We start from the raw sequence: 57,419 nt of genomic DNA, 5'->3' as shown, positions 1-57,419 counted from the left end.
GAGCCTCGTCGTGGGTGTCTTCGTCCAGATGTCGACGCTGGTCATCCCGAACGACGTCAAGTACGTCGGCGGTCTGCTGCTGCTGATCGTCATCCTCGTCATCCGGCCCCAGGGGATCCTGGGCAGCCGCGTCCGGGTGGGCTGATCCTTGAGCGAAGTCATCAACGCACTCGCCGTCGCGGGCAAGGCCGCGCTGGGCTTCCAGGCGATCTTCTTCGTCCTGCTGGCCGTCGGCATCAACGTGCAGTTCGGCTACACGGGCCTGCTGAACTTCGGCCAGATCGCCTTCGCCATGCTCGGCGGGTTCGGCATCGCCATCTCGGTGAGCAAGTGGGGCCTGGACTTCTGGGTCGGCGTCGCCATCGGCCTGCTGGCCGCGATCGTGCTCGCGCTCCTGCTCGGTCTGCCCACCCTGCGGCTGCGCGCGGACTACCTGGCGATCGTGACCATCGCCGCGGCCGAGGGGTTGCGCCTGCTCTTCCGGTCGGTGTCGGCGACGCCGTTGACCAACGGCACGCGCGGCATCTCGGCGTTCAACGCCGACTTCCTCGCGCTGGCACCGTGGGCGACCAACGAGCGCTACCGCATCCTGGGCACCAGCTGGTCCGGCGGGGAGCTGTGGGTCGCCTTCGTGGGCTGGACGCTGGTGCTCCTGTCCTGCCTGCTCATCTGGGCACTCATGCGCAGCCCGTGGGGCCGCGTGGTCCGGTCCATCCGCGAGGACGAGGACGCCGTGCGCGCCCTCGGCAAGAACGTCTACGTCTACAAGATGCAGGCGCTGGTCATGGGCGGCATCCTCGGCGCGATCGGCGGGATGGTCTACGCCGTCGGCACCGGCTCGGCGATCCCCGACCAGTACCAGAACGCCAACACCTTCCTGGCCTACGCCGCGCTCATCCTCGGCGGCGCCGCGACCGTCTTCGGTCCGGTGATCGGGGGGATGATCCTGTTGTTCATCCTGCAGTTCGCCGACGCCGGCCTGCGGGCGTTGATCGACAACGGGGTGATCCCCGAGGGCCTGCTCACCTCCACCGACGTCGCGACCATCCGCTTCGTCCTGGTGGGGCTGGGGCTCATGCTGTTGTTGGTCTTCCGGCCACAAGGCATCTTCGGTGACCGACGAGAGGTGATGCTCGATGCCCGCTGACCCGACGCCTGACCAGCCGGGACAGCCCGAGCCCCCGGCCGGCAGCGCAGCGCACGCCGCGTCCCTCGACCCCGCAGCCGGCGGCGCGCCGCGCCGGCTGGCCCAGGCCGCCCTGCGCGACGTCGCGTGGGAGGTCGGGGTCGCCAAGCCCGACCCGATCGTCGTGGTGGACGGCGTGACCCGGACCTTCGGCGGCCTCACCGCGGTGGCGGTGGAGCACCTGGAGGTCCAGCGCGGCGGCATCACCGGCCTCATCGGGCCCAACGGTGCCGGCAAGACGACGCTGTTCAACCTGCTCACCGGGTTCGACCAGCCCAACGCCGGCCGGTGGACCTTCGACGGCAGGTCGCTGTCCAACCTGCCGCCGCACCGCGTCGCCCGGCTCGGCGTCGTCCGCACCTTCCAGCTGACCAAGGCGCTGTCCCGGCTCACCGTGCTGCAGAACATGCTGCTCGGCGCCCAGGGCCAGAAGGGCGAGAGCTTCTTCGGGGCGCTGCTGCCCGGGTCCTGGCGGTCGCAGGAGCGGGCCAACACCGAGAAGGCGATGGAGCTGCTCACCCGCTTCAAGCTCGACGCCAAGAAGGACGACTTCGCCGGCACGCTCTCGGGCGGTCAGCGCAAGCTGCTGGAGATGGCGCGGGCGCTGATGAGCGACCCCAAGGTCGTCATGCTCGACGAGCCGATGGCCGGGGTGAACCCGGCGCTGACCCAGAGCCTGCTCGGGCACGTCAAGGACCTGCGCGAGCAGGGCATGACGGTGATCTTCGTCGAGCACGACATGGACGTCGTCCGGGACATCAGCGACTGGGTCGTCGTGATGGCCGCCGGCCGGGTGATCGCGGAGGGGCCGCCGGAGTCCATCAGCCAGAACCAGGCCGTGGTCGACGCCTACCTCGGCGCCCACCACGACGCCCCGCTCACCGTCGAGGACGAGGACCGGGTGCTCGCCCAGGCCGAGCGCGAGATCGCCCGCGAGGAGCACGCCGAGGGCGACGACGTCCTCAGCTCCGACGTCCCGCCCCAGGAGAGGACCGACCGATGAGCGACCCCCTGTTCGAGGTCGACGAGACCGGCGAGGACCTCACCCGCGCCGAGCAGGCGGCCTCCCCGGCCGCGACCCTGTCCCCCGCGGAGAAGGCCGCGACCCGCGAGGAGCACGTACGGCTGGCCGAGGGCGCGCTGGTCCGGGCCGACGATCTGGTGGCCGGGTACGTGCCGGGCGTCAACATCCTGCGGGGCTGCGACTTCTACCTGCAGGACGGCGAGCTCGTCGGCATCATCGGGCCCAACGGCGCCGGCAAGTCGACCCTGCTCAAGACGCTGTTCGGGCTCATCCCCGTCCGGTCCGGCTCGGTGACGCTGCGCGGTGAGGACATCACCTCCGCTCCCGCGCACCGGCTGGTGTCCCTCGGGGTCGGCTACGTGCCGCAGAACAACAACGTGTTCCCCTCGCTGACCATCGAGGAGAACATGCAGATGGGGGTCTATCTGCGGCCGAAGACGTTCAAGGAGCGCTTCGACTACGTCATCGACCTGTTCCCGCTGCTCGGCGAGCGGCGCAAGGGCAAGGCCGGGGCGCTGTCGGGCGGTGAGCGGCAGATGGTGGCCATGGGCCGGGCGCTGATGATGGACCCGTCGGTGCTGCTGCTCGACGAGCCGTCGGCCGGCCTCTCCCCCGCATACCAGGACGAGGTCTTCATCCGCTGCCGGCGGATCAACGCCACCGGGGTCTCGATCATCATGGTCGAGCAGAACGCCCGGCGGTGCCTGCAGATCTGCGACCGCGGCTACGTCCTCGACCAGGGGCGCAACGCCTACACCGACACCGGGGACAACCTCATGCACGACCCGAAGGTCATCGAGCTGTACCTGGGCACCCTCGCCAAGGCCCACTGAGAGAGGACCCCGTCCTCCTCACCGCTCGCAGGCTCGCGGCGAGCCTCTGGACGGGGCCGACCGACGGCGCCGTCCCCGAACCGGGGACGGCGCCGTCGCGCGTCTGCAGGTCGTGGCCGTGGGCGGGTAGGGCTGCTGCCATGAACTGGACCTGGAGCATGCGGTCCCGCGACGGCGGGATGAACGGCCTGGAGTTCGCCCGCGCCACGACCGCCGGGGGCTTCCGCCGGGTGCTGGTGCACGCGGCGCCCGCCCAGCTGCGGGTGGAGGTCGTGGCCGACGACGACAGCCTCGTCCTGCGCGCCGACGCCGACCGCGAGGACGACTACTCCCCCATCACGCTGCTCGAGCTCGACGACGACGACGTCCGCCGCAGCGAGGTCTGGCCCGGGCCGGAGCTGCACGGCCTGCCCGTCGTCCTGCCCGGCGGGGAGGTCGGCGTCCTCACCGCGTGGGAGCACGCCGAGGACCGCAGCTGGTGGCGGTGGTCGGTGGAGTTCTCCAACCACAGGGGGCGGCCGGCCGACTGGCAGCCGGCCGGCCAGCGCCTGCAGCGCTGACCGCGGCCGGACGGCACAGTGGCCCGGCACCTGCCGGTGCCGGGCCACTGCGGAGGAGCCGCGCGCCGAGTCGCCCCGGCGCCGGGGATCTCAGCGCTGCGGGCCGATGCCGTTCGCGTTGAGCCCCTCGATGATCCGCGAGGACTCGTCGAACCCGATGACCGCGATGGCGTCGGGGTTGAAGTCGACCATCTGCTGCACCTCGGAGTCGAAGTTCGCCGCTTGCGGGTCGTAGACGATCGTCGTGATGTCGCCCTCGGCGAGACCGGCCGCCACCAGGTTGTTCTTCACGTTCTCCGCGAGCCCGGTGCCGTAGGGGTCGTTGAGCGCGAGGATCCCGACGGTGTTGTTGCCGTCTTCGATGATGAGGTCGGCCAGCGCCTCGGCCTGCAGGGTGTCCGGCGGCGCGGTGCGGAAGTACAGCCCGTTGTCGTTGTACGTCGTGAACTGGTCCGACGTGTTCGCCGGGGAGAACTGCATGACGCCGGCACCGGTGATGGTGTCGATGACCGTGAGGCTCACGCCGGAGGACGCCGCACCGATGATCGCGTTGGCGCCCGCCTGCAGCAGGGCGTCGACCGACTGGGTGGCGATGTCGGTGGTGGTGTCACCGGAGTCGCGCTGGATGAGCTGCACCTGCTGGCCGAGGACACCGCCGGCGGCGTTGATGTCGTTGACGGCCAGCTGCGCGGCGGCGATCTCGGGCGGGCCGAGGAAGGCCAGGTTGCCGGTCTCCGGCAGCAGGGTGCCGATGATCAGCGGCTCCGGGCTGGTGGTGCCGGCCGGGGCCGGGGCCGGGCTCTCCGCGGTGCTGGCGTTGGCCTCGTCACCGGGGATGACGTAGCGGGTCGCGCTGTCGTCGATCCGGTTGTCGTCACCGAACTGCTGGATGCCGATGCTCGCCTGGGCCGGCTCGCCGGCGTCGGTGAAGCTCAGCGGGCCGGACTGGCCGTCGTAGTCGACGTCGCCGCCGTTGTTGACGATCTCGAGGCACGAGGTGAAGTCCTCGCACTTGTCGCCGCCGGCGGTGACGCCGTTGACGTAGTCCTTGAAGACGTTGGCGTCGTTGGTGCCGGCCATCTGGGCGGCCAGCGCCGTGATCACGACCGCGTCGTAGGTCTCACCGGCGTAGTTGTAGTCGACCAGGTTGGGGTCGACGCCGAGCAGCCGGTCACGGAAGTCCCCGGACAGCTCGGTGAGGGGCAGGGTGCCCTTCATGCCGGCGAGCGCGCCGGGCTCGGTGAAGTCCTCACCGAGGGCGTTGCCCATGTTGCCGTCGGACCCGTAGACGTTGACCTGCTTCTCGCCGCTGTCGCCGCCGCCGCTCGCGCTGCCGCCCTCGTCGTCGCCGCCGCCGCAGGCGGTCAGGACGAGCAGGGCCGCAGCCGAGACAGCCGCGCTCCGGGCGAGGATGCCTGTGCGCATCAAGCCACTCCCACTGTGCTGTCGGTGGTGCACTCGGCCAGCCCGGCGCGGGCTGGCCCCATCAGTGGGGGGAAGGTAACCGCTGCCCCGAGGCCCCGACCGAGGGGCGACCGGACCGTGATGAGGTCGTGACCTCCCGGATCCGGGCGCGACACACGGTGCCCGCGGTCCTCACCGGGCGGAGACGCAGCTCACTCGGCCGCCGGGGCGTCGGCCCCCTGCGGCTCGAGGACCCGCTGCGCCAGCGCCTTCATCGAGGTGCGCTCGTTCATCGCCGTCCGCTGGATCCAACGGAACGCCTCGGCCTCGGTCATGCCCTGCTCGGTCATCAGCTTGCCCTTGGCCTTCTCGACGACCTGGCGGGCCTCCAGGCGCTCCTCGAGGGTCCGGACCTCGCCGTCCAGGGCCGAGATCTCGGCGAACCGGGCCCGGGCCACCTCGATCGCCGGCACGAGGTCGTTCTTGGAGAACGGCTTCACCAGGTAGGCCATCGCCCCGGCGTCGCGCGCCCGCTCCACCAGCTCCCGCTGGCTGAAGGCGGTGAGCACGATGACCGGCGCGACCCGCGCCGTGGCGATCTGCTCGGCGGCCGAGAGGCCGTCCAGGACGGGCATCTGGATGTCGAGGATCACCAGGTCGGGTCGCAGCTCGGTGGCGCGGTCCACGGCCTGCTGCCCGTCGCCGACCTCGGCGACGACGGAGTACCCCTCCTCTTCCAGCATCTCCTTGAGGTCGAGGCGGATGAGCGCCTCGTCCTCGGCGATGAGGACCCGGATCGTCTCGCTGCTCACGCGCGGGAGCCTATCGATGCCACTGCGTCGGTGACGCCCGGTTAGGCTGCTCGGGCAGCCGGGGTTCGTCGCCCCGGCACGCCCCCGTACCCCAATCGGTAGAGGGAGCGGATTCAAAACCCGCGCAGTGTGCGTTCGAGTCGCACCGGGGGCACCTCACACGGCTGAACGGCGGCCGCCATACGGTGGCACCGTGAGCGAGCCGACGCCGACGCCCCCACACATGACCCCCGAGCAGTTCCGGCAGCACGGGCACGAGGTCGTCGACTGGATCGCCGACTACTGGGCCCGCGTCGGCTCGTTCCCGGTCCGCTCCCCCCTCGCACCGGGTGACGTCCGCGAGGCCCTGCCCGCCGCGCCGCCGGAGCAGGGTGAGCCGTTCTCGGCCGTCCTGGCCGACCTCGACCGCGTCGTCCTGCCCGGGGTCACCCACTGGCAGCACCCCGGCTTCTTCGGCTACTTCCCGGCCAACACCTCCGGCCCCTCGGTGCTCGGCGACCTCGTCTCCTCGGGCCTCGGCGTCCAGGGCATGTCCTGGGTGACCAGCCCGGCGGCCACGGAGCTGGAGCAGCACGTCCTCGACTGGTTCGCCGAGCTGCTCGGCCTGCCCGAGGCCTTCCGCTCGTCCGGCCCCGGCGGTGGCGTCGTCCAGGACTCCAGCTCGGGGGCGAACCTGGTCGCGCTGCTCGCCGCGCTGCACCGGGCCAGCGGTGGGGAGACGGTGCGCGGGGGCGTCCGCCCGGAGGAGTACACCGTCTACGTCTCGGCCGAGACGCACTCGTCGATGGAGAAGGCGGTGCGCATCGCGGGCCTGGGCAGCGACGCCGTCCGCATCGTCGAGGTGGACGGCGACCTCACGATGCGCCCCCAGGCGCTGAGGACCCGGCTTGAGCGCGACACCGCCCGCGGGTTCCGGCCGGTGCTCGTGTGCGCCACGGTCGGGACGACGTCCACCACCGCCGTGGACCCGCTCGCCGAGCTCGGCCCCGTCTGCCGCGACCACGGCGTCTGGCTGCACGTGGACGCCGCCTATGCGGGCGTGAGCGCCGTGGCGCCGGAGCTGCGCGAGCTGCAGGCCGGGGTGGAGTGGGCCGACAGCTACACCACCGACGCGCACAAGTGGCTGCTCACCGGGTTCGACGCGACGCTGTTCTGGGTCGCCGACCGGGCCGCGCTGACCGGCGCCCTGGCGATCCTGCCGGAGTACCTGCGCAACGCCGCCACCGACGCCGGCGCCGTCGTCGACTACCGCGACTGGCAGATCGAGCTCGGCCGCCGGTTCCGCGCCCTCAAGCTGTGGTTCGTGCTGCGCTGGTACGGCGCGGAGGGACTGCGGGCCCACGTGCGCTCGGGGGTCGCGCTCGCCCAGGAGCTGGCGTCCTGGGCCGCGGCCGACGACCGGTTCGACGTCGCCACGAAGCACCCGTTGTCGCTGGTCTGCCTGCGCCCCCGCTGGGCCGACGACGTCGACGCCGACGTCGCCACCATGACGCTGCTGGAGCGGCTCAACGACGGCGGTGAGGTGTTCCTGACCCACACCACGGTGCGCGGGCAGGCGGTCCTGCGCGTGGCGATCGGCGCCCCGGCGACCACGCGGGACCACGTCGAGCGCGTCTGGACGCTGCTGTGCGAGGGCCACGACTGGCTGGCCGCCGACTTCGCCGAGTCGGCCGCCGAGCGGGCCAGGGTGGAGGCGGAGCGTCGCGCCGCGGTGTCGGAGGTGCCGGCCGCCCAAGACGAGACGGCGACCCAGGCGGCGGCCCAGGAGGGCCTGGCGGCCGCCGAACAACCGGTGGACGGACAGCCGGTCGAGGAGCAGCCCCAGGAGGCACCGGAGACCGCCGAGACCCCCGAGGCCGACACGTCCCCCGCCGAGACCGCCGAGCAGGCCGCCGTGGCCGTCACCGGGGACGGCGAGGGCACCGGCTCCTGAGTCAGCGCTGCACGGGCCGCAGCAGGCCCTCCTGGGCGGTCGTCGCCACGTGCGTGCCGTCGGCCGCCCAGATGCGGCCGAAGCACAGCGCCCGGCCGCCGCTCGCCGCCGGGCTGTCGGTCTCGTAGAGGAACCAGTCGTCGGCCCGCGCCGGCGCGTGGAACCACACCGCGTGGTCGAGGCTGGCGCCGACGTAGCGGTTCTGCCAGCCGCCGACGCGGGCCAGCCCGGCGCCGAGCAGCGTGAGGTCACTGACGAAGGTCAGCGCCGCCGCGTGCACGGCCGGCCGGTCGGGCAGCCGGCCGGCGACCCGCATCCAGACCCGGGTCGCGGTGTCCGGCGGCTGCTTGGCGACGCCGGCGAAAGGGTCCTCCAGGAGCCGCTGCTCGACCGCCCGGCTGATCTCCAGGGCCCCGGAGGACTCCTGGCCGTGCGCCGCGGCGACGTCGGCCAGCGAGGGCAGCTCCTCCGGCGCGGGGACGTCGGGCATCGGCAGCGCGTGCTCGACCACCGGCGGCTCGCCCGCGGTGAAGTCGGCGGTCAGGGCGAAGACGGCGACGTCCTCACCCTTGCGCCGCTGGCACCCGATGACCCGGCGGGTGGTGAACGACCGGCCGTCGCGGATGCGGTCGACGGTGTAGCGGATCTCCTCGTGCGGGTCGCCCGGCCGCAGGAAGTAGGCGTGCATCGAGTGCACCCCGCGCTCGGCCGGCACCGTCAGCCCCGCGGCCATCAGCGCCTGCCCGGCGACCTGGCCGCCGAAGATCCGCTGCAGCCGGGTGGTCGGCGTCCGGCCGACGAAGACGTCGGGCTCGCGCTCCTCGAGGTCGAGCACGTGCAGCAGCGAGGCGGCCTGGCTGTCGCCGTCCCCCGCCGGGCCGGTCACGAGTCGGTCCCCACCTCGTGCACCCGGATGAGGTTGGTCGAGCCGGGGGTGTTGGGCGGGCTGCCGGCCACGACGACGACCCGGTCGCCCTCCTTGAGCCGGCCGATCGCCAGCAGCGAGAAGTCGACCTGCTGGACCATGTCGTCGGTGTGCTGCACCTCGGGCACGAGGAAGGTCTCCACGCCCCACGACAGCGCCAGCTGGCTGCGCACGCGGGGGTCGACGGTGAAGGCCAGCAACGGCTGGCGGGGGTGCAGCGCGGCCAGCCGGCGGGCGCTGTCACCGGTCTGCGTGAAGGTGGCGAGGGCGTTGACCTGCAGGCTCTCGCTGACGTCGCGGGCCGCTCGGACGATCGCGCCCGACCGCGACCGCGAGCGGCGGACGAGCTCCGGGGCGGCGACGTTGTCGCTCTCGACCGCGTCGATGATCCGCTCCATCGTCCGGACGGCCGCGATCGGGTAGCGGCCGACCGAGGTCTCCCCCGACAGCATCACCGCGTCGGCGCCGTCGAGGACGGCGTTGGCGACGTCGGATGCCTCGGCGCGGGTGGGCCGAGACGAGCTGATCATCGACTCGAGCATCTGGGTGGCGACGATGACCGGCTTGTTCCGCTCCCGGGCGGCCTGCACGGCCCGCTTCTGCACCAGCGGGACCTTCTCCAGCGGCAGCTCCACGCCGAGGTCGCCGCGGGCCACCATGACCCCGTCGAAGGCCTCGACGATCGCCTCGAGGTTCTCCACGGCCTCGGGCTTCTCGAGCTTGGCGATCACCGGGACGAAGACGTCCTCCTGGCGCATGATGTCGCGCACCAGCTCGACGTCGGCCGGCGACCGCACGAACGACAGCGCCACGAAGTCCACCGACAGGTGCAGCGCGAAGCGGAGGTCCTCGGCGTCCTTCTCGGACAGGGCAGGCACGCTCACCGCCACGCCGGGCAGCGACAGGCCCTTGTTGTTGGACACCTCGCCGCCCTCGACGACGAGACACCACACGTCGGGACCCTCCACGGCCACCACCGAGAGCGCCAGCTTGCCGTCGTCCACCAGGAGGCGGTCGCCGACCCGGGCGTCGGCCGCCAGGCCCTTGTACGTCGTCGACACCCGCTCGGCAGTGCCCTCGACGTCGTCGACGGTGATGCAGACCCGGCTCCCGGTCTGCCACTGGACCGGGCCGTCGGCGAAGGTGCCGAGCCGGATCTTGGGGCCCTGCAGGTCGGCCAGGACGGCGACGGCGTGGCCGGTCCGGTCCGACGCCTCACGGACCATCGTGTAGGCGCGCTCGTGGTCGGCGTGCGCGCCGTGGCTGAAGTTCAGGCGGGCGACGTCCATCCCGGACTCGACGAGGGCGGTGACCTGCTCCTGGGAAGAGGTCGCCGGCCCCAGCGTGCAGACGATCTTGGCGCGACGCGACATGGGTCAAACGCTATCGGCCCCGCCCCGCTCCCGTGCGGCGAGTCCCTGTGAGCGCTCACACGCCGCCGGCGAACGACCCGGGGCAGGTCGGAGGACCCCGTCCTCCTCACGCCTCGCAGGCTCGGCGCGAGCCTCGGACGGGGCGGGGACGGGGTCCCCCCCGAGTGGTCCTCGCGCTACCGGAGCGCGACCGCGGTGGGCGTGATCGGCCGCGGCAGCATCGACGCCCCGGTCAGCCAGCTGTCGACGGCGCCGGCGGCGGCACGGCCCTCGGCGATCGCCCACACGATCAGCGACTGCCCGCGGCCGATGTCCCCGGCGACGAACACGCCGGGAACGGTCGACATGAACTCACCGTCGCGGGCGACGTTGCCGCGCCCGTCGATCTCCACGCCGAGGGCGTCGAGCAGGCCCTCGCGCTGGGCCCCGGTGAAGCCCATGGCGAGGAACACCAGGTCGGCCGGGAGCTCCTGCTCGGTGCCCTCGACCTTCTGGAACCGGCCGTCGACCCGCTCGACCTCGTGGATGAGCAGCGCGCGCACGTTGCCGTCGTCGTCGCCGACGAAGCGCTCGGTGTTGACGCTGTAGAGCCGCTCGCCGCCCTCCTCGTGGGCGCTGGAGACCCGCATGACCATCGGGTAGGTGGGCCACGGGTTGCCGGCCGCGCGACGGTCCGGCGGCGCGGGCATGATCTCCAACTGGGTCACCGACAGCGCTCCCTGCCGGTGGGCGGTGCCCAGGCAGTCGGCGCCGGTGTCGCCGCCGCCGATGATCACGACGTGCTTGCCGTGGGCGTTGATCGGCGGCTCGTCGAGCTCGCCGAGCGCCTGCCGGTTGCCGAAGGGCAGGTACTCCATGGCCAGGTGGATGCCGCGCAGCTCCCGGCCCGGCGCGGGCAGGTCGCGGCCGATGGTGGCGCCACCGGCCAGGACGACGGCGTCGTACTCGGCCCGCAGCTGCTCGGCGGACAGGGCGCGCTCCCCGCTGCCGCCGACCTCGACCCCGGTGACGAACCGGGTGCCCTCGGCGCGCATCTGGTCCAGCCGCCGGTCGAGGACGGCCTTCTCCATCTTGAACTCGGGGATGCCGTAGCGGAGCAGCCCGCCGACGCGGTCGGCCCGCTCGTACACGGTCACCTCGTGCCCGGCGCGGGTCAGCTGCTGGGCGGCGGCCAGCCCGGCCGGCCCGGAGCCGATGACGGCGACCTTCTTGCCGGTCTGCTCCTGCGGCGGGACCGGCTTGACCAGGTCGCGCTGGAACGCCTGGTCGATGATCTCCCACTCGATCTGCTTGATCGTGACGGGCGACTCCTGCAGGTTGAGCACGCAGGAGCCCTCGCACGGCGCGGGACACAGCTTCCCGGTGAACTCCGGGAAGTTGTTGGTCGCGTGCAGCCGCTCGATCGCCTCGGTCCAGTCGTCGCGGCGGGCGAGGTCGTTCCACTCCGGGATCAGGTTGCCCAGCGGGCAGCCGTGGTGGCAGAACGGGATGCCGCAGTCCATGCACCGGGCGGCCTGCTGGCGCACCGCGGCCAGGGGGAAGACGGCGTCCTCACCGTCCTGCCGGGAGAGGTAGACGTCCTTCCAGTCCAGGATCCGGACGTCGACCGGCCGGCGGGGCGGCAGCGCCCGGTCGTGCTTGAGGAAACCGGTCGAGTCAGCCACGTGCGGCCTCCATCAGTGCCTTGTCCACATCCGTGCCGGCGGCCTCCGCGGCCCGCCGGGCCTCGAGCGCGCGACGGTAGTCGCGCGGCATGATCACGCTGAACCGCTCCGACCAGCGGCCCCAGTCGGCCAGCAGCGCGGCGGCCACCGGCGACGCGGTGTCCGCGGCGTAGCGGACCAGCACGTCGCGCAGCCACTGCGCGGACGCGCCGTCCAGCGGCTCGACGTCGACCATCTCGCCGTTGACCCGGTGGCGGGCCAGGTCGAGGACGTAGCCGATGCCCCCGGACATGCCGGCCGCGATGTTGCGGCCGGCCGGGCCGAGGATCACCGCGCGCCCGCCGGTCATGTACTCCAGCGCGTGGTCGCCGACGCCCTCGACGACGGCCAGCGCGCCCGAGTTGCGCACGCAGAACCGCTCGCCGACCCGCCCGCGCAGGAAGATCTCCCCGCTCGTGGCGCCGTAGGCGATGACGTTGCCTGCGACGACGTTGTCCTCGGCGGCGAAGGTCGCCTCGCGGCCCGGCCGGACGACGATCCGCCCGCCGGAGAGGCCCTTGCCGACGTAGTCGTTGGCGTCACCGAACAGCCGCATGGTGATCCCGGGCGGCACGAAGGCGCCGAACGACTGGCCGGCCGACCCGGTGAAGGTCAGGTCGATCGTGCCGTCGGGCAGGCCCTCGCCCCCGAAGCGCCGGGTGACCATCGAGCCGAGCATCGTGCCGACGGTGCGGTTGACGTTGCGCACCGGCAGCTCGAGGCTGACCGGCCGCGCGTCGAGCAGCGCGCCCTCGCACAGCTGGATGAGGGTCTGGTCCAGCGCGACGTCCAGGCCGTGGTCCTGCTCCCGGACCCGGTGCAGCGGCGCGCCCTCGGGCAGCTCGGGCACGGCGAGGACCGGGGTGAGGTCCAGGCCCGCGGCCTTCCAGTGGTCGACCGCCTTGCGGGTGTCGAGCAGCTCGGCGTGGCCGATGGCCTCGTCCAGCGAGCGGAAGCCCAGCTCGGCCAGGTACTGGCGCACCTGCTCGGCGAGGAACTCGAAGAAGGTGACCACGAACTCCGGCCGCCCGGTGAACCGCTTGCGCAGCTCCGGGTTCTGGGTGGCGACGCCGACCGGGCAGGTGTCGAGGTGGCAGACGCGCATCATCACGCAGCCGGAGACGACCAGCGGCGCGGTGGCGAAGCCGAACTCCTCGGCGCCCAGCAGCGCGGCGATGACGACGTCGCGGCCGGTCTTCATCTGCCCGTCGCACTGCACGACGATGCGGTCGCGCAGGCCGTTGGCCAGCAGCGTCTGCTGCGTCTCGGCCAGGCCGAGCTCCCACGGCGAGCCGGCGTGCTTGAGCGAGGTCAGCGGCGCCGCGCCCGTCCCGCCGTCGTGCCCGGAGATCAGGACGACGTCGGCGTGCGCCTTGCTCACACCGGCCGCGACCGTCCCGACCCCGACCTCGCTGACCAGCTTGACGTGGACCCGTGCCGCGTTGTTCGCGTTCTTCAGGTCGTGGATCAGCTGCTTGAGGTCCTCGATCGAGTAGATGTCGTGGTGCGGCGGCGGGCTGATCAGGCCGACGCCCGGCGTGGAGTGCCGGGTGCGGGCCACCCACGGGTAGACCTTCTGGCCGGGCAGCTGGCCGCCCTCGCCGGGCTTGGCACCCTGCGCCATCTTGATCTGGATGTCGTCGGCGTTGACCAGGTACTCGCTGGTGACGCCGAACCGGCCGCTGGCCACCTGCTTGATCGCCGAGCGGCGCAGGTCGCCGTTCGGGTCGGGCTGGAAGCGGTCGGGGTCCTCGCCGCCCTCACCGGTGTTGGACTTGCCGCCCAGCCGGTTCATCGCGATCGCGAGGGTCTCGTGCGCCTCCTGCGAGATCGAGCCGTAGCTCATCGCGCCCGTGGAGAACCGCTTGACGATCTCGCTGACCGGCTCGACCTCCTCCAGCGGCACGGGCGGGCGCAGCCCGGTCCGGAGGCTGAACAGCCCGCGCAGGGTGGCGGCGTCCTCGGAGAGCTTGTCGACGGTGTCGGTGTAGCGCTGGAACACCTCGTACTGCCGCGCGCGGGTGGCGTGCTGGAGCAGGAACACCGTCTCGGGGTTGAACAGGTGCACCTCGCCCTCGCGGCGCCACTGGTACTCGCCCCCGGTGTCCAGCCGGCGGTGCGCCCGCTCGGTGGGGTTCTCGGGGTAGGCGCGGCGGTGGCGCATGGCCACCTCCTCGGCGAGGACGTCGACGCCGACACCGCCCAGCGGGCAGGAGGTGCCGGTGAAGTACTCGTCGACGACCTCCTGGGACAGGCCGACGGCCTCGAAGATCTGCGCCATCGTGTACGAGCCGACGGTGCTGATGCCCATCTTGCTCATGACCTTCAGGACGCCCTTGCCCAGCGCCTTGACGAGGTTGCGGCTGGCCTGGGCCGGCTGCACGCCGGTGAGGACGCCGTCGCGGATGAGGTCCTCGATCGACTCGAACGCCAGGTAGGGGTTGACCGCGGCGGCGCCGTAGCCGAGCAGCAGCGCGACGTGGTGCACTTCGCGGCAGTCGCCGGACTCGACGACCAGCCCGACCTCCATGCGGGTCTTCTGCCGCACGAGGTGGTGGTGGACGGCCGCGGTCATCAGCAGCGACGGGATCGGCGCGCGCTTCTCGTCGCAGTCCCGGTCGGAGAGCACGATGATCCGGGCCCCGGCGGCGATCGCCTTGCTGACCTTGGTGCGCAGCTGCTCGACCGCCTCGGCGAGGGCCTTGCCGCCGCCGTTGACGTCGAAGTGGCCGGTGATCCGGACGGCGGCGTACCCGGGCAGGTCGCCGTCGTCGTCGATGTGCAGGATCTTGGCCAGCTCGTCGTTGTCGATGACCGGGTACGGCAGGAAGACCTGCCGGCAGGACGCCGGGGTGGCGTGCAGCAGGTTCTGCTCCGGGCCGAAGGTGCGGCCCAGGCTGGTCACCAGCTCCTCGCGGATGGCGTCCAGCGGCGGGTTCGTCACCTGGGCGAACAGCTGCCCGAAGTAGTCGTAGAGCAGCCGGGAGCGGTCCGACAGGGCCGCGACCGGGGTGTCGGTGCCCATCGAGCCGATCGGCTCGGCGCCGGACGACGCCATCGGGGTGAGCAGGACGCGCAGGTCCTCCTCGGTGTAGCCGAACAGCTGCTGCCGCCGGACGACGGACTCGTGGCTGGGCCGGGCACGACGGCGCTCGGGCAGCTGCGGCAGGTGCACCAGGCCGGCGTGCAGCCAGTCCTCGTAGGGGTGCTCGGCCGCGAGCGCGCCCTTGACCTCCTCGTCGGAGACGATCTTCCCCGACGCGGTGTCGACCAGGAACATCCGGCCCGGCTGCAGCCGACCCTTGGCCACGACCTCGGCGTCGGGGATCTCCAGGACGCCGACCTCGCTGGCGAGCACGACCAGGTCGTCCTTGGTGTGCCACCAGCGGCCCGGGCGCAGCCCGTTGCGGTCGAGGACGGCGCCGATGAGCGTGCCGTCGGTGAACGCGACCGCGGCCGGCCCGTCCCACGGCTCCATGATCGAGGAGTGGAACCGGTAGAAGGCCCGGCGGGCCGGGTCCATCTCGTCGTGGTTCTCCCACGCCTCCGGGATCATCATCAGCACCGCGTGCGGCAGCGAGCGGCCGGACAGGTGCAGCAGCTCGAGCACCTCGTCGAAGGTGGCCGAGTCACTGAAGTCGCCGGCGGTGACCGGGAAGAGCCGGTCGAGCCCCAGCTCGGCCGCCGGCCCGGCAGGGCCGTCGAACAGCGTCGTCTCGAGCTTGGCCTCGCGGGCCCGCATCCGGTTGCGGTTGCCCTTGATCGTGTTGATCTCGCCGTTGTGGGCGATCACCCGGAACGGGTGGGCCAGCGGCCAGCTCGGGAAGGTGTTGGTGGAGAACCGGCTGTGCACCAGCGCGATCGCCGACTCGTAGCGCTCGTCGCGCAGGTCGGGGAAGAACGCGGGCAGCTGGTCGGTGGTCAGCATGCCCTTGTAGGTGATCGTCCGGGACGACAGCGAGGCGATGTAGAGGGAGCTGCCCGCCTCGGTCGCGGCCCGCTCCGCGCGCTTGCGGAGGACGAAGGCGCGCCGCTCCAGCCGGGTGACGCCGTGGGGGGCCGCGTTGCCGCCGAACGCGGAGGCGTCGGCACGGGCGCCCATGGTCTCGGCCACGAACAGCTGGGCGAAGTGCGGCATGACCGCGCGGGCGGTGGGCCCGACGTCGGCGCCGTCCGGGTCGACCGGCAGCTCGCGCCAGCCCAGGACGGTCAGGCCCTCCTCGGCGGCCAGCCGGGCGACGTCCTCGACCCGCGCGGCCCGCTCGGCCTCGTCGACGGGGAGGAAGGCCACGCCCGCGGCGTACTCGCCCAGCGGGGGCAGGTCGAAGCCCACCTCGACGCGCAGCAGCGCGTCGGGGATCTGGGTGAGGATCCCGGCGCCGTCACCGGAGTTGGGCTCGGAGCCGGCGGCGCCGCGGTGGTCGAGGTTGTGCAGCGCGGCGAGACCGGCGGCGACGATCTTCCGGGAGCGGCGTCCCTGCACGTCGGCGACGAAGGCGACGCCACAGGCGTCCTTGTCGTTGGCGGGGTCGTACAGGCCCACGGGGGCCGGGACGGCCGAGAACGGGACGGCGGTCCCGCCGCGAGCGGGGGTCACCGTGCCGGTGGCGGGGGCGGAGAGATCGGGCATGTCACTCCCGTCGTCGGCGCGCCGTCCGCACTCCGTCGACGGTGACGGTGCGGGCGGGGGGCTCGAGGCCCGGGGCCGGTGGTCAGAGGGCGGAGGGGCGGCACTGCGGGAGAGCCGAGGAGCGGCGGCGACCGTGGATCGACCGGTCCAGCTCAGGCTCGCGAGCCTCGGGGGTGGTGCCCTCGGGGCTGTCGTCCGCGGGGCGGCGCTGGCCCGGTTCCGACGCAGGTGACCCCGCCAGGATCACTGGGAGGTCTGGAAGGAGGGTACACAGCCGTAACACGCACCTCACTCGGGCAAACCCCCGCTCCGGCGCGTCGTCGTCAGGATCTCCCGTGTCGCAGGGGGCCATCTCCACCTGCGCCTTCGCCCTCCGGGTCGCCCCCGCCGTCGGAGGGAGCCGCCGGGGTGGTGCGCCCCGGGCTCCGCGAGGGGGCTGTCGTGTCGGACATCTCACGTCCGCGGCTGATCACCTCGCGCGGGCGGCCGCGCTGCCACACCAGGTAGGCCACCGCGAGGAGGCCGACGACCACTGCGGTGAAGACGTTGAGCCGGACCCCGAAGAACGTCTCCGCGGGGTCGGAGCGCATCAGCTCGATCCACAGCCGGCCGGCGCAGTAGCTGGCCACGTAGAGGGCGAACGCGCGGCCGTGACCGAGCTGGAAGCGGCGGTCGGCCCAGATGACCAGCCCGGCCGCCGCGAGGTTCCACAGCAGCTCGTAGAGGAAGGTCGGGTGGAAGGTGCCCAGGACGACCGGCTGCCCGTCGGGGCCCACGACCGCCCCGGTGCCGTTCCACTCGTAGATGGTCAGCGCCCACGGCAGGTCGGTGGGCCCGCCGTAGAGCTCGTTGTTGAACCAGTTGCCGAGCCGGCCGATCGCCTGGGCGACCAGCAGCCCGGGGGCCAGCGCGTCGGCGAAGGCGGGCAGCGGGATGCCCTTGCGGCGGCAGGCGATCCAGGCGCCCACCCCGCCGAGGGCGATGGCGCCCCAGATGCCCAGGCCGCCCTCCCAGATCGCGAACGCCCGGAGCGGGTCGCCGCCCTCGCCGAAGTAGGGCCGCGGGCTGGTGACGACGTGGTACAGCCGGCCGCCGATGATCCCGAAGGGCACCGCCCAGACGGCGATGTCCAGGACGTCGCCCTCCGCTCCCCCGCGGGCCCGCCAGCGCCGGTCGGTCAGCCAGACCGCGGCGACGATGCCGGCGATGATGCACAGCGCGTAGGCCCGGATGGGCAGCGGGCCGAGCTCCCAGACGCCCTGCGTGGGGCTGGGGATGGCCGCCAGCGCGGTCACGCAGCACCCCGCCGGCGCACGCCCTCGCCCAGCTCGGCGGCGAGCGCGCGGACGCCGTCCGGACCGCGTCCGTCGAGCAGGGTGCGGACGAACGCCGACCCGACGATGACCCCGTCGGCGAAGGCCGCGACCTCGGCGGCCTGCTCGGCGTTCGAGACCCCGAGCCCGACGCAGACCGCCAGGTCGGGAGCCGCGGCTCGGGTGCGGGCGACCAGCTCCTCCGCGGCGTCGCCGACCGTGGCGCGGGTGCCGGTCACGCCCATGGTGGAGGCGGCGTAGACGAAGCCGCGGCAGGCGGCGGTGGTCATGGCCAGCCGGGCGTCGGTGGACGAGGGCGCGACCAGGAAGACCCGGTCGAGGTCGGCCCGCTCGGCGGCGGCGATCCAGTCGGCGGCCTCGTCGGGGACGAGGTCGGGCGTGATCGCCCCCGCTCCCCCGGCCGCGGCCAGGTCGGTGGCGAACCGCTCGACGCCGTAGCGCTCGATCGGGTTCCAGTAGCTCATGACCACCGGCACCGCGCCCGCGGCGGCGACCGCCGCCACCGCGCGCAGCACGTCGCGCATGCCGACGCCGGCGCGCACGGCCGGGTCCACGGCCTGCTGGATGACCGGCCCGTCCATGCCGGGGTCGCTGTAGGGGACGCCGACCTCGACGACGTCGGCCCCGCCCTCGACCGCGGCGACCATGGCCGCGATCGACTCGTCGACGCTCGGGTACCCGACCGGGAGGTAGGCGACCAGCGCCGACCGCCCCTCCGCCGTCGCCTTGCCGATGACGTCAGCCAGCTGTGACCCGCCTCGACTCCGGTCCCGCTCCGCTCCTCGCTCGCCGGCGCTCGCTGCGATGCTCACTCGACCGTCGTTCTCGGACCTCACGCCGTCTCCCCCGCGTCCTGCCCGGCGACCGCGTCGCCGGAGGTGACCGCGCCCTCGGTGGGCTGCTGGTCGGTGTCCAGGCCCGGCCCCGGGTCGACGTCCTCGCGGTCGCCCAGGCCGAACCAGCGCGACGCCGTCTCGACGTCCTTGTCGCCGCGGCCGGAGAGGTTGACCAGCAGCAGCGGAGGCTCGTCCCCCCGCCCACCAGCCCCCCGCGACCCGAGCTCGCGGCCCACGGTGAGCGCCCCGGCGAGCGCGTGCGCCGACTCGATCGCCGGGATGATCCCCTCGGTCCGGCACAACAGCGCGAAGGCCTCCATGGCCTCGGCGTCGGTCACCGCCCGGTACTCGGCCCGGCCGATGTCGTGCAGGTGGGAGTGCTCCGGGCCGACGCCCGGGTAGTCCAGGCCGGCGCTGATCGAGTGCGACTCGATGGTCTGGCCGTTCTCGTCCTGCAGGAGGTAGGAGCGGGCGCCGTGCAGCACGCCCGGCGTCCCGCCGGTGATCGTGGCCGCGTGCCGGCCGGTCTCCACGCCGTCGCCGCCGGCCTCCAGGCCGATCAGCCGCACGCCCTCGTCGGGGACGAAGGCGGTGAAGATGCCGATCGCGTTGGAGCCGCCGCCCACGCAGGCCAGGACGGCGTCGGGCAGCCGCCCCTCGCGCTCGAGCACCTGGGCGCGCGCCTCGTCGCCGATGACCCGCTGGAAGTCGCGGACCATCGCCGGGAACGGGTGCGGCCCGGCGACGGTGCCGAACACGTAGTTCGTGGTCGCGACGTTGGTGACCCAGTCGCGGAAGGCCTCGTTGATCGCGTCCTTGAGGGTGCGCGAGCCGGTGGTCACCGGGATGACCTCGGCGCCGAGCAGCCGCATGCGGGCCACGTTGAGCGCCTGGCGGCGGGTGTCCTCCTCGCCCATGTAGATCGTGCAGGACAGCCCCATGAGCGCCGCCGCCGTCGCGGTGGCCACCCCGTGCTGCCCGGCGCCGGTCTCGGCGATCACCCGCTGCTTGCCGATCCGCCGCGTGAGCAGCGCCTGACCCAGCACGTTGTTGATCTTGTGCGAGCCGGTGTGGTTGAGGTCCTCCCGCTTGAGCAGCACGCGGGCGCCGCCGGCGTGCTCGGCGAACCGCGGCACCTCGGTGATCGGGCTGGGCCGGCCGGTGTAGTCGCGCTGCAGCGCGGCGAACTCCTCGAGGAACGCCGGGTCGACCCGCATGGCCTCGTAGGCCTCGGTGAGCTCGTCGAGCGCGGCGATGAGCGCCTCGGGCACGAAGCGGCCGCCGAAGACCCCGAAGTGACCGGTGGCGTCGGGCCAGCCCGGGCGCGCCGGCAGGAGCAGTTCTCCGGGCTGCGGTGGGCTGGTCGTCGTCATGCCCCCAGTGTCCCGCGCCGCGGCGCCCGGGCGGTGGAGGGGGTCGGCGCCGGGGTGGCGGGGTCGGGGGTCGCAGCCCCGCCCCGCTCCTGCGGTGTTCTGCGCGCTGCCGCGGCGGTGCGCCACCGCAGGAGCCCACGCGGGGCCGCGAGAGCCGCGGGACTGCGAGCGGTGGGGGCGGAGAAGGACCCTGTCCTCCTCACCCCCCCCCCGCGAGCTCGGGGCGAGCCTCGGGACGGGGCCTGCTCAGCGAGTGGTGCGCGGTGTCGCGGGGTGGGACCCCGCCGTCACGAGGTCGGCGACCGCCTGGCGGGCATCGCCGGCGGTGACCAGCCCCTCGCCGACGAGGACGGCGTCGGCGCCGGCTGCGGCGTAGGAGATGAGGTCGTGCGGCCCCCGGACGCCGGACTCGGCGACCTTGACCACCTCCGACGGCAGCCCCGGGGCGATCCGCTCGAAGGTCGACCGGTCCACCTCCAGCGTGGTGAGGTCGCGGGCGTTGACGCCGATCACCGACGCGCCGGCGTCGAGCGCGCGGTCGGCCTCGGCCTCGGTGTGCACCTCGACGAGCGCGGTCATCCCCAGGGACTCCACCCGCTCGAGCAGTCCGACGAGCACGTTCTGCTCCAGCGCGGCGACGATCAGCAGGACGACGTCGGCGCCGTGCGCACGGGCCTCGTGCACCTGGTAGCTGGTGACGACGAAGTCCTTGCACAGGATCGGCACGTCCACCGCGGCGCGGACGGCGGCGAGGTCGGCGTGCGAGCCGCCGAACCGCCGGCGCTCGGTGAGCACGCTGATCACCCGGGCGCCGCCGTCGGCGTACTGCCGCGCCAGGACGGCCGGGTCGGCGATGTCGGCGAGCGCCCCCTTGGACGGGCTCTGCCGCTTCACCTCGGCGATGACGCCGACGCCGGGGCTGCGCAGCACGGCCAAGGCGTCGAGCGCCGGGCGGACGTCCCGCGCGACGGCCTTGACCTCGGCCAGCGGGGTGATCGCCTCGCGCGCAGCGAGGTCCTCCCGGACCCCGGCGACGATCTCGTCGAGCACGGACACGAGCCCTCCCCGCTGTGATCGTCGGCCCCGCGGTCGCGGACTGGCCGTGGACCCACTCTAGAGGCGGCCGGGGACCCGCCCTCCCGCGGGGCGGCGCCGGGCGATTCACCGCCCGGGGGTCGGGTAGTCAGCGGGATTCAGCCTCGCCGGGGGCCAGTTCGGTGGGGTCCTCGCCCCGGTCGAGGGCCCGCCAGGCGTCCAGGGCGCGGTCCTCCTCGGTCCGCGGCCGGGTGGTGGGCGCGGCCGCCGCGGCGCCGGCCGGCCGCTCGTAGCGGCGGCCCATGGCGGGCCACCCGCGACCGCGCAGGACGGTGAGCAGCCCCGCGAGGACGGCGACCGCCCCGGCGAGCAGGGCGAGCACCGGCCAGGCCGCGTGCACCACGACGGTGGGAGCGCCGCCACTCCCGCTCCCGCCCCCGGCCACGGCCGACGCTCCGTCGCTGACGAACGGCCGCAGCCCGGACCAGCTCAGGACCCCGCCGGCGACGGCGACGAGCAGCCCCACGACGACCCGGCCGGCGCCGCGGACCGCCAGCACCGCGACCGCGGCGGCCAGCAGCAGCAGGCCGGCGGCGGGCACCAGCGGCGCCAGCGTGCTCCCGGTGAGCTGTTCGGTGGCCGGGGGCAGCGGTGCCGGGCGCGGCAGCGTCGCGGTCACCCAGGTCTGCCCGCCGGTGGACAGCGCCAGCCCGCCGGCCAGCGCCGTCCCGACGACGGCGGCCGCGAGCTCCCGCCGGGCGGGGGTGCTCACGGTGCCCACTGGACGTCCGCCTCCGCCCGCCGGAGCCGGTCCGATGGCACGGCGGCTCACGGCAGCTCCCGCATCCCCTCGGCGGTCGCGATCGCCGACAGCACCGCCCGGGCCTTGTGCCGGGTCTCGGCCTCCTCGGTGGCGGCGTCGCTGTCGGCCACGACCCCTGCGCCGGCCTGCACGTAGGCGCGCCCCTGGTGCAGCACCGCCGTCCGGATGGCGATGGCCATGTCCAGGTCGCCGCTGGCGTCGACGTACCCGACCGTGCCGGCGTACAGCGCGCGACGGGTCGGCTCCAGCGTCTCGATGATCTCCATCGCCCGCGGCTTGGGGGCGCCGGACACCGTGCCGGCCGGGAACGTCGCGTCGAAGACGTCGAGGGCGTCCCACTCCGGCGCGACCTCGCCCGCCACGGTGGAGACCAGGTGCATGACGTGGCTGTAGTGCTCGATCCGCATGAAGTCGGGCACCTCGACCGTGCCCGGTACACACACCCGGCCCAGGTCGTTGCGGGCCAGGTCGACGAGCATGACGTGCTCGGCGCGCTCCTTGGGGTCGGCGAGCAGCCCCTCGGCCAGCCGCACGTCCTCGTCAGGCGTGGCGCCGCGGGGGCGGGTGCCGGCCGGTGGGTGCACCACGGCCGAGCTGCCGGTCACCGTCACCAGCGCCTCGGGCGAGGAGCCGACGACGTCGAACGGCGTCTCCCGGCCGGCGAACCGCAGCAGGTACATGTAGGGCGAGGGGTTGGTCGCCCGCAGCACCCGGTAGAGGTCCAGCGCGTCGACCTCGGTGGGCGTCTCGAAGCGCTGGGAGAGCACCACCTGGAAGGCGTCACCGGCGCGGATGTGCTCGCGCACCCGCTCGACCCCGTCCTCGAAGACGCCCGGCGCCATGTTGCTGACCACCGGCGGCGGCTCGGCGGTGGTGAACGTCGCGACCCCGGGCGGCACCGCCTTGGTGAGGTCGGCGGCCATGGTGTCCAGCCGCGCCACGGCGTCGTCCCAGCCGGTGCCGGGCTCTCCCGCGCCCCGCACGGCGTTGGCGATGAGCAGCACCGACCCGTCGTGGTGGTCGAGCACCGCGAGGTCGGTGACGAGCGCCAGCGACAGCTCGGGCATGCCGAGGTCGTCGACGCTGGTCACGGGCAGCCGCTCCAGCCGCCGCACGACGTCGTAGCCGAGGTAGCCGACCAGGCCCCCGGTCAGCCGCGGCAGGCCGGGCATGCGCGGGGAGCGCAGCCGCCGGGCCAGGGTGCGGACGGCGTCCAGCGGGTCGGACGGCAGGTCGTCGGTCAGCCCGGGGAGCCGCTCCCCCAGCCACTGGGTGACACCGTCCCGCTCGGTGAGCACCCCGGCGCTGCGCACGCCGACGAAGCTGTACCGGCTCCACTGCTTGCCCTGCTCGGCGGACTCCAGCAGCACCGTGCCCGGCCGGTTGCCGGCGAGCTTGCGGTAGATGCCCACGGCGGTCTCGGCGTCGGCGAGCAGCCGCCGGGTCACCGGGACCATCGGTCGGTCCAGCGCGGCGAACTCCTCCCGCGACGGGGACGTCTCACCGAGCCGCACGGGACACCTCCAGCTCCCGGTGGAAGCAGCTGCGCTCGCCGGTGTGGCAGGCCGGCCCCTCCTGGTCGACGAGCACCAGCAGGGCGTCCCCGTCACAGTCCAGCCGGACGTCGCGGACCCACTGCCGGTGGCCCGAGGTCTCGCCCTTCACCCAGTACTCCTGCCGGCTGCGCGACCAGTAGGTGGCGCGGCCGGTCGTCAGGGTTCGGCGCAGCGCCTCGTCGTCCATCCAGGCGACCATGAGCACCTCGCCGGTGTCGTGCTGCTGGACGACGGCGGCGACCAGACCCGCGGCGTCCCGGCGCAGCAGCGCGGCGACGGCGGGGTCCAGGGCGGACTCGGCGGAGGGGACGGCGGACATGCGCCCGATCGTCCCATCCACCCCGGACGGCGGAGGTCACCGCCCGGCGGGCTCCCCGGCGAACCACTCCCGCGCCGGGCGGCCGCAGACCAGGCCCAGCCCCACGGCCGGCCCGGCGGCGAAGAAGAGGACGCCGACCACCACCACCGCCGCGGGGTCGGGCCCGACCGCGGCCGCGGACAGCGCGCCGAGCCGCACCCACCAGTACGCGGCGAGGGCGACCTGCAGGCCCAGCGCGGCGACCAGCGTCCAGCGCGACGCCGCGCTGCGCCGGTTGAGGGCCAGGACCCCGGCCACGACGAGGGCGACGACCGAACCGATCTGCACGCCGGCGACGGCGGTGGCCTCGGTCGCCAGCGCCCCGGCGTCCGCCGGGAAGCCCGGCTCGCGCCCGGCCAGGCTGAACACCGAGGCGAGGAGGTAGACGTACGCCGAGGCGAACGCCACCAGGCCCGCCTGCACGAAGGCGAGCACCGCGGCGGCGACCACCCGGCCGGGCCGCCGCGGCCCCCGCGGCGGCAGTGACCAGGGCGCGCCGTACGGCGCGGGCCAGCCGTACCCGGGTGGCGCGCCGTACGCGGGAGGTGCGCCGTGGCCCGGTGGGACCCAGGCCGGAGCGGTCGGCGGCGGGCCCGCGTAGGGAGCGCCCTGCTCGGTCTCCGTGGCCGGGTCCGACCACGGGTCCCTGGGAGTCGTCACAGCATCCCCCGTTCGACTCCGCACTCGGTCCGCTCCTCGGTCGCCGTCCCCCACGAGCGGGAGGTGCCCCCAGCCCGCGGCGATGCTCCCTCGCGCGTCGTTCTCACAGCTCGGCCGCCAGCGCCCGGCCGGCCACCCGCCCCGAGAACAGGCAGCCGCCGAGGAAGGTCCCCTCCAGCGACCGGTAGCCGTGCATGCCGCCGCCGCCGAACCCGGCGACCTCCCCCGCCGCGTACAAGCCGGGGAAGACCTCACCGCCGGGGCGGAGCACGCGGCCGGACAGGTCGGTCTCCAGCCCGCCGAGGGTCTTGCGGGTGAGCAGGTTGAGCCGGACGGCGACCAGCGGGCCCGCCTCCGGGTCGAGCAGCCGGTGCGGCGGGGCGACCCGGATGAGCTTGTCGCCGAGGTAGTTGCGGGCGCCGCGGATCGCGGTGATCTGCAGGTCCTTGGTGAAGGCGTGGCCGACCTCGCGGTCGCGGCAGACGATCTCGGCCTCGACGGTGGCCAGGTCCAGCGCCGGCGTCCCCCCGGTGACCCGGTTCATGCCGGCGACCAGCTCGGGCAGGGTCCGCGCGACGACGAAGTCCTCCCCCCGGTCGAGGAAGGCCTGCACCGGCGCGGCCACCCCCGCCTTGACCCGGTTCACCAGCAGCTTGACGTCCTTGCCGGTCAGGTCGGGGTTCTGCTCGGAGCCCGACAGCGCGAACTCCTTCTCGACGATCTTCTTCGTCGCGACGAACCAGGTGTGCTCGTACCCGGTCTGCCCGATGTGGGCCAGCGTGCCCAGCGTGTCGAAGCCGGGGAACAGCGGCACCGGCAGCCGCTTGCCGGTCGCGTCCAGCCACAGGGACGACGGCCCGGGCAGGATCCGGATGCCGTGCCTGGCCCAGACCGGGGAGTGGTTGGCGACGCCCTCGGTGTAGTGCCACATGCGGTCGCGGTTGACCAGGTGCGCGCCTGCGGCCTCGGTGGCCTGCAGCATCCGGCCGTCGACGTGCGCCGGGACGCCGGAGAGCAGCCGCTGCGGGGCCGGGCCGAGGCGGGCCGGCCAGTTCTGCCGGACCAGCTCGGGGTTGCCGCCGATCCCGCCGGAGGTGACGACGACGGCCTGCGCGGCGAGCTCGAACGGGGCCACCTCGGTGCGCGAGCTGGCCTCGCCGCGGGCGGCGTCGCTGGCCTCCAGGACCGCGCCCCGGACCCCGGTGACCGCGCCGCCGCTGACGACGAGCTCGTCGACCCGGTGCCGGAAGCGCAGCTCCACCAGGCCGCGCTGCACGGCGGCGCGCACCCGGCGGGCGAACGGCTCGACCAGGCCCGGGCCGGTGCCCCAGACGATGTGGAAGCGCGGCACGGAGTTGCCGTGACCGGTGGCGGTGTAGCCGCCCCGCTCGGCCCAGCCGACCACGGGGAAGAACCGCACGCCCTGCTCGCGCAGCCAGGCGCGCTTCTCCCCCGCGGCGAACTGCAGGTAGGCCTCGGCCCAGCGGCGGGGCCAGTGGTCCTCGGGGCGGTCGAAGCCGGCGGTGCCGAACCAGTCCTGGCGGGCGAGCTCCAGGGAGTCGTGGACGCGCAGCCGGCGCTGCTCCGGGGAGTCGACCAGGAACAGCCCGCCGAAGGACCACCAGGCCTGGCCGCCGAAGGACGCCTCCGGCTCCTGCTCGAGCAGCACCACCCGCTTGCCGGCGTCGGCCAGCTCCGCGGTCGCGACCAGCCCGGCCAGCCCCGCGCCCACCACCACGACGTCTGTCTGGGTCACCATGCCCCCGGTTCGCTCCCGCGGGGCGCTCCGCTCCTCGCTCGTTCCTCGCTGCGATGCTCCCGCCCCTGTCCGCTCACGGTCGGCACGCTAGCGGGGACGGGCCGCCCGTCGGCGCCGGTCGGGCGGGTGCGTCGCCCGGCCGGGTCGGGTCCACGACCGGATCGGGCGGCGCAGCGTCAGCGCGAGGCAGCCGATCGGGCCGGCCAGCAGCAGCACCGCCCACCACATCGCCTGGCCGCCGCCGAGGACCCCGAACAGCACCACGAGCCCGACCACCGCCAGCAGGAGCGGCACCGCGGCCGCGGCCAGGACCAGCCAGCCGCGCCCCCGGCCCAGCCAGACCATCGCCGCGCCGACGACCGCCCACACCGCCAGCAGGACCGGCACGAGCACGTACCAGTGCGGACCACGGTCGGGCTCCCACAGCAGGTAGGCCAGGTAGAGGTCCTCGGCGGCCACCAGCACGCCGAACACGGCGGCGAACGGCGCGAGCAGCGGGCGCTCCGCGGGTGCCGCGGACCTGGCGGCGGGGCGGGGGGCCGTCCGGGGCGAGCGCCGCGTCGCCGCCCGGCTGCGCGGAGAGGACGACGGCATGGCCGCAGCGTAGGACGCCGGCCCCGGACCTCAGCGGGACGCCGCGGTCGTGCGCCGGGGCCGGCCGGCGGTCCACCGGCGCACCCGAGGCGTCAGGGCCAGCGCCGCCGCCAGCAGCGGGAGGGCCACCAGCACCAGCGGCCAGGCCGGGCTCCCGGCGTCCTCACGGGTGGCGGTCACGACGACCGCGCCGGTGAGCACGGCGACCGGTAGGACCGAGAGCACCAGCGGCAGCCAGCCGCGGCGCAGCAGCAGCCACAGGGCGCCGGCCAGCTGGACGACCGGGGCGACCAGGAGCAGGTAGGTCCACGGGTCGGGACCGGTGTCCGCGTCCAGGCCACCGAGCATCACGGCGAGGACGGCGACGAAGAGGGGCGGCACCGCGCCGAGGATCCCGAGGACGCCGGCAGCCATGGCCAGGCCGGGCATCCGCGGGTCCGCGGGCGGGACGGCGTCCGCCGGGGTGGGGGGCACGTCCCGCAGGCTAGGGCGCGCCGCGCCGCTGCGGTGGCCCGCCGCGCTCAGCGGGCCGGCTCCGGCTCCCCTGCCGACGAGCGCCGCCAGGACGCGTGCAGCCGCGCGTAGGGCCCGTCGGCGTCGACCAGCTCCGCGTGCGTGCCGCGCTGCACCACCCGGCCGGCGTCGACGACCAGCACCTCGTCGGCCCGCTCGGCGGTGGACAGCCGGTGGGCGATGGTCAGCGTCGTCCGTCCCTCGGTGAGGGTGTCGAGGGCGTGCGTGAGCCGCCGCTCGGTCGCCGGGTCCACGGCGCTGGTGGCCTCGTCGAGGACCAGCAGGTCGGGGTCGGCGACGTAGGCCCGGGCGACGGCGACCAGCTGCCGCTCCCCGGCCGACAGCGACTCCCCGCGCTGCCCGACCGGCGTGCGCACCCCGCTCGGCAGCCCCGCGACCCAGTCGCCCAGGCCGAGGTCGGCGAAGGCGGCGAGGACGTCGTCGTCGGAGAGCCCCGGCCGGCCGTAGCGCACGTTCTCGGCGATCGTCGCGTCGAAGAGGAACCCGTCCTGCGGGACCATCACCACCCGCTGCCGCAGCGAGGCGAAGGAGACCTCGGCGAGCGGGACGCCCCCGAGCAGCACCCGGCCCTCGGTCGGGTCCATCAGCCGGGTGACCAGCTTGGCGAACGTCGTCTTCCCCGAGCCGGTCTCGCCGACGATCGCCACCCGGCGGCGCGGGGCGATCTCCAGGTCGACGTCGTCGAGGGCGGGCCGCGCCGCCGGCGAGTACCGGAAGGTGACGTGCTCGAACCGCACGCCCAGCGGGGTGTGCGGCAGCTGGCGGGCCGACGCCGGGTCGACGACCGCGGGGTCCCGGACGTCGGGCTCGGTCTCCAGGACGTCGAGGACGCGGCGGAACCCGGCGATCGCGTTCTGCGCCTCGTTGAGCACCTCGCTGGCGGTCTGCACCGGTGCGACGAACAGCGTCACCAGGAACAGGAACGCCACCAGCGTGCCGGCGGTCAGGGAGCCGCCGATGCCCAGCAGCACGCCGACGACGACCACCGCGGCGTTGGCCACGGCGGCGACGAACTCGCCGCTGACGAAGACCGCGGCGGTGGTCCGCTGCGCGCGCACCTGCGCCCGGTAGTGCCGGTGGATGGCCCGGTCGATGCGGGCGGCGGTGCGCTCGCGGATGCCGTAGGCGCGCACCGTGGAGGCTCCGACCACGGACTCGGAGACCGCGGCCAGCACGTCGCCGACCCGCTCGCGGACCACGCCGTGGACGACGGCCAGCCGCCCGGCGAACCAGCGGACCGCGATTGCCAGCGGCACGAAGCAGACCAGCACCAGCAGGGTCAGCTGCCAGGAGTAGACGGCCATGACCACGGTGGCGACCAGCAGCTGGCCCAGGCTGACCACGCCGAGAACGCCGCCCCACTGCATGAACGTGGAGAGCTGGTCGACGTCGCTGGTGACGCGGGAGACCAGCGACCCGCGCCGCTGCCCCTGCTGGTGCAGCACCGAGAGGTCGTGGACATGGCGGAAGGCCCGCGACCGCAGCCCGGCCAGCGCGGTCTCCGTCGTCCGGAACAGCCGGACGTTCATCCGGTAGACCGCGACCGCGGTGAGCAGCACGACCGCGGCGCAGACGAGCACGAGGTCGCGGACCAGGTCGAGGTCCGGGCCGCCGGGACCGGACAGCCCACGGTCGATGACCTGCTGGACGGCGATCGGCACGACCACCCGCCCGGCGGTCGCCACCAGCGCGAGGGCGAAGGTGGCCGGCAGCCCGCGGCGGAACTCCGGCATCATCCGCAGGCCCCGGCGCAGGGTGGCGAGCGCGCCCTCCTCCCGGTGCCCGGCGATCGCGGTCGAGTCCACCTGCTCGCTCCCGCGGGGCGCTCCGCTCCTCGCTCGTTCCTCGGTGCGCTGCTCACGCCCCTGTCCGCTCACGCCGCCACCTCGGTCTGCGCGTAGGCGCGCACCAGCGCGGCGTAGCCGGGCACCGCCGCCAGGAGCTCGTCGTGGCTGCCGCGGGCGAGCACCCGGCCGTTCTCCAGCCACACCACCTCGTCGGCCAGCGCGATGGTGGCCTGGCGGTAGGCGACCACGACGACGGTCGAGGGCCGGTCGGCGGCGCGCAGGGCGTCGAGGATGCGGGCCTCCACCGCCGGGTCGACGGCGCTCGTCGCGTCGTCGAGCACCAGCAGGCGGGGGCGGCGGACCACCGCGCGGGCCAGCGCGATCCGCTGCCGCTGCCCGCCGGACAGCGTCGCGCCGCGCTCGCCGACGCGGGTGTCGAGGCCGTCGGGCAGCCGCCGCACGAAGTCCTCGGCGGCAGCCACCCGCAGCGCCTCCCACACCTCGTCGTCGGTCAGGTCGGCGCCCAGGGTGACGTTGCCGCGGACGGTGTCGTCGAACAGGAAGGTGCCCTGCGGCACGAACGCGGCCTGCCCGCTGACCTCCCCCTCGCGCAGCGCGCGCAGGTCCACCCCGTCGAGCAGGACCGCGCCGGTGCCGGGGTCGACCAGCCGCACCAGCAGGCCGGCGAGGGTCGACTTGCCCGACCCGGTCGGCCCGACGACGGCGACCGTGCGGCCGGCCGCGACGTCGAAGCTGATCCCGGAGAGGGTGGGTCGCTCGGCGCCGTCGAAGCCGAAGCCGACGTCCCGCAGCGCCAGGGTCGCACCGCCCGTGCCCGCGGGGGCGGTGTCGTCCCCGTGCCGGGTCTCGCCGGTGGCGTCGAGGACGGGGGTCACCCGGTCGAAGCCGGCCAGCGCGCGTGGCAGGTCGGCGAGCACCCAGCCGATCGCGCGGATCGGCAGCGCGAGCAGGGTGAACAGGTACGCGATGGAGACCAGGTCGCCGGCGTCGGTGGCGCCGTCGGCCACCCGCCCGGCGCCGATGAGCAGCACCGCGAGGGTGCCCAGGTTGGGCAGCGCCTCCATCAGCGGGTCGAACAGCCCGCGCACCCGGCCGACGGCGACCAGCCCGTCCCGCAGCTCCTCGGCGCGGGCGGTGAAGCGGGCGGTCTCGCCGTCCTCGCGGCCGAGGGTCTTGACCACCAGCGCGGCGTCGAAGCTCTCGTGGGCGATCTCGCTGACCTCGGCGCGCAGCTGCTGGGCCCGGGCCATCCGCGGGCTCATCACCTGCGAGTACACGGCGTTGACCAGGAAGACCAGCGGGAAGACGACCAGGCCGACCAGCGCCAGCCACGGGTCGGTGGCCACCAGCGTCGCGACGGTGATCGCGATCATCACCACCGCGCCGCACGCGAAGGGCAGCGGCGCGACGAAGAACCAGGCCGCCTCGACGTCGGAGTTGGCGTTGGACAGCAGCTGCCCGGTCGGGTGCCGCTGGTGCCACGACAGCGGCAGCCGCAGGTACTGGCCGGTGATCCGGCGGCGGTAGTCGGCCTGCAGCCGGTAGCCCATGATCCCGGCGAACAGCCGGCGGCCGAGGATGCCGAGGATCTTGAGGGCGGCGACGGCGAGGATCGCGACGGCGGCCAGGGTGAGTGCGGCCGCGGTCGTCGCGCCCTCGGCGAACGCCGGGAGGACCACCCGCTGGGTGACCTCGCCGACGACGTAGGCGCTGGCCACGGTCATCCCGCCGTAGAGGCTGCTCGCCACGAAGGCCAGCGTGAACATGCCCGGCTGCTCGGCGATCGCGCGCCCGACGTGGCGCATCCCTCGCCGGACCACGGCGTCTCGGCGGCGGGGCACAGCTCTCCTCGGTGTTCGTGCGGGGCGGTGCTCTCGACTGTACTTAGGAGCACTAAGGACTGCTCCCGGTTTCCCGAGCCCGCCCTGTCGGTAACCCCGCACGATGACCTCGTCTTCCCCGTCGATCGCCGCGCGCGAGCGGGCCGCCCTCGCCGACCTGCTCGGGGAGCTCGGTCCCGACGCGCCGACCTGCTGCGCGGGGTGGACGACCGGCCACCTGGCCGCGCACCTCGTCGTCCGCGACCGGCGTCCCGACGCCCTGCCGGGCTACGGGCTCGAGCAGCTCGGCGTCGCCCGGCCGCTGTCGGCCTGGTCGCACCGGCTGGAGGACCGGCTGCGGACCGCGACGCCCCACGCCGAGCTGGTGGCGCGGGTGCGGTCCGGCCCGCCGGGCTGGGCGCCGATGGGGTGGCCGGGAGTCGGGGACGCGGTCAACGCCACCGAGTTCGCCATCCACCACGAGGACGTCCGCCGGGCTCAGCCGGGCTGGGTCCCCCGGGCGCTGCCGCCGGCCGACCAGGACCAGCTGTGGCGGGCCGTCCGCTTCTTCGCCCGGCGGACGCCGGGCGGGGTGGTGCTGCGGCGCACCGACACCGGGGCGGAGCACCGGGCGGGTGCCGGGCGGACGGCGGTGGCCGGCGAGCCGCTGGAGCTGCTGCTGTGGGCCGCCGGCCGGCGCGACGTCGCCCGCGTCGACGTCGGTTGAGCGGAGGGTGGGGGCGCAGGAGACCTGCGCTGCGGCACTCCGCTACACCGCCACCGGCAGCCGCGGGCGGAACGGGCGCTCCTGCACCGTCTCCCCCACGACCAGCGCGGTGGCGACCGGCACCTCCCGCCACACCCCCGGCAGGTCCACCAGCGGCTCGGAGACCACCGCCCGGGCGTTGTCCGGGAAGTGGGCGAACCGCTCGTTCGCCGGGTAGAGGGCGCGCAGCGACTCGACGTCCTCGCTGACGTACAGGGAGTTGACCACCGGGCCGCTGGCGTAGCGGGCGGCGTACAGGGTGCTCCCGTCGGTCAGCCCGACCGTCATCTGCAGGGGCTCCGGGATGCCCTCGGCCTCGGCGGCGGCCTCGACGAAGCCGGCCATCGCCTCCAGCCCGGCCACCGGATCGTCCGCCAGCCCGAACGTCAGGGCCAGGTGGAACAGCACCTCCGAGTCGGTGGTGCCGGCGATGTTGCCGAAGAGGTCGGGCCGCACGGCCAGCAGCAGCTCCCGCCGCAGGCGCGGGTACTCGTTGACGTACCCGTTGTGGACGAACAGCCAGTTGCCGCACCGGAACGGGTGGCAGTTGGTCTGCTGCACCGGCGCGCCGGTCCCGGCCCGCACGTGCGCGAGGAACATCCGCGAGGAGATCTCGGTCGCCAGCTCCAGCAGGTTCTCGTCGCCCCAGGCCGGCGCGGTGGTGCGGAACAGGGCCGGGCTCTCGCGGCGTCCGTACCAGCCCAGGCCCGACCCGTCGCCGTTGGGCAGGGGCATGTCCGGCGCGTGCCGGCGGCTCTGCTCGATCAGCGACCGCTGCGGGTCGTACAGCAGCTCACGCGGCGTGATGGGGTCCCCGACGTACCCCAGCCATCGACACACGGCGCCTCCCCGGGCCAGGTGTCCCCGAGCGTGCCACCGCCACGCGGCCCGGTCGACGGCGCGGGTCGGACCGGGCCGCCGCGCCGACTTCACCGACCGCCGGGATCCCCCGGGGTCCAGCCGCCCGAGTCGGTCCGGGGACGGGGCACCGACCGGGACGGGGGGATGTTCTGGTTGAGGCAGAACAGGTTGTCCGGGTCGTAGCGGTCCTTGAGCGCCACCAGGCGCGCGTACTTCTCGGGCCCGAACGCCGCGCGGACCCGGTCGGGGCCCTCGTCGCCCAGGAAGTTGAGGTAGGCGCCGCCGGCGGCGTACGGCTTCATCGCCCCGGCCAGGTCACGGGTCCAGGAGGTGTTCCGGTCGTCGTCGGCCGGGTCAGGCCACATGCTCAGGAAGTGGACGTTCCACGGCGCGTCCCGCAGGTCGAACGCCGTCGCGTCCCGCGGCACCCGGGCCGGCGCACCGCCGCCGGGGACCAGGATGACCTGGGTCAGTGGCGACGGCACCGCGGCCGTGCGCACGACCGCCGCCTCGATCGCCTCGTCGGGCAGGTCCCGCAGGAAGTCCGCCGTCCACCAGTTGCGCATGCCCTTCGGGTAGCCGGTGTCGAGCATCCCCTGGATCGCCGTGTAGGGCATCGGCTGGACCATCGCGACCATGGGCGAGCCGTACTCCAGCACCGGCTGCAGGACCCTCCGTCCCACCTCGACGTCACCGGCGTAGACGACGATCACCCCGAGCGCGGGGCGGCCCCGTGCCGCCTCGGGCACGAACGGCTCCGGGGGTGCGGAGATGAACGCCGCTCCGCCACCGACCTCGTCGGGCGCCTCGGCCATGAACTCGCGGTAGTGCCCGACCACGTCCAGGGCGGCGTCGTGTGGGTACAGGAGCATCCCGCCGAGGAGCACCGGCCCCATGGGGTGGGCGCGGAAGTCGAAGCGGGTGACCACGCCGAAGTTCCCGCCGCCACCGCGCAGAGCCCAGAACAGGTCCGGGTCCTGCACGTCGCTGACCTCGAGCACCTCGCCGGCGGCGGTGACGACCTGCGCGCCGATGAGGCTGTCGCAGGTGTACCCGAGCTTCCGCTCGAGCCAGCCGCTGCCGCTTCCCAGCGTCAGCCCACCGACGCCGGTCGACGACATCCGCCCGCCGGTGATCGCCAGCCCGTGTTCCTGGGTGGCCGCGTCGAACTGCCCCCACGTGGCGCCACCCTCGGCCTGCACCGAGCGGTCGGAGACCCGGACCTGCACGCGGTTCATCGGCCGCAGGTCGAGCATCAGTCCTGCGTCGCACACCGCATGGCCCACCACTCCGTGCCCGCCACCGTGCACCGCCAGCGGCAGGCCGGCCTCGCGCGCGTGGTCCACCGCCGCGACCACGTCATCCGTGCCGGTGCACCGGGCGATCAGGGACGGTGAACGGTCGACCATGCCGTTGAAGACCTGTCGTGCGTCGTCGTAACCGGGGTCTCCCGGGCGGAGCACCTCCCCGCGGAAGCCGCGGATGCCGGACTGCACGGTCGGGGTCGCCATCGGGTCCTCCTGCCGCGAGCGGAGCACGTCGATGCTGGTCGAGGGACCTGGCCAGGGCGACGGTCGTTGGTCACTGGTCCGGTGCGGCTGTCACGGCGGGGACGCGGACGCGCGCGGTCCGAGGTCGCTAGGCCATCGGGGAGTCGGTCTCCCTGCGCACCGGGACGCCGGCGCCGGCCAGGGCGGCCTTGACCTCGCCGACCCGCAGCTTGCCGAAGTGGAAGACGCTGGCGGCCAGGACGGCGTCGGCCCCGGCCTCCACTGCGGGCGGGAAGTGCTCCGGCTCCCCCGCTCCCCCGCTGGCGATCAGCGGCACGCGGACCTCGCGGCGCACCGCCCGGATCAGCTCGAGGTCGAACCCGGCCTGGGTGCCGTCGGCGTCCATCGAGTTGAGCAGCACCTCGCCGACCCCCAGCTCGGCGGCCTGGACGACCCACTCGACGGCGTCCCGGCCGGTGCCGCGGCGCCCGCCGTGCGTGGTGATCTCGAAGCCGGAGTCGGTGCGCGCGCCCTCCCGGCAGCGGCGGGCGTCGAGGGAGAGCACCAGCACCTGGTTGCCGAACCGGTCGGTGATCTCGCTGATCACCTCCGGGCGGGCGACGGCGGCGGTGTTGACCGCGACCTTGTCGGCGCCGGCCCGCAGCAGCCGGTCGACGTCCTCCACGGTGCGCACCCCGCCGCCGACGGTGAGCGGGATGAAGACGCTCTCCGCCGTCCGGCGGACGACGTCGTAGGTGGTCTCCCGGTTGCCGGAGCTGGCGGTGATGTCGAGGAAGGTCAGCTCGTCGGCGCCCTCGGCGTCGTAGACGCGGGCCATCTCCACCGGGTCGCCGGCGTCGCGCAGGTCGACGAAGTTGACGCCCTTGACCACCCGGCCGGCGTCGACGTCCAGGCACGGGATCACCCGCACGGCCAGACTCACGCCCCGGCCCTCCGGACGGCGTCGGCCTCGATCTCCACCAGCATCGCCGGGTCGATCAGCGCGGCCACCTGCACCATGGACGTCGCCGGCCGGACGTCGCCGAACACCTCGCCGTGCGCCCGGCCGACCTCCTCCCAGCGGGAGATGTCGGTGACGTACATGCGGGTGCGGACGACGTCGGCGACGGTGAACCCGGCCCGCTCCAGCGCGGCGGCGATGTTGGCCAGCGCCTGCCGGGTCTGCGCGGCGGCGTCGCCGGGGTGCACCACCACCCCGTCGACGGTGCCGGTCGTGCCGCTCACCCACGCCATGTCGCCGTGCACGAGCACGCGGCTGTACCCGACGACCGCCTCCCAGGGGGCGTCGGAGCCGAACCGGACGACCTTCATGCGGCCGCCTCCTCCGTGACCTGCAGCGCCTCGGGGAGCGTGAACGCGCCGGCGTAGAGCGCCTTGCCCACGATCGCGCCCTCGACGCCGACCGCGGTCAGGCCGGCCAGCGCCCGGATGTCGTCGAGCGAGCTGACCCCGCCGGAGGCCACCACCGGGCGGGGCGTCGCGGCGCACACCTCGCGGAGCAGGTCGAGGTTCGGGCCCCGCAACGTGCCGTCCTTGGTGATGTCGGTGACCACGTAGCGGGCGCAGCCCTCGGCGTCGAGCCGCGCGAGCGTCTCGTAGAGCTCGCCGCCCTCGCGGGTCCAGCCGCGGGCGGCCAGCCGGGTGCCGCGCACGTCCAGGCCGACGGCGATCCGGTCGCCGTGCTCGGCGATGGCGCGGGCGCACCACTCGGGCGACTCCAGCGCGGCGGTGCCGAGGTTGACGCGGCGGCAGCCGGTGGCCAGGGCCGCGGCGAGCGACTCGTCGTCCCGGATGCCGCCGGAGAGCTCGACGTCGACGTCCAGCGCACCGACGACCCGGGCGAGCAGCTCGCGGTTGCTGCCGCGGCCGAAGGCGGCGTCGAGGTCGACGAGGTGCACCCACTCCGCGCCGTCGCGCTGCCACTGCAGCGCGGCCTCCAGCGGGTCGCCGTAGCCGGTCTCGCTGCCGGCCTCTCCCTGCACGAGACGGACGGCCTGACCGTCGGCGACGTCGACGGCGGGGAGCAGTTGCAGCTTCGGCACGCTCCCAGGTTAGTGAGGTCCTATCTGTAGCCCGCGTCACCGGCGGGGCGGCCGGCGTCCTGCACCTCGGCCACGTAGCGCCACGCGTCGGGCTGCGTGCCGTCGACGTCGGGGAAGCCGTAGACCCGCGCGAGCTCACCGCTGGAGGTCGACCGGCCCGACCAGCGGGCGCGGTCGGCGTCGGCCGCCAGCGCGGCCACCGCGCGGCCGACGAAGACGGGGCTCTCGGAGATGCAGAAGTGCGGCACGTCCCCGGTCGCGTCGCGCCAGTTCGCCTCGGTGACGCCGAAGCCCTCCAGCATCATCTCCGAGCGCAGCCAGCCCGGGGTGAGCGCGACGGCCGTCGCGCCGTGCGGGCGCAGGTCGTGCGCCTGGATGAAGGCCAGCCGAAGCACCGACCACTTGGCCAGGTCGTAGAAGGCGTTCACCCGGAACGTGCGCTCGTTGTAGGCGGCCGTCCCGTCGGTCATCTCCACGACGAGACCACCCGGGCGGCGGATGAGCAGCGGCAGCGCGTGCGCGCTCGTGACCAGGTGGGTCTCCACGCCGAGCCGCAGCAGCCGCAGGCCCCGCTCGAGGTCGTGCTCCCACAGCGCGGCGTCCCACTCGAACAGCGTCTCGCCGCCCCAGACGTCGTTGACCAGGACGTCGAGGCGGCCGGACTCGGCGTCGATGCGGGCCACCAGCGCGGCCACCTGGGCCGGGTCGAGGTGGTCGCAGACGACCGGGATGCCGCGGCCGCCGGCGGCGGTCACCAGGTCGGCGGTCTCCTCGATGGTCTCGGGACGGCCGTACTCCGAGGGCCGGCCGGCGGTGCTGCGGCCGGTGCACCAGACGGTGGCCCCGGCCGCGCCGAGGGCGACCGCGGTGCCACGACCGGCACCGCGGGTGGCGCCGGCGACGAGGGCGACGGTGCCCGAGAGGTCGGGCGGGGTGTAGTCCACGGCCGCACTGTCCACCCGCCCACCGACAGCGGAGTGCCCCGGCGCAGGGATCCTGCGCCGGGGCGCTCCGGTGGCCGGTCAGGAGACCGGCCGCGCCGATCGCCTCACGCCGTCCCGATGCCGATGTGGACCAGGTTCGTGAGGACGGCGCGCCCATCCGTTCCGGCGCGCTCGCGCACCACGTCGTCGAGGAGCCGGTGCAGCCGCGCTCGCTCGCTCTCGGAGAGGTGGGCGACGAGCTCCCCGGGGATCGGGTTGCCGTAGAACACCCAGTCCCACATCTCCTGGCCCGAGGCGAACGCCGGTCGCTCCGCCGTCCGCTCGACGCGGACGTCCGCCAGCCCCGCGTCGGTCATCCGCCGGCGCAGCACCTCCGGCCCGGCGGCCTGGAACTCCAGCGGCGGCGGGTCGTCGGGGAGACCGGGGAACCCGGGATCGACCGCCGACAGGGCGCCGGTGAAGACCTGGAGGAACTCGAGCTCCGCGGGCGGGCCGTACGCGACCACCAGCACGCGGCCGCCGGGCCTCGTCACGCGGACCATCTCGCGCAGCGCCCGGGGCTGGTCGGGCACGAGCATGACCCCGAACTGCGACCCCGTGACGTCGAAGCCGTCATCCGGGAGGTCGAGGGCGTGACAGTCCATGACGCGCGCGTCGGCGTTGCGCAGGGCCTCGTCCCGGGCGCGGGCCGCGAAGCGCTCGATCATCGCGGGCGACCAGTCGGTGGCGAGCACCTGCGCTCCGCGCCGTGCCGCGGGCAGCGAGAGACCGCCCGTTCCGGCGGCGACGTCGAGGAACCGCTCCCCCGCCTGGAGCCCGACGAGGCCGAGCGCCTCGTCCGCGAGCTCGACCTCCTGGGGGGCCACGTACCGGTCGTAGCCCTCGGCGATGGCGCTCCAGGCCTCGGGTGGCGCCACGTGCTGGTCCGTCGTGGCCTGTGCGCGCTGCCCTGTGGTCATCACCTGCTCCTCCCGTCGCCTCCGATCCCGCGGCCGACCGTAGGTGGCCGCGCGGCGCTCGCGCTTCGGGAGGACCACCCATTCGCGAGGACGCGACATGGGTGCTTCTGCGTACCGGACCTATCGGGCGAGCCCGTGCCGGTAGGCGTAGGCGGTGGCCCCGGACCGGGACGAGAGCCCCAGCTTCGTGAAGATGTTGCTGACGTGCCGCGCGACGGTCTTCTCGCTGATGGCGAGCTCGGTCGCGATCGCCCGGTTGGTCCTGCCCGCGGCGACGAGCGCGAGCACCTCGCACTCGCGCCGGCTCAGCCCTCCCGGCGGCGAGCCCTCGAGCCGGGCGAGGCGCTCGAGGTCCGGGCGGGCACCGAGCTCCTCGAACGTGCGGCGGGCTGCCGCCAGGCCGAGCTCGGCACCGGCGCGGTCGCCGAGCCCCCGACAGGCGACCGCGATGAGCAGCCGGACACGCGCCGCCTGGTACGGCGCCTCGAGGTCCCGCCAGCAACGATGCGCCCGTCGCAGGGGCGGCAGCGCCGTCCGGGGGTCCCCTACCCGCAGCAGGACGGCACCGGAGGCCTCGGCGGCGAGCGCGTCCAGGTACGCCGCGTCGAGCCGGGTGGCGATCGCGGCGAGTTCCTCGGCCGCCGTCCGTGCGCCGCGGACGTCGCCGGCCTCGAGCAGGACCTCGACGCAGGCGGGCAGCAGCCGGGCCCGGAGAAGCGGGTCCTGAGCCTCGTCGAGCGCGCGACGGATCGAGCGGACCGCGACGTCGACCCGACCCTGCGCCAGGCGGAGCAGGGACATCCCCGGCTCGGGGTCCCGTCCCGCCAGGCCCGCCCGGCGACAGGCCTCCTCGGCCTCCGCCGGCTCACCCCGGAGCCGGTGCACCTCGGCGAGTTGGTACCAGGCCGATCCGAGGGCATCCCACGCCGGTGGACCGGCCAGCACCTCGCACGCCCGGCGGGCGGACTCCAGGGCCTCGGTCCACGCGCCGAGCAACTGGAGGACCTCGCTGCGGTGGACCAGGCAGTGGCCCCGGAACGGCACGACGTCGGGCTGGGACGCGCACCAGCGGGTGAGCGCCTCGGTCCACTCCCTCGAGCGGCGGACGTCGAACGCCGCCTGGCACAGGGCGATCACCTGGCAGTAGGCGATGCCCGCGAGCACCGGCGACACCTCGTCCGCGGTCACCGAGACCATGACCTCGTCCAGCAGCGCCGTGCCCTCGGCGCCCCGGCCCTGCAGGGTCAGCGCGTAGGCCCGGCCGAGCCGCGCGAACGTGGTGGCGTCGGCATCCGCGAACCGCTCCGCGACCGTCCCCGCCTCGACGAAGCGCGGGAGCACGTCCGCATCGCCCTCGAACAGGAGCGGCAACGCGGTGAGCATCGTCAGCCAGGCCTGTTCCACGCACGGGCGGTGGCCGCCCTGCAGGAGCCGTCCGCCGCGGGCGACCCAGCCCATCGCCGGAGCCAGGTCGCCACGGAAGAACAGCCCGAGCGCCTGCGAGAACGCACACCGTGCGGCCCGCTCCGGCCGGCCGCACTGCTGCCACGCGTGGTGGGCGGCGATCCAGGCCCGCTCGCACGCGCTGTCCTCGCCGACCATGTAGGCGGCGACCGCCAGGCGTTCGAGGTCGGCGGCGTCCAGCCGTTCCGCGCGGTGGGCCGCCGACAGGTCCGTGAACGCGTCACGCCACAGGCGACGTCCGAACGAGCCGCGGGCTCGCTCCACCGGGTCGGCGGCGGCCACCGACCCACGGTAGGCCCGGCGGTGGGCCGCGTCATGCCCTCGCGCCGCGCGGGACGGGCCGTGCCGGGCGGGGCTCGGCTGCCCGTGCTCGACCCGAGGGTCGAGCACGGGCAGCCGACGGGCGAGCCGGCGCCGGCGTCAGGAGACGGCGGCCGCCTCGGCCGGCCCCGGGTGGCGCAGCGGGAACGGGCTCATGCCGCCCCCGTCGAGCGGGATCGCCTGCGCGGTGATGTAGCCGGCCTCGGGCGAGGCCAGGAAGGCCACCGCGGCGGCGACGTCCTCGGGCAGCCCGACCCGGCCGACCGGGATGGCCCGGCCGCGCGAGGCGAGAAGGACCGCCTCGTCGACGTCGGGACCCGAGCTGAGGAACGCCCGGCTGGTGCCGACCAGGCCGGGGCACAGCGCGTTGACGGTGATCCCCCAGGGGCCGAGGTCCATCGCCAGCGCCCGGGTCAGGCCGATGACGCCGGCCTTGGACGCCGAGTAGGGCCCGCTGAACGGCGCCGCGGTGAGCCCGGCCATCGAGGAGATGTTGACGATCCGGCCGGAGCGCTGGGCCCGCATGACCGGGACGGCGGCGCGGCTCATCAGCCACGGGCCGCGCAGGTTGACCGCGACGACCCGGTCGAAGACCTCGATCGGGACGTCGGCGACGTCGGCGCGGTCCGGTCCCTGCGGCGCGGCGGCGTTGTTCACCAGCACGTCGAGCCGGCCGAAGCGCTCGACCGCCTCGCCCACCATCCGCTCGGCGTCGGCCTCGACCGCGACGTCGCCCAGGGTGGCGGCCGCCGTCCCGCCGCCGGCGGTGATGTCGGCGACCAGCGCCTCGACGCCGCCCCAGCCGGCGGACCGGTCCTCCTGCTGCCGGTTGGGGACGCCGGTGGCCTGCAGGTCGGTGACGACGACCGCCAGGCCCTGCGCCGCGAGCCGACGGGCGATCGCCTGGCCCATGCCGTCGGGCTTGCCGCAGCCGGTGACCAGCGCGACCCCCTGGACGGTCACTTCACGTCCCCGGCGGGCTTCGGCGGCGTGGGGCTGCTCGGGCCGCCGTCCACCGACAGGATCTGCCCGGAGATCCACCGCGCCCGGTCGCTGGAGAGGAACAGCACGGCCTGGGCGATGTCCCAGGGGCTGCCCTCGGTGCCGAGCCCCGACCAGCCCCGGCGGATGGCCCGCATCTCCGGGGACATGTTGGCCGCGGCGAACGCGCCCCAGATCGCGCCGACCTGCACGCAGTTCACCCGGATGCCGCGCTCACCGAGGGTGTTGGCCGCGCCGACGGTCATGTTCTCCAACCCGGCCTTGGCCAGGTTGTAGACCATGCCCGGCCCCCGCGCCCGGACGCCGACCGAGCTGATGTTGACGATCGCCGAGCCGCTGGGCAGCACCTCCACCGCGTGGCGGGTCATCTGCCAGGCGGTGGTGAGGTTGAGGTCCATCAGCTGGGAGAAGCGCTCGGGGGTCACCTCGAAGATGCCCGCGCGGTCGCCCACGGCGACGTTGTTGACCAGGGTGTCGAAGCCGCCGAACTGCGCCACGGTCTCCTCGACCGCGCGCTTGCAGGCGTCGTCGTCGAGCAGGTCGGCCACGACCGCGACCGCCTTGCCGCCGTCGGCCTCGATCGCCTCGACGGTGCGCTGCGCCGCGGCCCGGTCCCGGTCGAGCACGGCGACCCGCGCGCCGTGGGCCGCGAGCACCCGGCTGATCGCGTAGCCGACGCCGGGCTCGTTCTGGCTCTGCTGCCCGCCGCCGGTGACCAGGGCGGTGCGCCCGACCATCCAGGGCTCGCCGGCCTCGCCGAAGGGGTCGGTGAGGGACTCGCTGAACTCCGTCACTGCGCGGCTCCTGCCGAGGTCGAGGGGGTGGTGCGGCCGACGACGGGCACCGAGCTGGCCGACCAGCCGGAGAAGACCCGAACGACCATGGAGATGCCGGCGTTGCGGGCGCCCGCGACGAGGATCGGCAGGACCTCCGGGCCGTCGGCGCCGAACAGCCGGTCGAACGCCTCCGGGTCGGTGCCGCCGTCGGCGTAGCGGACGCCGTTGTCGCCGACGCCGTCCTTGCCGACCCGGGCCAGGTCGGCCTTGCTCCTGCCGCAGCGCTCGACCAGCCACGCACGGACGTCGGCCTTGCTCATCCCGGCCTTCGCCAGCATCTGCGCGTGCTCGGGGCAGAAGACGATCCCGGCCGGGTGGTGGCGGAAGATCGACGCGCCGCTGCGGGAGATCGTGTCGGCGAAGTCGCTGAGCAGTTGCTCGGGGTCGGCGGTGTGCCGGTTGTCGACGTACTCGACGGTGCGGGTCAGCATCCCGGAGACCGCGGAGGTGCCGGCGGGCACGCCGCCCTCGACCGACAGCGGCTCCCAGGGGCTCTCCTCCTCGTTCTCCGCGAGGCACACCTGCCAGCGGCCGGGCAGGCCCTGGGTGGCCTGCTCGAACCCGTGCGGGACGACGCCGAACGCGTTGCGCACGATGAGCCCGATCGCCCGCGCGATCGTCATGTTGGGCCGGAAGCCGGGGCCGAACGCGCCGCCGGCGGTGTTGAAGCCGAGCTCCTGCCGGACCGGGCCGTTGACCACGAGCAGCGGCGAGGGGCCACTGGTGGACTGCCAGCCGCCGCCGGTGGCCGACCGGTCGCGCTGCACCGCCTCCCACGCGGCCAGGACCACCGGGAAGTACTCGGGGCGGCAGCCGGCCATGGCGGCGTTGACGGCGGCCAGCTCCACGGTCACGGTGCGGTCCAGGTGCGGCAGGTTCCCGATCACCTCGTCGGGCTGCCGGTCGACGAGGTCGAGGAACCGGTCGACGAGGGAGCGGGTCGCGGGCACCAGCGGCAGGCCGTCGGACCAGCCCCGGGCGTAGCAGTGCTCGATCGCCGCCTGGGCGGCCTCCGGGTCGGCGTCCGGGACGACGACCGGCGCGTCGGCCTGGATCGTCACGACGCCACCTCCCGGGCGGCCGCCTCGGTCACCGTCGCGACGACCTGGGGCAGCAGCTGACGGGCCCGCTCGCGGACGGCGTCCGCGTCGAGGATCGCCACCGGGTGCGCGGTGGTCAGGTAGGCGTAGTCGGGCGCGCCCTGGACCTCGGCCATCCCGCTCGCGGTGGCGGTGAAGGCGTCGGAGCAGATGACCGCGGCCGGCACGCCGGCCCGCTCCAGCGCGATGCCGTCGGCGACGGCCGAGGCGCTGCAGGAGCCGCAGTCCCCGACCCCGGTGAGGACGACGTCGCACTCGCGGACCAGCTCGGCCAGCGCCTCCTCCGGCAGCGGCAGGGCGAACGCGGTCTTGGTGCGGCGCAGGACGGTCGTCGACGCCCCGTGCTCGCTCTGCAGCAGGGCGGCGAGCTCGTCGAGCAGCAGGGCGGCGTTGTGCTTGGTGTTCTCGAGCAGCCCCAGCCGGACGCCGGTCAGGTCCGGCCGCCGGGGCGCCCGCGCGGTGGCGCCGATGCGGGTCGTCGTCCGGCCGGTCGGGTCGAGGATGTCGGCGAGGGTGGCCATCAGGCGGTGCCTCCCGGGACGTCGGTCGGGGTTCGGTTCACGCTGCCTCGAGTCCTCTCGGCGGATGGGCCGCCGGCGGGGCCCGGGGCCCCTCCGGCGCGGATCACGGTGGGCGGACGGGCGTGCTCGGCGCCGGCGTCCCGCGCTCCGGGGGCACCGGGCAGCCGCCCGTCTCCGCCCGACCATCGTGTGCGGGGCCACACTCGCGCAGCGACGGACCTTCCCCCCGGTGGAAGCCCGGCCCGGCGGCACACCCGTCGGAGGACGTGCTTGACACCGCCGGACGGGCCTGCGCAGAGTGACCCGGCCCACGTTGGGTGCACAGCCCAACTTGATGGCGTGTGAAACGAAAGGGTGTTGATGGGAGCCACGACACTGACCGCAGCAGCCGCCGACAGCCAGCCGGGCCGCCTCCCCGCCGGAGGGGCCGCCACGGCCGCCGGCCGGGTGCTCGCCGTCCTCTCCGCCTTCGGGCCGACCCACCCGTCCCTGACCCTCAGCGAGATCAGCCGCCGGTCGGGGCTGACGCTGACCACCACTCACCGGCTGGTCGGCGAGCTGCGGCAGTGGGGCGGCCTGGAGCGCGGCCCCGACGGCCGCTACGCGATCGGGCTGCGGCTGCTCGAGCTCGGCGCGCTGGCCCCGCACGGGCTGCAGCTGCGCGAGCTGGCCCTCCCCTACCTCGACGACCTGCACCAGGCCACCCGGGCCAACGTGCACCTCGCCGTCCGGGACGGCGCCGACGGCGTCTACGTCGAGGCGCTGCGCGCCCGGGGCGCGGTGCAGGTGCTCAGCCGGCTCGGCGGCCGCTGGCCGCTGCACGCCACCGGCACCGGGCAGGTGCTGCTGGCCTTCGCCGAGCGCGAGGTGCAGGACGAGCTGCTGCAGGCGCCGCTGAAGCGGTTCACCCCGGACACGATCACCAACATCGGCGAGCTGCGCCGGGTGCTGGCCGAGGTGCGCCGCACCGGCGTCGCCATCGCCGACAACCAGCTGACGCCCGACGCCCTCGCCGTCGCCGTCCCGGTGCGCGGCCGGCGTGACGAGGTGGTCGCCGCCCTCGGCGTCACCGTGCAGCGTGGAACGGTGCCGAGCCACGCGCTCGTCCCCGCCCTCGCGGCCACCGCGCGCGGCATCTCCCGGGCCCTCGGCTCGCCCTCGGCGACGCCCGAGGCGGGCGGCGCGATCCGCGCGTCCCGCACCGGGGGCGCGATGACACCGCGCCCGCGCTGACACCACCGGCAGAGGCCGCCGGCACCCTGCGGTGCCGGCGGCCTCGGTGTCCGGTCCCCTTGCCGGGTCCCGCCGCGAGCCTGCGAGTGGCGGGGGGCAAGGGGGTCCTTCATCAGCCCTCGTGCAGGATGACCCCGCGGATGTTCTTGCCGTCGGCGAGGTCCTGGTAGGCCTCGTTGACCTCGTCCAGCTCGTACGTGCGGGTCACCAGTTCGTCGAGCTTGAGCTGACCGTCCTGGTACAGGCGCAGCAGCCGCGGAACGTCGTACAGCGGGTTGCAGTCGCCGAACAGCGCACCGCGGACCTGCCGCTGGTAGCCGATGAGGGCGCCGGCGTGGAAGTGTGCGGCCCTCTCGGTCAGCTTGCCGACGCCGGTGATGGTGACCTTGCCGCCCTTGCCGGTCATCTGGATGGCCGCGTTGACCATCTCCTCGGTGACCACGCCGGGGGTGAGGATCGCGTGGTCGGCGAGCTGGCCCCAGGTGGTCTCGACGACGAACTCGTGCGCCTCCTTCGCCGAGGCGAAGGCGTGCGTCGCGCCGAAGACCGAGGTGGCCATGTCGCGCTTGAACTCCACCGGGTCGACGACGACGACGTTCTTCGCGCCGGCGTAGCGGGCGCCCTGGACGGCGTTGCTGCCGACCCCGCCCGAGCCGAAGACGACGACGGTGTCACCGGCGCGGACGCCGGCCGCGTTCACGGCCGAGCCCCAGCCGGTGGGGACGCCGCACCCGACGAGGCAGGCGACCTCCCACGGGATGCCGTCGGCCAGCGGGATGGCCGCCCACTCCGAGATCACCGCGTACTGCGAGAACGAGCCGACGGTGCAGAAGCCGCCGAGGTCCTCGTCGCCGAGGTGGAACCGGAAGGTGCCGTCGAGGAACATGCCCGTCCCGGCGTTGAGCCCCTTGACGCACATGTTCTGGTGCCCGGTGGAGCAGGGCCGGCAGGCGCCGCAGGCCGGGATGTAGGAACAGACGATCCGGTCACCGGGCTTGACCCGGGTGACGTTCGGGCCGACCGACTCGACGATGCCGGCCCCTTCGTGGCCGCCCACCACGGGCATGCGCACCGGCGCGTCGCCCTGGGTGATGTGGTCGTCGGAGTGGCACAGGCCCGAGGCGGCGAACTTGACCCGGACCTCGTGCTCCTTGGGGTCGTCGAGCTGGAGGTCGACCAGCTCCCACCCCTTGTGCGCCTCGCGGGCGATGGCCGCGCGCGTCGTGATGCTGCTCATGCGATCCCTCTCAGTTCCCGGTGCCACGGAGGGACACGGTCTTGACCTGGGTGTAGTCGAGGACCGCGTCGGCGCCCATCGAGCGGCCGAAGCCGCTGCGCTTGTAGCCGCCGAACGGCCCCCCGATGACCCCGGCGCCCAGCGCGGCGTTGACCGCCACCTGGCCTGCCTGCAGGCCCCGGGCGAACTTGACGGCCTTGCCGACGTCGCGGGTCCACACCGAGGCGACCAGCCCGTAGTCGGTGCCGTTGGCCACCGCGAGCGCCTGCTCGTCGTCGTCCACCGGGGTGACCCCGAGGACCGGGCCGAAGATCTCCTCCTGGTGGATCCGCATCGCCGGGTCGACGTTGTCGAACAGGGTCGGCTCGACGAAGTAGCCGCGCTCGAACTGCTCCCCGGACGGGCGCCCGCCGCCCAGGACGAGGTCGGCGCCCTCCTCCCGGCCCAGCTGCACGTACTTGAGCACCCGCTCGTGCTGCTTGGCGTTGATGAGCGGGCCCATGGTGACCTGCTCGTACCAGGGGCCGACCTCGACCTGCGACATGTGCTCGGCCAGGCGCTGCACGACCTCGGCGTGGATCGAGCGCGCGACCACGACCCGCGAGCCGGCGGCGCAGATCTGGCCGGTGTTGAGCGTGATGCCCCGGGCGATCGCCGGGACGGCGGCGTCGAGGTCGGCGTCGGCCAGGATGACCTGCGGCGACTTGCCGCCCAGCTCCAGGTGCAGCGGGGTGAGGTTCTTCGCGCAGGCGGCCATGATCAGCTCACCGGTCTGCGGGGAGCCGGTGAAGGAGATCCGGCGGATGCGCGGGTGCGCCGGGATGGCGGCACCCGCCTCGTGCCCGTAGCCGGTGACGACGTTGACCACGCCGGGCGGGATGCCGGCCTCGAGCGCCAGCCTGGCCAGCGCCAGGGCGGTCAGCGGCGCGTCCTCGGCCGGCTTGATCACGATGGTGTTGCCCGCGGCGATCGCCGGGCCGACGTCGGTGACGAACATCGGGCCGGGGGCGTTCCACGGGATGACCGCGCCGACGACGCCGTAGGGCTCGCGGAGGGTCAGCCCGAGGGCGTCGGGGGTGTAGGTCGGCAGGGACAGGCCCTGCACCTTGTCCGCCTGTCCCGCGGTGAACCGCAGCTGGCCGGACATCGGCGGCGGCCCCCAGTGCGGGCGGCCGACCTCCTGGGACTCCAGCGAGTCCAGCTCGGCGACGTTCTCGTCGATGAGCGCGGCCCAGCGGAACAGCAGCGCCGCGCGGGCGGTGGCGTTGGTGTCGCGCCACGCCGGGAAGGCGGCCTCGGCGGCCGAGACCGCGGCGTCGACGTCCGCGGTGGTGCCCCGGGGCACCCGGGCGATGACCTCGGCGGTCGCCGGGTTGATGACGTCGATCGTCTCGCCGCTCGCGGCCGGGACCCAGTCCCCGCCGATGAGCTGGGCGTTGTCGATGATCAGGGAGTTCCCGGTCGTCGGACCGGGAGGGGCGATCGTCATGTCTGCTTCCTCTGTCTTCCGGTGACTCAGTGCTCGTGGACGATGACGCCGCGGATGTTCTTGCCGTCGAGCATGTCCTGGTAGCCCTGGTTGACCTCGTCGAGGCGGTAGGTCCTGGTCACCAGCTCGTCGAGCTTGAGCTTCCCGGAGCGGTAGAGGCTGATCAGGCGCGGGACGTCGTGCAGCGGGTTGCAGCCGCCGAAGATGCCGCCCTGCACGCGCCGCTGGTAGCCGATGAACACGCCCGGGTGCTCGTTGACCCAGCCGTTGCCGACGGCGGTGATGGTGACCTGCCCGCTCTTGCCGACCACCTGCAGGGCGTCGGCGATGACCTCGTCGTGCAGGCTGCCGACGGTGATGATGGCGTGGTCGGCCAGCTCACCCCAGGTCGACTCGACGACGAACTCGTGCGCCTCCTTGGCCGAGGCGAAGGTGTGGGTGGCGCCGAAGACGGTCGCCATCTCCCGCTTGAACTCGACCGGGTCGACGACGACGACGCGCTCCGCGCCGGCCAGCGCCGCGCCCTGGACCGCGTTGCTGCCCACGCCCCCGGCGCCGTAGACGACCACGGTGTCGCCGGCCGTGACGCCCGCGAGGTGGACCGCGCTGCCCCAGCCGGTGGGCACGCCGCAGCCGACGAGGGCCGCGATCTCGAACGGGATGTCGTCGGGGATCGGGATGACCGAGTACTCGCTCACCACGGCGTGCTGGGAGAACGTGCCCAGGACGCACAGACCGCCGAAGTCCTCCCCGTTCTGGTGGAAGCGGAAGGTGCCGTCGGGGAACTCGCCGGTGGAGGCGTTCTTGCCCTCGTCGCAGAGGTTCTGCCGGCCGGTGGAGCAGTAGCGGCACTTGCCGCAGGCGGGGATGAAGGAGCAGACGACGTGGTCGCCGACCTTCACCCGGGTGACGCCCTCACCCACGGCGTCGACGATGCCGGCGCCCTCGTGCCCGCCGACCACGGGGAAGCGCATCTGCGCGTCGCCCTTCTGGATGTGGTCGTCGGAGTGGCACATCCCGGCCGCCATGAACTTGATGCGGACCTCGTTGGCCTTCGGCTCGTCGAGCTCGAGCTCGGTGATCTCCCACGGCCGACCAGGCTCGCGGCAGACCGCGGCGCGCGTGGTCATGCTCATATGGGCTCCTTCCCAGTACTGGACGTCGGCCGCAGCGGGGTGCTCGGCGGAGGCGGTGGGCCGTCGGGGCGCGGGCCCTCGGGGATCGACCGTCTCCGGCTGCTGAGCGCTCTCCCGGCCGGGGTCCAATCTGCGGCGGCCGGGGTGGCGGGGACCACAGGTCTTCCCCATCACGGAAGACCGCGCCTCGATCGCGGGCGGTGCGGCACCCGGTCGGCCCTGTGCGCCCCGTCTCCTTTCCGGGACGTGGAAGTGCTCCTACTCCCCCGCCGGTGCGGCTGCTGCACTTCTGTTGCGCCCGACCGACGGCCGTGTCCACCGCGGTCCCGGCCACCTGCGTCCGGCCGGTCGCCCCCCAGCACCGCGCCGCCCGGCGCCTGGCCCGGGACTCCCCGCCGGCCCGTGCGCGAGCCCACCCCCCGTGGAAGGACCCATCCCCGTGAAGGACCGCCAGTGATCGACAAGTTCCGCGAGGACATCCTGTCCGTCGTCGACGCCGTCCCGTCGGGCGCCTCGATCGCCGTCGGCGGTTTCGGCAGCTCCGGCCGGCCCGACGGGCTGCTCGACGCCCTGTGCGAGCTGGACAAGCGCGACCTGCACGTCTTCGTCAACAACGTCGGCCACGACTTCACCGGCGTCGGGCGGCTGCTGCACGAGGGGCGGCTGCGCCGGGTGACGGCGTCCTTCCCGATCCTGCAGGAGTTCTACGACGAGTACTTCGCCGGCAAGGTGGAGCTCGAGCTGATCCCGCAGGGCACCCTCGCCGAGCGGCTGCGCGCCGGCGGCTCGGGCATCCCCGCCTTCTTCACGCCGTCCGGCGCGGGCACGATGCTCTCCGACGGCTCCTTCACGCTGCGCTACTCCCCCGACGGCGGCGTCGCCGAGCACGTGCCGGCCAAGGAGACCCGCCTGATCAACGGCCGCGAGTACGTCCTCGAGGAGGGCATCGTCGCCGACTTCGGCTTCGTCAAGGCGCACAAGGGCGACCGCAAGGGCAACCTGCGGTTCCGCCTCTCCGCCCGCAACTTCAACCCCATGGCGGGTATGTCCGGGAAGACCACGTTCGCCGAGGTGGAGCACCTGGTGGAGGTCGACGAGCTGCACCCCGACGACGTCCACCTGCCCGGGGTGTTCGTGGACGACGTCGTGCTGTCCACCAGCAAGGCCCCCGCCATCGACGAACCCGCCGCCGCGACCCCGAGGAAGGCATCCTGATGACCGGCACCGTCCCCGCCCCGGCCCCCGTCGTGGGACGCACCCGCGAGGGCATCGCCCAGCGCCTGGCCGAGGACCTGCAGGACGGCTACGTCGTCAACCTCGGCGTCGGCATCCCGCTGCTGGTCCCCGGCTTCCTGCCGGCCGACAAGGAGGTCGTGCTGCACGCGGAGAACGGCGTCCTGGGCATCGGCGCCCAGGCGGCGCCCGGCGAGGAGGACCCCGACCTCACCGACGCCGGCAAGCAGCCGATCACCCTGATCAGTGGCGCGGCCATCACCGACTCGGCGCTGTCGTTCGCGATCATCCGCGGCGGGCACCTCGACGCCACGATCCTCGGTGCGCTGCAGGTGTCGGCCTCCGGCGACCTGGCCAACTGGTACGTGCCGGGCAAGAACCCCGCGGTCGGGGGCGCGATGGACCTCGTCGCCGGCACGCCGCAGGTGTGGGTCGCGATGGAGCACGTGGACCGCAAGGGCCGGCCGAAGATCGTGCCCGAGTGCACCTTCCCGCTGACCGGCAAGCAGTGCGTGACGCGGATCTACACCGACCTGGCCGTCTTCCACGTCGTGGACGGGGCGCTGCGGCTGGTCGAGTGCGCCCCCGGCGTCACCCCGGAGGACGTCCGCGCGCACACCAGCGCCCCCTACACCGAGCACCTGGCCGGCTGACCGGTCCGGTCCCCCCAGGCTCCCGGGCCCGTGCCGCCGTCCGTGCGGTGCGGGCCCGGACCGTGTCGAGACGAGGAGAGAAGATGCGAGACGTCGAGGGCAAGGTCGCCTTCATCACCGGCGGGTCCAGCGGGATCGGCCGTGGCATCGGGCTGGCCTTCGCCCGCGCCGGTATGACGGTGGTCATCAGCGGCCGCCGCCAGGAGCACGTCGACGAGACGCTCAAGGAGTTCGCCGACGCGGGGCTCTCCGCCGACGCCGTCCTCCTCGACGTCACCGACCGGGACGCCGTGGAGCGGGCCGCCGAGGAGACCGTGCGCCGCCACGGCCGGGTCGACGTGCTGGTCAACAACGCCGGGATCGGCCTCACCGGCCCGGTCATGGCGGCCACGCCGGCGGACTGGGACTGGCTGATCGACGTCAACATCAAGGGCGTCGGCCACGGCATCCAGGCGTTCGTGCCGCACATGCGGGCGCACGGGCAGGGCGGGCACGTCGTCAACACCGCCTCGATGGCCGCGCTCATGCCGATCGTCGCCGGCCTGTACTCGATGACCAAGGCCGCGGTCGTGGCGCTGTCGGAGGCGCTGGCCATCGAGCTGGCCCCCGAGGGCATCGGCGTCTCGGCGTACTGCCCCGGCCCGGTGCACAGCAACATCGCCGGCGCCGTGGCCAACCGGCCCGAGCAGTACGGCGAGAGCGGCTACACCCCGCCGCCGGCGGAGTTCCTCGAGCGGGCCAAGACCCAGCCGTACATGAGCTACGTCGAGGCCGGCGAGCGGGTGCTGGACGGCGTCCGCCGGGGCGACCTGTTCATCCTCACCCACCCGGAGTTCAGGGCCGGCGTGCAGGACCGCTTCGACACCACGCTCGCGGCGTTCCCGGACGAGCCGATCAACGAGGAGCGGGCCGCGGCGATCCCGTTCCTGACCGCGTCCCCGGTCTACTCGCCGGAGCGCCGGCTGCCCTCGCCGCGCTTCTCGCGCTGACCCCACCCCGGAGGGGCCTTTGTGGCCACTTTGGCCCCTCCGGGCCCGGCCCTCGGGCTTGTGGACGACGCCGGCGAGCCCCGGTCGTGATCGGTCACGCTGCCCCGGTGTCCCGCTCGAACCTCACCGGCGCCTTCATCGGCAGCCACGCGATCGCCGACGGCCTGCTCACCCGCCGGCAACTCCGCGCACGGAGCTACCGCCGTCTCGTCCAGGGCGTCTACGCCGACCCGGCGCTGGAGTTCGACCACCGGCTGCGATGTCAGGGCGTCGCCCTCCTCCTGCCACCGGGCACCGCGATCGGTGGCCACTCCGCGGCCGCGTGGCACGGCGCGCCCTTCGCCGGCCCGCACGACCCGGTCACGGTGCTGCGGCGCGGCGACGTCCTGTGGAAGGGCCCGCGCGGAGTCCGGGTGCACCGGACCGATCTCCGCACTGCCGACGTCGAGTACCACGACGGCATCCCCGTGACCTCGGCCCGTCGGACCGCGTGGGACCTCGCCACCCTGGAGTCCCTCGGTACCGCCGTGGCCGCGCTCGACGCCATGGTGCGGGCCGGCGCCCTGACGCCGTCGGCACTGGGCGCGCTGGTGACGTCGACCGGCCGATGGGGAGCGTCCCGCGTCCGCACAGCCGTCCCGCTCGTGGACCCGCGCGCCGAGTCGGCTCCGGAGTCGCGGGTGCGGGTGGTACTCGTGCTCGCCGGCTTCACGCCGATCCCCCAGTACGAGGTCACCACGGCCGGTGAGTTCGTCGCGCGGGTGGACCTGGCGTTCCCCGAGGCCCGCCTCGCGATCGAGTACGAGGGCGCCCACCACTTCGCGGAGGCGCAGATCGTCCGGGACGACGCCCGCATCCGGCGGCTGGAGGCGGCCGGGTGGCGGGTGATCCGGCTCAGTGCCGTGGACCTCCGGGACCTCGACGGGGTCGTGGAGCGGGTCCGGCAGGCACTGGCCCGGTGACGCAGACGGCCGAAGTGGCCACAAAGGCCCACCATCGGGGGGCTTCGTGGCCACTTCGGCCGGGACACGGTCGGGTCAGGGCAGCGGGGTGTCGTCCAGCGGGACGAGCGGGACCGGGCCGGCCAGCTCCTCGGGGTCGGCAGGGAAGTAGGCGAAGTTCTTCGCCCGCGCCCCGCCGTCGACGACCAGGTCGGTGCCGGTGATCAGGCGCGCGTAGTCCGAGCACAGCCAGGCGACGGCGTGGCCGATGTCGGTCGGCGTCCCGGTGCTGCCCATCGGCACCAGCGGCGGGCGCTCCCCCGACCAGCGGGCCGGGCGGCGCCACGGCTCGTCGCCGGTGATCCCGCCGAGACCGCCGCCCCTGCGGCCGGCGTTCAGCATGTCCACCGGGCGGCCCTGGGCCCGCAGCTCCGCGACCAGCTCGGGGTTGTCGATGGTCGGCGCGGTCGGGGTGTAGCTGTTGACCCGGATGCCGTAGGGCGCGAGGTCCATGGCCGCGGCCCGGACGAAGTTGTTCACGCCGCCCTTGTTGAACGCGTAGGCGATGACGCCGGCCGAGCCGTTCCACCCGTTGGACGACGAGATGCAGACGATCGAGCCGCGGATGCCGCGCTCGGCCATCGCCCGCCCGACGATCTTGGTGTTGAGGAAGTAGCCCAGGCCGGAGACCTTGATCGAGCGCTCGAACGTCGCGGCGTCCTCGTCGAGCACGCCCCTGCCGCCCAGCATGGCGGCGTTGTTGACCAGGATGTCGATCCGGCCCCACTGCTCCAGGACCGCGTCGACGTAGCCCTGCACCGCGGCCTCGTCGGTGACGTCCCCGGGTACGGCCATGGCCTCGCCGCCGTTGCGCTCGATGCGCGCGATCGCGGCCTTGATGACGTCGTCGCTGACGTCGTTGCAGGCGACCTTCGCGCCGTACCGGGACAGCGCGAGGGCGATGCCGCTGCCGATGTTGGGGCCGACGCCGGTGACCAGCGCGACCTTCCCCTCCAGGGAGATCTCCACTCCGTGCTCCGTTCGCGGTCGGGCTGCAGGTGCGCTGCAGCGCGGTTCTCGGGGTGTCTCGGGCACGCCGCGGACCCGTGCAGGAGCGCAGCTCCCCACGGGTCCGCGGGTGCGGTCGCCCGCGCGGGGCCGGAGCCCGCGCGGACGACGGCGGTCAGGCCTTGTCGGCCGGGTAGGTCAGCCGGATGCTCGCCGGCTCCACGCCGAGGACGGGGGCCAGCATCGACTGCATGAGGGGCTTGGGCACGAGGCACTCCTCGCACGCGTCGGGCCCGGCGACGATCTGCACGTCGGCCGAGTCGCCCTGGACGTCGACGTGGAGCCGGTAGTCGTCGGCCTGCAGCGTCTGCTTGAGCTGGTCGAGCTGTGCCTGGTCGATGGTCATGCGGGGACCTCCTGGGATGCGGCCTGCCGGGCGGCGGCCGACCAACGGACGGGAACGGAGCGGCCGGACCACGAGGCCCAGCCGAAGGGACGGAAGACCATGGAGATCGCGGCGTTGGCCGCGCCGGCGACGAGCACGGGGATCTCCGCGGCGGACGGCATCATCGCGAACGCCTCCTCGCCCTCGGCGGGGCCACCGGGCCCGCCGGCCTTGCCGGCCGCGGCCAGCTCGGCGGCGCTCCTCGTCGCGTGCTCGAACAGCCACTGCTGGACGTCGGCCCGGTTGTAGCCGGCGTCGGCGAGCACCTGCGCGTGCTCGGGGCCCAGCACGAGACCGCCGCTGGAGTGGCGGAGTCCCAGGTAGGCGCCGATGCGGGCGAGCGAGTCGGCGAAGTCCTGCAGGACCGCCTCGGCGCTCTCGGTGTGCCGGTTGTCGACGTACTCGCAGCAGCGGATGAGCATCGCCGAGACCGCGTCGACGCCGGGCTCGAGCCCGCCGACGACGCTGAGCGGCTCCCACGGGGAGAGCTCCTCGTTCTCGCCGATGAGCAGCTGCCAGCGGCCGGGCACGCCCTGGGTGGCCTGCTCGAGCTCCTGCGGCTTGATGCCGTAGCCGTTGCGCACGATCAGCCCGATGGCGCGGGCGATCGTGGCGTTGGCGCGGAAGCCGGGGCCGAAGACACCGCCGGCGCAGTTGATGCCCAGCCGCTGCCGCATCGGCCCGTTGGCCACCAGCAGCGGCGCGGGGCCGCTGGTCGACTGCCACGCCCCGCCGTTGGCCGCGGGCTCCCCGTCGAGCGCGTCCCAGGCGGCGAGCACCACCGGGAAGTACTCGGGCTCGCAGCCGGCCATGATCGCGTTGACCGCGGCCTGCCGCACGGTGACCCGGCGGTTCAGGTGCTCCTGTGCCCCGATCACCTCGTCGGGGTCGCGGTCGGTGGTGGCGAGGAATGCCTCGACGTCCTCCGCCGTGGCGGGCACGACCGGCAGGCCGTCGGTCCAGCCCTGCTCGTAGCAGTACCGGATGGCCTCCTTCGCCGTCCGGACGGGGTCCTCCACGGCGGTCACGGAGCCACCGCCACGGCGGGCCGGGTGAGCATGCCGACGATCGCCGGCAGCGCCTGCACGGCGCGCTCGCGGACGCCGTCGCGGGACAGGCTGGCCACCGGGTGGGCGGTGGTGACGTACTCGTAGCCCGGCGTGCCCTGCAGGCCGGCCATGGCGTCGGCGCTCACCCGGAAGGCGTCGCTGCAGATGACCGCGGCCGGGATGCCCGCCGCCTCCAGCTGCAGCCCGTCGGCGACGGCCGAGGCGCTGCAGGACCCGCAGTCCCCCACGCCGACGACCACGACATCGGTCTCGCCGCGGAACTCCTCGAGCACCTCCGGCGGAGCCGGGTGGACGATGCTCGGCTTGGTGCGGGTGAGCACCGTGGTCACGCCGTGCTCCGCCTCCAGCAGCGCCGACACCTCCTCGAGGAAGTCCGCGGCGTTGCGCTTGGTGTTGACCAGCAGGCCCAGCCGCATCCCGTCGAGCCGGGCGGGCCGGCCGGCCAGCGCCGTCCGGTCCTTCGCGTTCCCGGGCGCCCCCACCGTCGGGTCGACGATGCCGGCGAACACGTTCCCTCCCACGGCGGTCACCGGGCCTGCTGACCGGCCGGCGCGGGCGCGGGGGTCGGCTGCGCGGGCACCGGGGCCGGGGCCAGCGTGGCGCCGCCGGTCCGCGGCGGGACCTGCGGCATGGGCAGGTCGAGCGGGAAGTGGCAGGCGACCTGGTGGCCGGGCTGGTGCTCGACCAGCGCCGGCGCGACGTCGGCGCACTCCTGCTGCGCCCGCGGGCAGCGGGTGCGGAAGCGACAGCCGCTGGGCGGGTCGATCGGGGACGGCGGCTCGCCGGGCAGGGCGACCGGCCGGTGCGCGGCCCCGGTGACCGGGTCCACCCGCGGGATGGAGTCCAGCAGGGCCGCGGTGTAGGGGTGCAGCGGCTGCCGGTACATCGCCTCGGACGGGCCGATCTCGGCCAGCTGCCCGAGGTACATGACCGCCACCCGATCGCTGACCTGCTTGACCATCGCCAGGTCGTGGGCGATGAACAGGTAGGACAGGTTCATCTCCCGGCGCAGCTTCTCGAACAGGTTGAGCACCTGCGCCTGGATGAGCACGTCGAGGGAGGAGACCGCCTCGTCGGCGACCACCAGCGCCGGCTCCAGGGCGATCGCGCGGGCGATCGCCACCCGCTGGCACTGGCCGCCCGACAGCTCGAACGGACGGCGCTTGGCGTACTGGGACGGGTCGAGGCCGACCAGGTCCAGCAGCTCCTCCACCCGCCGCTTCCGGGAGTCGGCGTTGCCCCAGCCGTGGCCGACCAGCGGCTCCTCGACCATCTCGGACACCCGCCAGCGCGGGTTCAGCGAGCCGAACGGGTCCTGGTAGACCATCTGCATGTGCCGGCGGGACTCCTTGAGCTCCCGGCGGCCGAGCGTCATGAGGTCCTTGCCCTGGAACTCCACGGAGCCGGACTTCGGCCGCGGCAGCTGGATGACCGAGCGGGCCAGGGTGGACTTCCCGGAGCCGGTCTCGCCCACCACGCCCAGGGTCTCGCCGCGGTAGATGTCGAACGACACGTCCGACACCGCGTGCACGACCCCGCCCTTGACCCCGCCGGCAGCCCGGACGGGGAACTCCTGGACGAGGTTGCGGGCGCGCAGCAGCGGGGCTCCCGCCCCCGCCCGGTCTCCGGCGGTGCGCTCCTCGACCGCGGTCATCGCTGGTCTCCGTTCGGGGTGGCGGTGCCGGCGGCGACCCCGACGGGGTGCCAGCAGGCCCAGAGGTGCTCGGGCTCGTGCTCGGTCAGGGGCGGCGCGTCCAGGCACTTCTCGGTGGCGTTCGAGCAGCGCGGCCGGAAGGGGCACCCCTTGGGCAACGCGGAGAGGTCCGGCGGCTGCCCGGGGGTGACCTCGAACAGCGAGTGCGGCTCGCGGTCGAGGGCGGGGATGGCCCCGAGCAGGGCGTGGGTGTAGGGCATCCGGACGTTGGCGAACAGCGTCGCGGTCGGCGCCTGCTCGACCGCGCGCCCGGCGTACATGACCACGATGTCCTGGGCGTAGCTGGCCGCCAGCCCGAGGTCGTGGCTGATCATGATCACCGCCATGCCGAGCCGCTGCTGCAGGTCCACGAGCAGCTCCATGATCTGCGCCTGCGTGGTGACGTCGAGGGCGGTGGTCGCCTCGTCGGCGATGAGCAGCCGCGGCTCCCCGGCCAGCGCGATCGCGATCATGACGCGCTGGCGCATGCCGCCGGAGAGCTGGTGCGGGTACTCGTGGAACCGCCGCTCGGCGGCCGGCAGCCGCACCAGCTTCAGCAGCTCGACCGCCCGGGCGTGCGCGCCCTTCTTGTCCAGGTCGCTGTGCAGCCGGACCGCCTCGGTGATCTGGGCGCCGATCTTCATCGTCGGGTTCAGCGACCGCGCCGGGTCCTGGAACACCATCGCGATGTCGCCGCCGCGCAGCTCGCGGAACTCCCGCTCGGACAGGCCGAGCAGCTCGCGCCCGTCGAAGCGGACCGACCCGCCGATCTTCGCGGTCGGCGGCAGCAGGCCCATGAGAGCCCGCGAGCTGACGCTCTTGCCCGAACCGGACTCGCCGATGATCGCCAGCATCGAGCCCGGGTGCAGCTCGTAGGACAGCCCGTTGACGGCGTTGACCTTCCGGCCGCCGCGGGTGAACTGGACCCGCAGGCCCTCGACCACCAGCAGCGGCTCCCCCGGCTGGGCCGCGGGGGGGGGGGGGGGGGGGGGGGGGGGGGGGGGGGGGGCCGGGGGGGGGGGGGGGGGGGGGGGGGGGGGGGGGGGGGGGGGGGTGGGGTGGTGGTGGGGAGAGACGCCCCCGCGGATGGGG

At 74.3% G+C, this 57,419-nt stretch carries 52 protein-coding genes and 1 tRNA gene (1 of these 53 running past the window's edge); 13 read left to right on the top strand and 40 right to left on the bottom strand.

Going from position 1 to position 57,419, the window contains the following annotated elements:
• The 5 genes from ACI782_RS16900 to ACI782_RS16880 form a co-directional block, all read left to right on the top strand.
• Nucleotides 1-145, top strand: the final stretch of a protein-coding gene (locus tag ACI782_RS16900; protein ID WP_456911233.1) for an ABC transporter permease subunit. 1,160 nt of this gene lie to the left of the window's left edge; 145 of the gene's 1,305 nt are visible here — the last part of the coding sequence; the start codon falls outside the window, past its left edge; its stop codon occupies nt 143-145.
• A gap of 3 nt (nt 146-148) precedes the next feature.
• Entirely contained in the window at nt 149-1,147 is a 999-nt protein-coding gene (locus tag ACI782_RS16895) for a branched-chain amino acid ABC transporter permease (protein WP_456911232.1), read from the top strand.
• Complete coding sequence (locus ACI782_RS16890; RefSeq protein WP_456911231.1) at nt 1,137-2,189, top strand: ABC transporter ATP-binding protein; 1,053 nt, start codon at nt 1,137-1,139, stop codon at nt 2,187-2,189. Before ACI782_RS16895 ends, ACI782_RS16890 begins: the two co-directional genes overlap by 11 nt.
• Nucleotides 2,186-3,043 carry an ABC transporter ATP-binding protein gene (locus tag ACI782_RS16885; protein ID WP_456911230.1) on the top strand — a complete coding sequence of 286 codons (858 nt, stop codon included), beginning with the start codon at nt 2,186-2,188 and terminating at the stop codon, nt 3,041-3,043. The genes ACI782_RS16890 and ACI782_RS16885 overlap by 4 nt, the downstream gene beginning before the upstream one ends.
• 140 nt (nt 3,044-3,183) lie before the next feature.
• Nucleotides 3,184-3,603, top strand: coding sequence for a DUF7712 family protein (locus ACI782_RS16880; RefSeq protein WP_456911229.1), 420 nt, complete (start codon nt 3,184-3,186; stop codon nt 3,601-3,603).
• A 90-nt stretch (nt 3,604-3,693) separates the two neighbouring features.
• Here ACI782_RS16880 and ACI782_RS16875 read toward each other — a convergent pair whose 3' ends face one another.
• The gene (locus tag ACI782_RS16875) at nt 3,694-5,028 is read right to left on the bottom strand and encodes an ABC transporter substrate-binding protein (RefSeq protein WP_456911228.1); all 1,335 of its coding nucleotides are present in this window, start codon (nt 5,026-5,028) and stop codon (nt 3,694-3,696) included.
• A gap of 191 nt (nt 5,029-5,219) precedes the next feature.
• Nucleotides 5,220-5,819, bottom strand: a complete 600-nt coding sequence (locus tag ACI782_RS16870) for an ANTAR domain-containing response regulator (RefSeq protein WP_456911227.1) — start codon at nt 5,817-5,819, stop codon at nt 5,220-5,222.
• An 80-nt stretch (nt 5,820-5,899) separates the two neighbouring features.
• On the opposite strand from ACI782_RS16870, the gene ACI782_RS16865 reads away from it, so the two are divergent.
• Together ACI782_RS16865 and ACI782_RS16860 are read left to right on the top strand one after the other, a co-directional pair.
• Nucleotides 5,900-5,973, top strand: a tRNA-Leu gene (locus ACI782_RS16865).
• Nucleotides 5,974-6,012: 39 nt separating this feature from the next.
• Entirely contained in the window at nt 6,013-7,752 is a 1,740-nt protein-coding gene (locus tag ACI782_RS16860) for an aminotransferase class V-fold PLP-dependent enzyme (RefSeq protein ID WP_456911226.1), read from the top strand.
• A gap of 1 nt (nt 7,753) precedes the next feature.
• On the opposite strand, the gene ACI782_RS16855 is transcribed toward ACI782_RS16860, so the two are convergent.
• The 17 genes from ACI782_RS16855 to ACI782_RS16775 form a co-directional block, all read right to left on the bottom strand.
• Entirely contained in the window at nt 7,754-8,638 is an 885-nt protein-coding gene (locus ACI782_RS16855; protein WP_456911225.1) for an acyl-CoA thioesterase, read from the bottom strand.
• Nucleotides 8,635-10,050: a pyruvate kinase gene (pyk, locus tag ACI782_RS16850; RefSeq protein WP_456911224.1), complete on the bottom strand. Its 1,416-nt coding sequence runs from the start codon at nt 10,048-10,050 to the stop codon at nt 8,635-8,637. The genes ACI782_RS16855 and pyk overlap by 4 nt, the downstream gene beginning before the upstream one ends.
• A 176-nt stretch (nt 10,051-10,226) precedes the next feature.
• Nucleotides 10,227-11,714: a glutamate synthase subunit beta gene (locus ACI782_RS16845; RefSeq protein ID WP_456911223.1), complete on the bottom strand. Its 1,488-nt coding sequence runs from the start codon at nt 11,712-11,714 to the stop codon at nt 10,227-10,229.
• Nucleotides 11,707-16,383, bottom strand: coding sequence for a glutamate synthase large subunit (gene gltB, locus ACI782_RS16840; RefSeq protein ID WP_456911222.1), 4,677 nt, complete (start codon nt 16,381-16,383; stop codon nt 11,707-11,709). The genes ACI782_RS16845 and gltB overlap by 8 nt, the downstream gene beginning before the upstream one ends.
• 323 nt (nt 16,384-16,706) lie before the next feature.
• Nucleotides 16,707-17,678 carry a prolipoprotein diacylglyceryl transferase gene (gene lgt / locus ACI782_RS16835; protein WP_456911221.1) on the bottom strand — a complete coding sequence of 324 codons (972 nt, stop codon included), beginning with the start codon at nt 17,676-17,678 and terminating at the stop codon, nt 16,707-16,709.
• Nucleotides 17,675-18,529: a tryptophan synthase subunit alpha gene (gene trpA / locus ACI782_RS16830; RefSeq protein ID WP_456911220.1), complete on the bottom strand. Its 855-nt coding sequence runs from the start codon at nt 18,527-18,529 to the stop codon at nt 17,675-17,677. Before trpA ends, lgt begins: the two co-directional genes overlap by 4 nt.
• Before the next feature lie 20 nt (nt 18,530-18,549).
• The gene (trpB, locus tag ACI782_RS16825; RefSeq protein WP_456911219.1) at nt 18,550-19,926 is read right to left on the bottom strand and encodes a tryptophan synthase subunit beta; all 1,377 of its coding nucleotides are present in this window, start codon (nt 19,924-19,926) and stop codon (nt 18,550-18,552) included.
• Between the two features lie 246 nt (nt 19,927-20,172).
• Nucleotides 20,173-20,982 (bottom strand): indole-3-glycerol phosphate synthase TrpC, encoded by an 810-nt coding sequence (trpC, locus tag ACI782_RS16820; RefSeq protein WP_456911218.1) that lies wholly within the window; start codon nt 20,980-20,982, stop codon nt 20,173-20,175.
• 127 nt (nt 20,983-21,109) lie between these two features.
• Complete coding sequence (locus ACI782_RS16815; RefSeq protein ID WP_456911217.1) at nt 21,110-21,733, bottom strand: Trp biosynthesis-associated membrane protein; 624 nt, start codon at nt 21,731-21,733, stop codon at nt 21,110-21,112.
• 56 nt (nt 21,734-21,789) lie between these two features.
• Complete coding sequence (locus ACI782_RS16810) at nt 21,790-23,298, bottom strand: anthranilate synthase component I (protein ID WP_456911216.1); 1,509 nt, start codon at nt 23,296-23,298, stop codon at nt 21,790-21,792.
• On the bottom strand, nt 23,285-23,659 hold the full coding sequence (gene hisI / locus ACI782_RS16805; protein ID WP_456911215.1) for a phosphoribosyl-AMP cyclohydrolase: 375 nt from the start codon (nt 23,657-23,659) through the stop codon (nt 23,285-23,287). Before hisI ends, ACI782_RS16810 begins: the two co-directional genes overlap by 14 nt.
• Before the next feature lie 36 nt (nt 23,660-23,695).
• Nucleotides 23,696-24,358, bottom strand: a complete 663-nt coding sequence (locus tag ACI782_RS16800; RefSeq protein WP_456911214.1) for a hypothetical protein — start codon at nt 24,356-24,358, stop codon at nt 23,696-23,698.
• Between the two features lie 103 nt (nt 24,359-24,461).
• A complete protein-coding gene (locus ACI782_RS16795; protein ID WP_456911213.1) occupies nt 24,462-26,117 on the bottom strand; it encodes an FAD-binding dehydrogenase in 1,656 nt (551 codons plus the stop codon).
• 87 nt (nt 26,118-26,204) lie between these two features.
• The gene (locus ACI782_RS16790; RefSeq protein WP_456911212.1) at nt 26,205-26,711 is read right to left on the bottom strand and encodes a hypothetical protein; all 507 of its coding nucleotides are present in this window, start codon (nt 26,709-26,711) and stop codon (nt 26,205-26,207) included.
• A gap of 30 nt (nt 26,712-26,741) precedes the next feature.
• Nucleotides 26,742-27,185 (bottom strand): hypothetical protein, encoded by a 444-nt coding sequence (locus tag ACI782_RS16785; protein ID WP_456911211.1) that lies wholly within the window; start codon nt 27,183-27,185, stop codon nt 26,742-26,744.
• A 47-nt stretch (nt 27,186-27,232) separates the two neighbouring features.
• Complete coding sequence (locus ACI782_RS16780; RefSeq protein WP_456911210.1) at nt 27,233-29,050, bottom strand: ABC transporter ATP-binding protein; 1,818 nt, start codon at nt 29,048-29,050, stop codon at nt 27,233-27,235.
• A 68-nt stretch (nt 29,051-29,118) separates the two neighbouring features.
• Nucleotides 29,119-30,894, bottom strand: coding sequence for an ABC transporter ATP-binding protein (locus ACI782_RS16775; RefSeq protein WP_456911209.1), 1,776 nt, complete (start codon nt 30,892-30,894; stop codon nt 29,119-29,121).
• A gap of 103 nt (nt 30,895-30,997) precedes the next feature.
• On the opposite strand from ACI782_RS16775, the gene ACI782_RS16770 reads away from it, so the two are divergent.
• Entirely contained in the window at nt 30,998-31,600 is a 603-nt protein-coding gene (locus ACI782_RS16770; RefSeq protein ID WP_456911208.1) for a TIGR03085 family metal-binding protein, read from the top strand.
• A 42-nt stretch (nt 31,601-31,642) separates the two neighbouring features.
• Here ACI782_RS16770 and ACI782_RS16765 read toward each other — a convergent pair whose 3' ends face one another.
• The 12 genes from ACI782_RS16765 to ACI782_RS16710 all read right to left on the bottom strand — a co-directional run bounded on the left by ACI782_RS16765 (nt 31,643) and on the right by ACI782_RS16710 (nt 43,200).
• Nucleotides 31,643-32,479, bottom strand: coding sequence for a class II glutamine amidotransferase (locus tag ACI782_RS16765; protein ID WP_456911207.1), 837 nt, complete (start codon nt 32,477-32,479; stop codon nt 31,643-31,645).
• 89 nt (nt 32,480-32,568) lie between these two features.
• The gene (locus ACI782_RS16760) at nt 32,569-34,011 is read right to left on the bottom strand and encodes an FAD-binding oxidoreductase (protein WP_456911206.1); all 1,443 of its coding nucleotides are present in this window, start codon (nt 34,009-34,011) and stop codon (nt 32,569-32,571) included.
• A gap of 127 nt (nt 34,012-34,138) precedes the next feature.
• The gene (gene hisF, locus ACI782_RS16755; protein WP_456911205.1) at nt 34,139-34,933 is read right to left on the bottom strand and encodes an imidazole glycerol phosphate synthase subunit HisF; all 795 of its coding nucleotides are present in this window, start codon (nt 34,931-34,933) and stop codon (nt 34,139-34,141) included.
• On the bottom strand, nt 34,930-35,322 hold the full coding sequence (locus ACI782_RS16750; RefSeq protein ID WP_456911204.1) for a RidA family protein: 393 nt from the start codon (nt 35,320-35,322) through the stop codon (nt 34,930-34,932). The genes hisF and ACI782_RS16750 overlap by 4 nt, the downstream gene beginning before the upstream one ends.
• Entirely contained in the window at nt 35,319-36,053 is a 735-nt protein-coding gene (gene priA, locus ACI782_RS16745) for a bifunctional 1-(5-phosphoribosyl)-5-((5-phosphoribosylamino)methylideneamino)imidazole-4-carboxamide isomerase/phosphoribosylanthranilate isomerase PriA (RefSeq protein WP_456911203.1), read from the bottom strand. The genes ACI782_RS16750 and priA overlap by 4 nt, the downstream gene beginning before the upstream one ends.
• 20 nt (nt 36,054-36,073) lie before the next feature.
• Nucleotides 36,074-36,997, bottom strand: coding sequence for an SDR family oxidoreductase (locus ACI782_RS16740; RefSeq protein ID WP_456911202.1), 924 nt, complete (start codon nt 36,995-36,997; stop codon nt 36,074-36,076).
• 104 nt (nt 36,998-37,101) lie between these two features.
• Nucleotides 37,102-37,956, bottom strand: a complete 855-nt coding sequence (locus ACI782_RS16735; protein WP_456911201.1) for a class I SAM-dependent methyltransferase — start codon at nt 37,954-37,956, stop codon at nt 37,102-37,104.
• 120 nt (nt 37,957-38,076) lie between these two features.
• A complete protein-coding gene (locus ACI782_RS16730; RefSeq protein ID WP_456911200.1) occupies nt 38,077-39,702 on the bottom strand; it encodes a LuxR C-terminal-related transcriptional regulator in 1,626 nt (541 codons plus the stop codon).
• A gap of 138 nt (nt 39,703-39,840) precedes the next feature.
• On the bottom strand, nt 39,841-40,704 hold the full coding sequence (locus ACI782_RS16725; protein ID WP_456911199.1) for an SDR family NAD(P)-dependent oxidoreductase: 864 nt from the start codon (nt 40,702-40,704) through the stop codon (nt 39,841-39,843).
• Nucleotides 40,701-41,537, bottom strand: coding sequence for an SDR family NAD(P)-dependent oxidoreductase (locus tag ACI782_RS16720; RefSeq protein ID WP_456911198.1), 837 nt, complete (start codon nt 41,535-41,537; stop codon nt 40,701-40,703). The genes ACI782_RS16725 and ACI782_RS16720 overlap by 4 nt, the downstream gene beginning before the upstream one ends.
• Nucleotides 41,534-42,640, bottom strand: a complete 1,107-nt coding sequence (locus tag ACI782_RS16715) for a hypothetical protein (RefSeq protein ID WP_456911197.1) — start codon at nt 42,638-42,640, stop codon at nt 41,534-41,536. Before ACI782_RS16715 ends, ACI782_RS16720 begins: the two co-directional genes overlap by 4 nt.
• A complete protein-coding gene (locus tag ACI782_RS16710) occupies nt 42,637-43,200 on the bottom strand; it encodes a UGSC family (seleno)protein (protein ID WP_456911196.1) in 564 nt (187 codons plus the stop codon). Before ACI782_RS16710 ends, ACI782_RS16715 begins: the two co-directional genes overlap by 4 nt.
• A 360-nt stretch (nt 43,201-43,560) precedes the next feature.
• On the opposite strand from ACI782_RS16710, the gene ACI782_RS16705 reads away from it, so the two are divergent.
• Nucleotides 43,561-44,433 (top strand): IclR family transcriptional regulator, encoded by an 873-nt coding sequence (locus ACI782_RS16705; RefSeq protein WP_456911195.1) that lies wholly within the window; start codon nt 43,561-43,563, stop codon nt 44,431-44,433.
• Between the two features lie 112 nt (nt 44,434-44,545).
• On the opposite strand, the gene ACI782_RS16700 is transcribed toward ACI782_RS16705, so the two are convergent.
• The 3 genes from ACI782_RS16700 to ACI782_RS16690 are packed head-to-tail and all read right to left on the bottom strand — an operon-like array spanning nt 44,546 to nt 48,289.
• The gene (locus tag ACI782_RS16700; RefSeq protein ID WP_456911194.1) at nt 44,546-45,670 is read right to left on the bottom strand and encodes an NDMA-dependent alcohol dehydrogenase; all 1,125 of its coding nucleotides are present in this window, start codon (nt 45,668-45,670) and stop codon (nt 44,546-44,548) included.
• Between the two features lie 10 nt (nt 45,671-45,680).
• Nucleotides 45,681-47,159 carry an aldehyde dehydrogenase family protein gene (locus tag ACI782_RS16695; RefSeq protein WP_456911193.1) on the bottom strand — a complete coding sequence of 493 codons (1,479 nt, stop codon included), beginning with the start codon at nt 47,157-47,159 and terminating at the stop codon, nt 45,681-45,683.
• A 26-nt stretch (nt 47,160-47,185) separates the two neighbouring features.
• Nucleotides 47,186-48,289: an NDMA-dependent alcohol dehydrogenase gene (locus tag ACI782_RS16690; RefSeq protein ID WP_456911192.1), complete on the bottom strand. Its 1,104-nt coding sequence runs from the start codon at nt 48,287-48,289 to the stop codon at nt 47,186-47,188.
• A gap of 459 nt (nt 48,290-48,748) precedes the next feature.
• Between ACI782_RS16690 and ACI782_RS16685 the strand changes: the two genes are divergently transcribed.
• From ACI782_RS16685 to ACI782_RS16670, 4 genes are all read left to right on the top strand, one after another.
• Entirely contained in the window at nt 48,749-49,510 is a 762-nt protein-coding gene (locus ACI782_RS16685) for a CoA transferase subunit A (protein ID WP_456911190.1), read from the top strand.
• Nucleotides 49,510-50,181, top strand: coding sequence for a 3-oxoacid CoA-transferase subunit B (locus ACI782_RS16680; RefSeq protein WP_456911188.1), 672 nt, complete (start codon nt 49,510-49,512; stop codon nt 50,179-50,181). Before ACI782_RS16685 ends, ACI782_RS16680 begins: the two co-directional genes overlap by 1 nt.
• Nucleotides 50,182-50,264: 83 nt before the next feature.
• Nucleotides 50,265-51,170: an SDR family oxidoreductase gene (locus tag ACI782_RS16675; protein WP_456911186.1), complete on the top strand. Its 906-nt coding sequence runs from the start codon at nt 50,265-50,267 to the stop codon at nt 51,168-51,170.
• Nucleotides 51,171-51,277: 107 nt separating this feature from the next.
• Nucleotides 51,278-52,132, top strand: a complete 855-nt coding sequence (locus tag ACI782_RS16670) for a DUF559 domain-containing protein (protein WP_456911184.1) — start codon at nt 51,278-51,280, stop codon at nt 52,130-52,132.
• Nucleotides 52,133-52,207: 75 nt separating this feature from the next.
• Here the strand turns inward: ACI782_RS16670 and ACI782_RS16665 are convergent, their stop codons facing one another.
• The 6 genes from ACI782_RS16665 to ACI782_RS16640 all read right to left on the bottom strand — a co-directional run bounded on the left by ACI782_RS16665 (nt 52,208) and on the right by ACI782_RS16640 (nt 57,271).
• Nucleotides 52,208-53,140, bottom strand: a complete 933-nt coding sequence (locus ACI782_RS16665; RefSeq protein ID WP_456911182.1) for an SDR family NAD(P)-dependent oxidoreductase — start codon at nt 53,138-53,140, stop codon at nt 52,208-52,210.
• Nucleotides 53,141-53,294: 154 nt separating this feature from the next.
• Nucleotides 53,295-53,525: a hypothetical protein gene (locus tag ACI782_RS16660; RefSeq protein WP_456911180.1), complete on the bottom strand. Its 231-nt coding sequence runs from the start codon at nt 53,523-53,525 to the stop codon at nt 53,295-53,297.
• Nucleotides 53,522-54,592 carry a hypothetical protein gene (locus ACI782_RS16655; protein WP_456911178.1) on the bottom strand — a complete coding sequence of 357 codons (1,071 nt, stop codon included), beginning with the start codon at nt 54,590-54,592 and terminating at the stop codon, nt 53,522-53,524. The genes ACI782_RS16660 and ACI782_RS16655 overlap by 4 nt, the downstream gene beginning before the upstream one ends.
• Complete coding sequence (locus ACI782_RS16650) at nt 54,589-55,164, bottom strand: UGSC family (seleno)protein (RefSeq protein ID WP_456911176.1); 576 nt, start codon at nt 55,162-55,164, stop codon at nt 54,589-54,591. The genes ACI782_RS16655 and ACI782_RS16650 overlap by 4 nt, the downstream gene beginning before the upstream one ends.
• Nucleotides 55,161-56,288 carry an ABC transporter ATP-binding protein gene (locus tag ACI782_RS16645; RefSeq protein WP_456911174.1) on the bottom strand — a complete coding sequence of 376 codons (1,128 nt, stop codon included), beginning with the start codon at nt 56,286-56,288 and terminating at the stop codon, nt 55,161-55,163. Before ACI782_RS16645 ends, ACI782_RS16650 begins: the two co-directional genes overlap by 4 nt.
• Nucleotides 56,285-57,271, bottom strand: a complete 987-nt coding sequence (locus ACI782_RS16640) for an ABC transporter ATP-binding protein (RefSeq protein WP_456911172.1) — start codon at nt 57,269-57,271, stop codon at nt 56,285-56,287. Before ACI782_RS16640 ends, ACI782_RS16645 begins: the two co-directional genes overlap by 4 nt.
• Nucleotides 57,272-57,419: the final 148 nt, after the last annotated feature.

The organism is Geodermatophilus sp. SYSU D00703 (genome assembly GCF_054050155.1).
Note: the sequence above shows the minus strand (reverse complement) of the source record. Positions and strands in the feature narration are given on the sequence as shown.

Bases quoted from the DNA above. Each gene is read 5' to 3' on its own strand.
- pyk (WP_456911224.1), bottom strand. From the start codon at position 10,050: ATGTCGCGTCGCGCCAAGATCGTCTGCACGCTGGGGCCGGCGACCTCT.
- hisI (WP_456911215.1), bottom strand. From the start codon at position 23,659: ATGTCCGCCGTCCCCTCCGCCGAGTCCGCCCTGGACCCCGCCGTCGCC.
- ACI782_RS16690 (WP_456911192.1), bottom strand. From the start codon at position 48,289: ATGACCACGCGCGCCGCGGTCTGCCGCGAGCCTGGTCGGCCGTGGGAG.
- ACI782_RS16695 (WP_456911193.1), bottom strand. From the start codon at position 47,159: ATGACGATCGCCCCTCCCGGTCCGACGACCGGGAACTCCCTGATCATC.
- ACI782_RS16660 (WP_456911180.1), bottom strand. From the start codon at position 53,525: ATGACCATCGACCAGGCACAGCTCGACCAGCTCAAGCAGACGCTGCAG.
- ACI782_RS16880 (WP_456911229.1), top strand. From the start codon at position 3,184: ATGAACTGGACCTGGAGCATGCGGTCCCGCGACGGCGGGATGAACGGC.
- ACI782_RS16890 (WP_456911231.1), top strand. From the start codon at position 1,137: ATGCCCGCTGACCCGACGCCTGACCAGCCGGGACAGCCCGAGCCCCCG.
- ACI782_RS16700 (WP_456911194.1), bottom strand. From the start codon at position 45,670: ATGAGCAGCATCACGACGCGCGCGGCCATCGCCCGCGAGGCGCACAAG.
- ACI782_RS16875 (WP_456911228.1), bottom strand. From the start codon at position 5,028: ATGCGCACAGGCATCCTCGCCCGGAGCGCGGCTGTCTCGGCTGCGGCC.
- trpB (WP_456911219.1), bottom strand. From the start codon at position 19,926: ATGACGACGACCAGCCCACCGCAGCCCGGAGAACTGCTCCTGCCGGCG.
- ACI782_RS16795 (WP_456911213.1), bottom strand. From the start codon at position 26,117: ATGGTGACCCAGACAGACGTCGTGGTGGTGGGCGCGGGGCTGGCCGGG.
- ACI782_RS16705 (WP_456911195.1), top strand. From the start codon at position 43,561: ATGGGAGCCACGACACTGACCGCAGCAGCCGCCGACAGCCAGCCGGGC.
- ACI782_RS16790 (WP_456911212.1), bottom strand. From the start codon at position 26,711: ATGCCGTCGTCCTCTCCGCGCAGCCGGGCGGCGACGCGGCGCTCGCCC.
- ACI782_RS16885 (WP_456911230.1), top strand. From the start codon at position 2,186: ATGAGCGACCCCCTGTTCGAGGTCGACGAGACCGGCGAGGACCTCACC.
- ACI782_RS16710 (WP_456911196.1), bottom strand. From the start codon at position 43,200: ATGGCCACCCTCGCCGACATCCTCGACCCGACCGGCCGGACGACGACC.
- ACI782_RS16675 (WP_456911186.1), top strand. From the start codon at position 50,265: ATGCGAGACGTCGAGGGCAAGGTCGCCTTCATCACCGGCGGGTCCAGC.
- gltB (WP_456911222.1), bottom strand. From the start codon at position 16,383: ATGCCCGATCTCTCCGCCCCCGCCACCGGCACGGTGACCCCCGCTCGC.
- ACI782_RS16770 (WP_456911208.1), top strand. From the start codon at position 30,998: ATGACCTCGTCTTCCCCGTCGATCGCCGCGCGCGAGCGGGCCGCCCTC.
- ACI782_RS16645 (WP_456911174.1), bottom strand. From the start codon at position 56,288: ATGACCGCGGTCGAGGAGCGCACCGCCGGAGACCGGGCGGGGGCGGGA.
- ACI782_RS16750 (WP_456911204.1), bottom strand. From the start codon at position 35,322: ATGAAGGTCGTCCGGTTCGGCTCCGACGCCCCCTGGGAGGCGGTCGTC.
- ACI782_RS16680 (WP_456911188.1), top strand. From the start codon at position 49,510: ATGACCGGCACCGTCCCCGCCCCGGCCCCCGTCGTGGGACGCACCCGC.
- ACI782_RS16735 (WP_456911201.1), bottom strand. From the start codon at position 37,956: ATGACCACAGGGCAGCGCGCACAGGCCACGACGGACCAGCACGTGGCG.
- ACI782_RS16760 (WP_456911206.1), bottom strand. From the start codon at position 34,011: ATGGCGACCCCGACCGTGCAGTCCGGCATCCGCGGCTTCCGCGGGGAG.